Origin of the sequence: Arthrobacter sp. 147(2020), from assembly GCF_013116715.1 — a bacterium.
Classification (GTDB): domain Bacteria; phylum Actinomycetota; class Actinomycetes; order Actinomycetales; family Micrococcaceae; genus Arthrobacter_D.
Window position 1 is genome coordinate 170,696 of record NZ_JABFOM010000002.1, and the last position, 57,531, is coordinate 228,226.

At 65.5% G+C, this 57,531-nt stretch carries 50 protein-coding genes (2 of these 50 only partly in view); 19 read left to right on the forward strand and 31 right to left on the reverse strand.

The genetic code is table 11. The features are described from left to right. The 4 genes in view from HMI58_RS03050 to glf are tightly spaced (at most 6 nt apart) and all read right to left on the reverse strand, a layout consistent with a single transcriptional unit that may run on beyond the window. Window positions 1–448, reverse strand: partial view of an ABC transporter ATP-binding protein gene (locus tag HMI58_RS03050; protein ID WP_171584131.1) — the 5' portion only. Its footprint begins 278 nt before the window's first position; 448 of the gene's 726 nt are visible here — the first part of the coding sequence; it begins with the start codon at window positions 446–448; its stop codon lies off the left edge, out of view. Between the two features lie 4 nt (window positions 449–452). Continuing rightward, a complete protein-coding gene (locus HMI58_RS03055) occupies window positions 453–1,343 on the reverse strand; it encodes an ABC transporter permease (protein WP_171618104.1) in 891 nt (296 codons plus the stop codon). 6 nt (window positions 1,344–1,349) lie between these two features. Then, window positions 1,350–3,350, reverse strand: coding sequence for a glycosyltransferase (locus HMI58_RS03060; protein ID WP_171618105.1), 2,001 nt, complete (start codon window positions 3,348–3,350; stop codon window positions 1,350–1,352). Beyond that, on the reverse strand, window positions 3,347–4,534 hold the full coding sequence (gene glf / locus HMI58_RS03065; RefSeq protein WP_171584128.1) for a UDP-galactopyranose mutase: 1,188 nt from the start codon (window positions 4,532–4,534) through the stop codon (window positions 3,347–3,349). The genes HMI58_RS03060 and glf overlap by 4 nt, the downstream gene beginning before the upstream one ends. 144 nt (window positions 4,535–4,678) lie before the next feature. Here glf and wecB point away from each other — a divergent pair, with 144 nt between their 5' ends. Next, the gene (gene wecB / locus HMI58_RS03070; RefSeq protein ID WP_171618106.1) at window positions 4,679–5,761 is read left to right on the forward strand and encodes a UDP-N-acetylglucosamine 2-epimerase (non-hydrolyzing); all 1,083 of its coding nucleotides are present in this window, start codon (window positions 4,679–4,681) and stop codon (window positions 5,759–5,761) included. Here the strand turns inward: wecB and HMI58_RS03075 are convergent. The 5 genes from HMI58_RS03075 to HMI58_RS03095 are packed head-to-tail and all read right to left on the reverse strand — an operon-like array spanning window position 5,736 to window position 10,908. After that, window positions 5,736–6,881, reverse strand: a complete 1,146-nt coding sequence (locus HMI58_RS03075; RefSeq protein ID WP_171618107.1) for a glycosyltransferase family 4 protein — start codon at window positions 6,879–6,881, stop codon at window positions 5,736–5,738. The genes wecB and HMI58_RS03075 overlap by 26 nt on opposite strands. Window positions 6,882–6,883: 2 nt before the next feature. After that, window positions 6,884–7,885, reverse strand: coding sequence for a Gfo/Idh/MocA family oxidoreductase (locus HMI58_RS03080; protein ID WP_171618108.1), 1,002 nt, complete (start codon window positions 7,883–7,885; stop codon window positions 6,884–6,886). A 2-nt stretch (window positions 7,886–7,887) separates the two neighbouring features. Further along, complete coding sequence (locus HMI58_RS03085) at window positions 7,888–8,988, reverse strand: DegT/DnrJ/EryC1/StrS family aminotransferase (protein WP_171584124.1); 1,101 nt, start codon at window positions 8,986–8,988, stop codon at window positions 7,888–7,890. Beyond that, window positions 8,985–9,581 carry an acyltransferase gene (locus tag HMI58_RS03090; protein WP_171618109.1) on the reverse strand — a complete coding sequence of 199 codons (597 nt, stop codon included), beginning with the start codon at window positions 9,579–9,581 and terminating at the stop codon, window positions 8,985–8,987. The genes HMI58_RS03085 and HMI58_RS03090 overlap by 4 nt, the downstream gene beginning before the upstream one ends. Before the next feature lie 37 nt (window positions 9,582–9,618). Beyond that, complete coding sequence (locus HMI58_RS03095; RefSeq protein WP_171584122.1) at window positions 9,619–10,908, reverse strand: nucleotide sugar dehydrogenase; 1,290 nt, start codon at window positions 10,906–10,908, stop codon at window positions 9,619–9,621. Between the two features lie 188 nt (window positions 10,909–11,096). Between HMI58_RS03095 and HMI58_RS03100 the strand changes: the two genes are divergently transcribed. Further along, window positions 11,097–15,038 carry an FtsK/SpoIIIE domain-containing protein gene (locus HMI58_RS03100; protein ID WP_171618110.1) on the forward strand — a complete coding sequence of 1,314 codons (3,942 nt, stop codon included), beginning with the start codon at window positions 11,097–11,099 and terminating at the stop codon, window positions 15,036–15,038. A gap of 66 nt (window positions 15,039–15,104) precedes the next feature. Here the strand turns inward: HMI58_RS03100 and HMI58_RS03105 are convergent, their stop codons facing one another. Then, window positions 15,105–15,530, reverse strand: a complete 426-nt coding sequence (locus tag HMI58_RS03105; protein ID WP_171618111.1) for a hypothetical protein — start codon at window positions 15,528–15,530, stop codon at window positions 15,105–15,107. 343 nt (window positions 15,531–15,873) lie between these two features. Here HMI58_RS03105 and HMI58_RS03110 point away from each other — a divergent pair, with 343 nt between their 5' ends. After that, window positions 15,874–16,122 carry a WhiB family transcriptional regulator gene (locus HMI58_RS03110; RefSeq protein ID WP_019483052.1) on the forward strand — a complete coding sequence of 83 codons (249 nt, stop codon included), beginning with the start codon at window positions 15,874–15,876 and terminating at the stop codon, window positions 16,120–16,122. An 85-nt stretch (window positions 16,123–16,207) separates the two neighbouring features. Here HMI58_RS03110 and HMI58_RS03115 read toward each other — a convergent pair whose 3' ends face one another. Genes HMI58_RS03115 through HMI58_RS03130 form a run of 4 tightly spaced genes read right to left on the reverse strand, consistent with a single transcriptional unit; the run spans window position 16,208 to window position 24,571 of the window. After that, the gene (locus HMI58_RS03115; RefSeq protein WP_171584117.1) at window positions 16,208–17,683 is read right to left on the reverse strand and encodes a PAS domain-containing sensor histidine kinase; all 1,476 of its coding nucleotides are present in this window, start codon (window positions 17,681–17,683) and stop codon (window positions 16,208–16,210) included. Window positions 17,684–17,695: 12 nt separating this feature from the next. Further along, window positions 17,696–22,540 carry an NAD-glutamate dehydrogenase gene (locus tag HMI58_RS03120; RefSeq protein WP_171618112.1) on the reverse strand — a complete coding sequence of 1,615 codons (4,845 nt, stop codon included), beginning with the start codon at window positions 22,538–22,540 and terminating at the stop codon, window positions 17,696–17,698. A gap of 22 nt (window positions 22,541–22,562) precedes the next feature. After that, on the reverse strand, window positions 22,563–23,924 hold the full coding sequence (locus tag HMI58_RS03125) for a P-loop NTPase (protein ID WP_171618113.1): 1,362 nt from the start codon (window positions 23,922–23,924) through the stop codon (window positions 22,563–22,565). Then, complete coding sequence (locus HMI58_RS03130; protein ID WP_318779117.1) at window positions 23,921–24,571, reverse strand: hypothetical protein; 651 nt, start codon at window positions 24,569–24,571, stop codon at window positions 23,921–23,923. Before HMI58_RS03130 ends, HMI58_RS03125 begins: the two co-directional genes overlap by 4 nt. A 232-nt stretch (window positions 24,572–24,803) precedes the next feature. Between HMI58_RS03130 and HMI58_RS03135 the strand changes: the two genes are divergently transcribed. Next, complete coding sequence (locus HMI58_RS03135) at window positions 24,804–25,043, forward strand: helix-turn-helix domain-containing protein (RefSeq protein WP_171584113.1); 240 nt, start codon at window positions 24,804–24,806, stop codon at window positions 25,041–25,043. Window positions 25,044–25,067: 24 nt separating this feature from the next. Here the strand turns inward: HMI58_RS03135 and HMI58_RS03140 are convergent, their stop codons facing one another. Continuing rightward, window positions 25,068–25,619 carry a hypothetical protein gene (locus HMI58_RS03140; RefSeq protein ID WP_171618115.1) on the reverse strand — a complete coding sequence of 184 codons (552 nt, stop codon included), beginning with the start codon at window positions 25,617–25,619 and terminating at the stop codon, window positions 25,068–25,070. A gap of 212 nt (window positions 25,620–25,831) precedes the next feature. On the opposite strand from HMI58_RS03140, the gene HMI58_RS03145 reads away from it, so the two are divergent. Continuing rightward, a complete protein-coding gene (locus HMI58_RS03145; RefSeq protein ID WP_171618008.1) occupies window positions 25,832–26,557 on the forward strand; it encodes a LysM domain-containing protein in 726 nt (241 codons plus the stop codon). Window positions 26,558–26,582: 25 nt separating this feature from the next. Further along, window positions 26,583–27,059, forward strand: coding sequence for an Rv3235 family protein (locus tag HMI58_RS14600; RefSeq protein ID WP_225667858.1), 477 nt, complete (start codon window positions 26,583–26,585; stop codon window positions 27,057–27,059). Window position 27,060: 1 nt separating this feature from the next. Here HMI58_RS14600 and secA read toward each other — a convergent pair whose 3' ends face one another. The 7 genes from secA to mtrA form a co-directional block, all read right to left on the reverse strand. Next, on the reverse strand, window positions 27,061–29,796 hold the full coding sequence (gene secA / locus HMI58_RS03155) for a preprotein translocase subunit SecA (protein WP_171584111.1): 2,736 nt from the start codon (window positions 29,794–29,796) through the stop codon (window positions 27,061–27,063). A gap of 95 nt (window positions 29,797–29,891) precedes the next feature. Continuing rightward, window positions 29,892–31,103 (reverse strand): crosslink repair DNA glycosylase YcaQ family protein, encoded by a 1,212-nt coding sequence (locus tag HMI58_RS03160; protein ID WP_171618116.1) that lies wholly within the window; start codon window positions 31,101–31,103, stop codon window positions 29,892–29,894. 32 nt (window positions 31,104–31,135) lie between these two features. Further along, a complete protein-coding gene (gene raiA, locus HMI58_RS03165) occupies window positions 31,136–31,870 on the reverse strand; it encodes a ribosome-associated translation inhibitor RaiA (RefSeq protein ID WP_171618117.1) in 735 nt (244 codons plus the stop codon). 160 nt (window positions 31,871–32,030) lie between these two features. Beyond that, window positions 32,031–32,912 carry a phosphoribosyltransferase family protein gene (locus HMI58_RS03170; RefSeq protein ID WP_171618118.1) on the reverse strand — a complete coding sequence of 294 codons (882 nt, stop codon included), beginning with the start codon at window positions 32,910–32,912 and terminating at the stop codon, window positions 32,031–32,033. Between the two features lie 97 nt (window positions 32,913–33,009). Continuing rightward, a complete protein-coding gene (locus tag HMI58_RS03175) occupies window positions 33,010–34,743 on the reverse strand; it encodes an LpqB family beta-propeller domain-containing protein (RefSeq protein ID WP_171584107.1) in 1,734 nt (577 codons plus the stop codon). Beyond that, window positions 34,733–36,406, reverse strand: coding sequence for an MtrAB system histidine kinase MtrB (gene mtrB, locus HMI58_RS03180; RefSeq protein WP_171584319.1), 1,674 nt, complete (start codon window positions 36,404–36,406; stop codon window positions 34,733–34,735). Before mtrB ends, HMI58_RS03175 begins: the two co-directional genes overlap by 11 nt. Window positions 36,407–36,449: 43 nt before the next feature. Continuing rightward, the gene (gene mtrA / locus HMI58_RS03185; protein WP_171584106.1) at window positions 36,450–37,127 is read right to left on the reverse strand and encodes an MtrAB system response regulator MtrA; all 678 of its coding nucleotides are present in this window, start codon (window positions 37,125–37,127) and stop codon (window positions 36,450–36,452) included. Between the two features lie 153 nt (window positions 37,128–37,280). Between mtrA and HMI58_RS03190 the strand changes: the two genes are divergently transcribed. Genes HMI58_RS03190 through HMI58_RS03220 form a run of 7 tightly spaced genes read left to right on the forward strand, consistent with a single transcriptional unit; the run spans window position 37,281 to window position 44,492 of the window. After that, window positions 37,281–38,594, forward strand: coding sequence for a glycerophosphoryl diester phosphodiesterase membrane domain-containing protein (locus HMI58_RS03190; protein WP_171618119.1), 1,314 nt, complete (start codon window positions 37,281–37,283; stop codon window positions 38,592–38,594). A gap of 17 nt (window positions 38,595–38,611) precedes the next feature. Next, the gene (locus HMI58_RS03195) at window positions 38,612–39,298 is read left to right on the forward strand and encodes a DUF4129 domain-containing protein (protein ID WP_171618120.1); all 687 of its coding nucleotides are present in this window, start codon (window positions 38,612–38,614) and stop codon (window positions 39,296–39,298) included. Then, complete coding sequence (locus HMI58_RS03200; protein WP_171618121.1) at window positions 39,298–40,500, forward strand: DUF4350 domain-containing protein; 1,203 nt, start codon at window positions 39,298–39,300, stop codon at window positions 40,498–40,500. Before HMI58_RS03195 ends, HMI58_RS03200 begins: the two co-directional genes overlap by 1 nt. Beyond that, a complete protein-coding gene (locus tag HMI58_RS03205; protein WP_171584102.1) occupies window positions 40,497–41,498 on the forward strand; it encodes a MoxR family ATPase in 1,002 nt (333 codons plus the stop codon). The genes HMI58_RS03200 and HMI58_RS03205 overlap by 4 nt, the downstream gene beginning before the upstream one ends. A 15-nt stretch (window positions 41,499–41,513) precedes the next feature. Then, complete coding sequence (locus HMI58_RS03210; RefSeq protein WP_171618122.1) at window positions 41,514–42,806, forward strand: DUF58 domain-containing protein; 1,293 nt, start codon at window positions 41,514–41,516, stop codon at window positions 42,804–42,806. A 2-nt stretch (window positions 42,807–42,808) separates the two neighbouring features. Beyond that, complete coding sequence (locus HMI58_RS03215; protein WP_171618123.1) at window positions 42,809–43,819, forward strand: phosphotransferase; 1,011 nt, start codon at window positions 42,809–42,811, stop codon at window positions 43,817–43,819. Between the two features lies 1 nt (window position 43,820). Continuing rightward, on the forward strand, window positions 43,821–44,492 hold the full coding sequence (locus tag HMI58_RS03220) for a DUF4166 domain-containing protein (RefSeq protein ID WP_171618124.1): 672 nt from the start codon (window positions 43,821–43,823) through the stop codon (window positions 44,490–44,492). On the opposite strand, the gene HMI58_RS03225 is transcribed toward HMI58_RS03220, so the two are convergent. The 5 genes from HMI58_RS03225 to HMI58_RS03245 all read right to left on the reverse strand — a co-directional run bounded on the left by HMI58_RS03225 (window position 44,489) and on the right by HMI58_RS03245 (window position 48,932). Beyond that, window positions 44,489–45,514 (reverse strand): hypothetical protein, encoded by a 1,026-nt coding sequence (locus tag HMI58_RS03225; RefSeq protein WP_171618125.1) that lies wholly within the window; start codon window positions 45,512–45,514, stop codon window positions 44,489–44,491. The two genes, HMI58_RS03220 and HMI58_RS03225, sit on opposite strands and share 4 nt — an antisense overlap. Further along, entirely contained in the window at window positions 45,504–45,878 is a 375-nt protein-coding gene (locus HMI58_RS03230) for a chorismate mutase (RefSeq protein ID WP_171584097.1), read from the reverse strand. Before HMI58_RS03230 ends, HMI58_RS03225 begins: the two co-directional genes overlap by 11 nt. A 53-nt stretch (window positions 45,879–45,931) precedes the next feature. Continuing rightward, the gene (gene mnmA / locus HMI58_RS03235; RefSeq protein WP_171584096.1) at window positions 45,932–47,071 is read right to left on the reverse strand and encodes a tRNA 2-thiouridine(34) synthase MnmA; all 1,140 of its coding nucleotides are present in this window, start codon (window positions 47,069–47,071) and stop codon (window positions 45,932–45,934) included. A gap of 10 nt (window positions 47,072–47,081) precedes the next feature. After that, window positions 47,082–48,293: a cysteine desulfurase family protein gene (locus HMI58_RS03240; protein WP_171618126.1), complete on the reverse strand. Its 1,212-nt coding sequence runs from the start codon at window positions 48,291–48,293 to the stop codon at window positions 47,082–47,084. A 66-nt stretch (window positions 48,294–48,359) separates the two neighbouring features. Then, complete coding sequence (locus HMI58_RS03245; protein WP_171618127.1) at window positions 48,360–48,932, reverse strand: pentapeptide repeat-containing protein; 573 nt, start codon at window positions 48,930–48,932, stop codon at window positions 48,360–48,362. Window positions 48,933–49,060: 128 nt separating this feature from the next. Here HMI58_RS03245 and HMI58_RS03250 point away from each other — a divergent pair, with 128 nt between their 5' ends. From HMI58_RS03250 to HMI58_RS03270, 5 genes are all read left to right on the forward strand, one after another. After that, a complete protein-coding gene (locus HMI58_RS03250) occupies window positions 49,061–50,011 on the forward strand; it encodes a J domain-containing protein (protein WP_171618128.1) in 951 nt (316 codons plus the stop codon). A 9-nt stretch (window positions 50,012–50,020) separates the two neighbouring features. Then, on the forward strand, window positions 50,021–50,488 hold the full coding sequence (locus HMI58_RS03255; protein WP_171584092.1) for a tRNA (cytidine(34)-2'-O)-methyltransferase: 468 nt from the start codon (window positions 50,021–50,023) through the stop codon (window positions 50,486–50,488). 24 nt (window positions 50,489–50,512) lie between these two features. Beyond that, the gene (locus tag HMI58_RS03260; RefSeq protein WP_171618129.1) at window positions 50,513–51,319 is read left to right on the forward strand and encodes a class I SAM-dependent methyltransferase; all 807 of its coding nucleotides are present in this window, start codon (window positions 50,513–50,515) and stop codon (window positions 51,317–51,319) included. A gap of 249 nt (window positions 51,320–51,568) precedes the next feature. After that, complete coding sequence (gene sigK / locus HMI58_RS03265) at window positions 51,569–52,183, forward strand: ECF RNA polymerase sigma factor SigK (RefSeq protein WP_205207832.1); 615 nt, start codon at window positions 51,569–51,571, stop codon at window positions 52,181–52,183. A 16-nt stretch (window positions 52,184–52,199) separates the two neighbouring features. Continuing rightward, window positions 52,200–53,015 carry an anti-sigma factor gene (locus HMI58_RS03270; protein WP_225667859.1) on the forward strand — a complete coding sequence of 272 codons (816 nt, stop codon included), beginning with the start codon at window positions 52,200–52,202 and terminating at the stop codon, window positions 53,013–53,015. Between the two features lie 25 nt (window positions 53,016–53,040). Here the strand turns inward: HMI58_RS03270 and HMI58_RS03275 are convergent, their stop codons facing one another. From HMI58_RS03275 to HMI58_RS03290, 4 genes are all read right to left on the reverse strand, one after another. After that, on the reverse strand, window positions 53,041–53,799 hold the full coding sequence (locus HMI58_RS03275) for a PIG-L deacetylase family protein (protein WP_171618131.1): 759 nt from the start codon (window positions 53,797–53,799) through the stop codon (window positions 53,041–53,043). 5 nt (window positions 53,800–53,804) lie between these two features. Continuing rightward, window positions 53,805–54,752 (reverse strand): electron transfer flavoprotein subunit alpha/FixB family protein, encoded by a 948-nt coding sequence (locus tag HMI58_RS03280; protein WP_171618132.1) that lies wholly within the window; start codon window positions 54,750–54,752, stop codon window positions 53,805–53,807. A gap of 65 nt (window positions 54,753–54,817) precedes the next feature. Then, entirely contained in the window at window positions 54,818–55,645 is an 828-nt protein-coding gene (locus tag HMI58_RS03285; protein WP_171618133.1) for an electron transfer flavoprotein subunit beta/FixA family protein, read from the reverse strand. A 134-nt stretch (window positions 55,646–55,779) separates the two neighbouring features. Continuing rightward, a complete protein-coding gene (locus HMI58_RS03290) occupies window positions 55,780–57,198 on the reverse strand; it encodes a trypsin-like peptidase domain-containing protein (protein ID WP_171618134.1) in 1,419 nt (472 codons plus the stop codon). A gap of 317 nt (window positions 57,199–57,515) precedes the next feature. Between HMI58_RS03290 and HMI58_RS03295 the strand changes: the two genes are divergently transcribed. Next, window positions 57,516–57,531: the start of a TPM domain-containing protein gene (locus HMI58_RS03295; protein ID WP_171618135.1), read on the forward strand. The gene runs 2,132 nt beyond the window's last position; only the first 16 of its 2,148 coding nucleotides appear in the window; it begins with the start codon at window positions 57,516–57,518; its stop codon lies off the right edge, out of view.

Sequence of the window (57,531 nt, forward strand, 5' to 3'; positions counted from 1 at the left end):
AATAGAACTTCACCTCGGTGTCGATGAACTGTCCGATCTCCGAGAAGTCGACAATCGAGTCGAAGAGGTCATCGATCTGCTGTTCGGTCATGCCAAGAATGGCGCCGTTGAGGTAGACGTTGTCCCGGCCGCTGAGGTCCGGGTGGAATCCCGCCCCCACCTCGATCAGCCCGGCGACCCGGCCGCGGGTGCGCACGGTGCCGCTGTCCGGCAGCATGACACCGGAGATGTGCTTGAGCAGGGTCGACTTTCCGGAGCCGTTGAGCCCCAGCAGGGCAACTGACTCGCCCTGGCGGACGTCGAGCGAAACGTTGTCGAGGGCGTGGAATTTCTGCGACAGGTCACCCTTCCGGCCCTTGACCAGCCAGACGAACGCCTCCTTGATGGACCGGGTGTGGCGCAGCACAAACTGCTTGGAAATACCACGTACTTCAATGGCGGTGGTCACGGGGTCACAGCTCCTGGGCGAAGCGGCCCTCGAGCCGCCGGAAGGTCCACTGGCCCAGGATGGTCACCAGCAGTGCGGTTGCCAACCCAATCGGGAGCCACATGTCGAGCAGATTGGGCGGGGCGGCGATCATGGGATCGGTAATCTCGGAGGTGGTCGGGAGCCAGAAGGCGAAGTGGAACAGCTCCACCGCGATCGTGAGCGGGTTGGCCTGGTAGATCACGAGCAGCACCGAGGCAGTTCCGGCGGAGAACACCGTCGCCAGTCCGTCCCGCACCATGATCCAGGTGTAAAGCACCGGCGACGCCCAAGTGGCAATCATCAACAGCATGTCCACGAAGTTCTCGCTGTCCCTGAAATATACGTTCGCCGCGCCGAAGAACAGTCCCAGGCCGGTCGCGAGCAATGCCACGATCGTAAACCCGGCCACTGCGGCGAAGATCTGGAACACCCCAGGGGTCCAGCCGGCGAATAGACAGGCCACCAGCAGGACCAGCAGCTGCGGCAGGAAGTGCACCGCTGACACCCAGACGGACGCCACGGGGAACAGCTCCCGGGGAAGGTAGATCTTTTTGATCAGCCCCCCGTTGCCGACCACTGAACGGGACGCGTTGCCCAGAGCCTCGTTGAAGAAGTTGATCAGCACAATGCCCGAGAACAGATAGATGGCGTAGTTCTCGGTGTTCCGGTTCATCTGCAGGAAGACCCCGAGGGCAAACCAGAACACGAAGAACTGCACACCCGGCTTCACATAGGACCAGAGGATCCCCAGGACCGAGCCGCGATACCTGACCTTAAGTTCCTTGGCGACCAGCAGCTTCAGCAGGAAGCGGGAGCGCAGGACGTCGCGGAGACCGCCACCCAGACCGGGCGTGGTGAGTTCGCTGGTGCTCAACCGTTATCAGCTCTTCTCGGAGTGGGCCTCGAAGGTTTTCTTCCAGGCTTCGAAAGAACTGATCTCTGCGGCCGCGGCCTTGTACCGGGCGCTGAGCTGTGGCCAGTTCCGGAGGATCTCGGCGTTCAGTCGACCGGCCTCGGTGAGCATTGAGCGCAGCTTCCTGGGGTCGCGCTGGTACCACGACGCACCGCTGCCCTCGGCGTTGGAGACCACAGCGCTGTCGTACTGGGACATCCGCCACCACTTGTTGTCCTGGTGGGCGACGACGGCCTGGGGGCGTTCCCGGCTGGAATCCTGCACCGGTTTGCTCAGCTGCCGGACCAGGGTCTTGGCCGCCCACGGCACCAGGGTGGCGTAGGACGGCGCCCGGAATCCCTGCCCCTGGCGGGGTGGCTTGTCCATCCGCGCAGCGGGGAACGCGTCGGGGTCGGTCTTGAACTGGGAGTCGGGGAACTCCTTGACCATGGCCCGGATATCGGGCAGCTTCGTGGGCAGCACCTCGTGAAGTGACTCGGGGCCCTTCAGGATGTCCTGCAACGCCATGATCCGGCCGCGTGCAGTGAAGTACTGCATGGAGATCAGGTGCTTGATGTCCATGTAGCCGGACTCCCTGACCACTCGGCCGCCGTGCTCGTAGGGGCTGTGGATCAGCGCTGCGATCATCCGGTTCCGGGTGTGGAAGTACGCCTGCCAGCCCACCAGGTCATCCTTGTCGATCCAGGACACGTGCCAGACCGCCGATCCCGGCATGGAGACCGTCGGGTAGCCGGCGGCCTTCGCGCGCAGGCCGTATTCGGCGTCGTCCCACTTGATGAACACGGGCAGCGACAGACCGATGTCACGGATGACGGCGGTGGGGATCAGGCACATCCACCAACCGTTGTAATCGACATCCACCCGGCGGTGCAGCCAGGGGGTGTGGCGGAGGTTCGACCGGACGAAGTCGTGACCGAGGACCTGGCCCTCGACGGGCTGGTCGGGCTGGAAACGCCACGGGTTCACCGTCTCACCGAAGGTGTGCAGCACGGTCCGGTTGTAGAGGTCAAACATGTGGCCGCCGACGATCGTCGGGGTCTTGCAGTGATCGGCGAAGGTCAGCAGCCGGGCGATGCTCTCGGGTTCGATGACGACGTCGTCGTCCAGCAGCAACGCGTAGTCGCTCCCGTTCTCGACGGCCTCATACATGCCGCGGGCGAACCCGCCCGAGCCACCCAGGTTTGCCTGGTTGATGATCCGCAACTTGCCCTGCAGCGCGGCTTCCACCTCGGCGAAACCGGGCTGGTCCGCCACCTTCTGCGTTCCCTGGTCCACCACCAGAATTTCCTTGAGCGGGGCGAGAGATTCGGGGTGGTCCGCCAGGATGGAAAGGTTGTTCAGGCAAAAGTCGGGCTTGTTCAGGGTGGTGATCTCAAGCGTGATCGAGCCATGGGTGCCGCCAGCATGGGGTGCCTGCCACTCGGCCTCGTCCAGCACGAGGGACCCGGATCCGGCCACGAGATCGAACCAATACCAACCGCCGTCGCCAAACGGCGCCAGGGTCAGGTCAAAGGTGGTGACCGCGGTATCGGTGACCCGCTTCGTCTCCACATGCTGCAGGGAGCCGCGGGCGTTCGACTTGTAGACGCTGACCCCGCCGGTGCCACTGGTCTTCACGCTCAGCCGGACCGACTGGATGGTGGTCCACCGGCGCCAGTAGCTCGCTGGGAACGCGTTGAAGTAGGTGCCGAAGGAGACGCGCTCCCCCGCCCTGACCAACGTGGAGCGGCGGGACTTGAAGTCCTCGGCGTGGATTTCCTTGCCGTCGCTGCTGCGCGCCTGCCCACCACCCTGGGTGGACACGCTGCCGTCCATGGTGTTCAGCTGCACGCTCAGGGCGCTGCCGGTGTCCATGTAAAGCGGCGCCGTATCGAGGTCGCTCAGGTTGGGCAGGACAACCCGCTGGAGGGTCTGCCAGGGCGTGGCCTCCGCTGAGGTTTCGGGGGTAGTGGTGACGGTATCGCTCATGCGTCGACTCCTCCGCTTTCGAGCTTGGCGCCAGCAGTGAAGTGCGGCTTGAGTTTGTTGTCGTACATGGACAGCGCCGAGCCGATAGCCATGTGCATGTCGAGGTACTTGTACGTGCCGAGGCGGCCCCCGAAGAGCACCGACTTCTCGCCCTTGGCCAGGTCGCGGTAGGCGCTCAGCTTGGCGCGGTCTTCGCTGGTGTTGACCGGGTAGTAGGGCTCGTCTTCCTTCTGGGCGAACCGGGAGAACTCACGCATGATCACCGTGGCGTCCTTCGTGTAGTCCCGCTCGGGGTGGAAGTGGCGGAACTCGTGGATCCGGGTGTAGGCAACGTCCTCGTCGGGGTAGTTCATCACCGAACAGCCCTGGAAGTCCTCCACCGGGAGGACTTCCTCCTCCAGGTCGATGGTGCGCCAGGAGAGGTCCCCTTCGGCGTAGTCAAAGTACCGGTCAACGGGACCGGTGTAGACGACCGGCACCTGGCCCAGGGTCGCTGCGCGGGAGAATTCGTGGTTGTCGTCGAAGAAGTCGGTGTTCAACTGCACGGTAATGTTCGGGTGGTCGGCCATCCGCTCGATCCAGGCCGTGTAACCGTCCACCGGCAGGCCCTCGTACTTGTCGTTGAAGTACCGGTTGTCGTAGGTGTACCGGACGGGGAGCCGGGAAATGATCTCCGCGGGCAGGTCACGCGGATCGGTCTGCCACTGCTTCCCGGTGTAGTGCTTGATGAACGCCTCGTAGAGTGGCCGCCCAATGAGCTGGATGCCCTTGTCGTTGAGGTTCTGTGGATCCGTTCCGGCCAGCTCCCCCGCCTGCTCCTGGATCAGTGCACGGGCGTCGGCGGGACCGTAGGAGGACCTGAAGAACTGGTTGATGGTGCCCAGGTTGATGGGCATCGGGTAAACCTCGCCCTTGTGGCTGGAGTACACCTTGTGGACGTAGTTGGTGAACTCGGTGAACCGGCTCACGTAGTCCCAGACCCGCTCGTTGGAGGTGTGGAACAGGTGCGCTCCGTAACGGTGCACCTCGATCCCGGTTTGCGCTTCCTTCTCGCTGTAGGCATTACCGCCAATATGGTGCCGCCGGTCCAGCACAGCCACCTTCAGGCCGAGCTCGGTGGCCGCCCGTTCAGCGATGGTCAGGCCGAAAAAGCCCGACCCTACGACAACGAGGTCAACGTTCACAAACACTCCTGAATTGTTGGGGGCTGCGCCAGCTACATGGTGGGGACTGCGCTGGCTACTCAGCGCTCTGCCTGCACAAGATTACCGGAGAATCGGGGCGCGGCTTGTATTTGGGGGTCCGGGGCAACAGCTAAAGTGGAACGCATGCGAATCCTCAGCGTCGTTGGCGCACGCCCACAGTTTGTGAAGCTCGCGCCGATCGCGGCAGCCATGAAAGGCCGTGCCGAACACCTGATCGTCCACACCGGCCAGCATTACGACTCTCTGATGTCGGACGTGTTCTTCCAGGACCTTGCCATTCCGGCCCCCGACTACAACCTCGGCGTCGGCTCGGGCAAGCACGGCAAGCAGACCGGCGCGATGCTCGCCGGGCTGGAAGAGATCTTCGAGCAGGAGCGGCCCGACCTGGTGCTGGTCTACGGCGACACGAACTCCACCCTTGCCGCGGCGCTGGCCGCCGTGAAGCTGCACATCCCGGTGGCCCATCTGGAAGCCGGCCTGCGCTCCTTCAACCGCCGGATGCCCGAGGAACACAACCGGGTGCTTACCGACCACGCGTCGGACCTTCTGCTGGCACCCACCGATGTCGCGATGACCCATCTGGCCACCGAGGGGCTGGCGGACAAGAGTGTGCTCGTCGGCGACGTGATGACTGACGTCCTCTACAAAACCCGTGAGTCCCTCCAGGCGCGGGACGAGCCGCTGCCCGCAGGGCTGGTGTCCGGTGGCTACTACGTGAGCACCATCCACCGCCCGGACAACACCGATGATCTGTCACGGCTCCAGCAGATCGTCTCGTCCCTGTCCCAGCTGGACAGGCCGGTGCTCCTGCTCGCCCACCCCCGCCTGGTGGATCTGGCTGCCAGCCACGGCATCGAACTGGAGACCGGCGCCATCCGCGTGGGCCCGCCACTGGCCTACCCTGGGTTGATCAACGCCGTGATGAACAGTGCGGGCGTAATCACCGACTCGGGAGGCCTGCAGAAGGAAGCGTTCCTCCTGCGGGTGCCGTGCACCACGATCCGCCCGGAGACGGAGTGGGTGGAAACAGTTGAACTGGGGTGGAATGTCCTGGTGTCAGAGCACCTTGACACTCTCGCCGACGTCGTCCAGCGTCCCCAGCCCGAGGCGACATCGGCTGCGCCCTACGGTACCGGAGCTGCCGCAGCCGCAGTGGTCGATGCGATCACCGCTTTCGGGGCTACTCGCTCGCAGCAGCCTCGATAGCCTCAGCCGCCCTGGCCCCGACGCTCCTCAACGAGTAGTTCTGCTGGACCCAGCCGGAAATTCGCTGGCGTTCAGCGGCATCCTGGGGCCAGGCGAGGGCATCCCTCATCGCGGCTGCGACTGCTGCCGGCTCCCAATCGACACTGACGCCAAGGTTCTCGTCGGCAATAATGTTTTTCAACGGACCCACCCCCGCGTAGATCACCGGCGTGCCACAGCTGAGGCTGACCAGTGCCTTCGTGGCGAAGGCGAAGTCGTAGCCGCGGGATGGACGTACCGAGGCAAGGCCGGCGACGCTGCCGCGGAGCGCTGTGGAGATCTGGTCACCGTCCACGGTGCCCCGGAAATCGATCGGCGCGGACACCGCTTCGGCGCGGGCACGGAGCTCGTCGAGCTCCACCCCCTGGCCGTACATCACCAGGCGGACATCGGGGTACTCGGCAGCGATGCTGATGAACGCGTCAACAAACACGCCGGCGCCCTGAATCTCCGACATGGTTCCGGCATAGACAAAGTAGCGGCCGCCGTCGTCGGGACCTGCTGGCCCGTCATTGGTGAACTGGTCCGTATCGACACCTGTCCCCACGTTCACGATCCGGTCGGACTGACCCACCAGGGCCGCGACAGCCGTCGAAACGCCCTCGGACACGGTCAGGATTCTTCGCGCCCGGGAGAGCGTCCAGCGTTCGATCGCCCGGAGGACCCGCACCACTGCCGGGGACACGCCGATGCCCTCGGCAGCCACCGAGCTGACGTCGGCGGCAAAGTAGACAAACGGCCGACGGCGCAGCGCCGTAGCCACCCTGACCACCACGCCGGTAGTGGGTGGGGGTTCCACCACGACCAAGTCGAAGGCGGGTGCCGTGAGCAGCCTCAGGAACAGCGGAATGTCGAAACTGGCGTACTGCACATAGCCGCGGACGGCGCCTGATTTGTCCCGCAGCACCGGCCAGCGCCGGACCGATGGGGAAGACCGTTTCGCGCCGGGCGACGAGGTGGTCAGGACCGTAACGTGGTGACCCCGGCCCTGAAGCGCCTTGACCATGGCGGCCAGCCGGAAGGCCGCCGCCCCCGTCTCCGGGGCATAGATGCGCGTTGCAACAAGAATTCGAAGCGGCATACCTAGTGCTTTAACGCCGTGAGCTTCAGCGTGGAACCGGCGCGGGCCGACTCGATGATTGCCTCGGCGACCCTCAGGGTGTTCAATCCCTCACGCATGGTGACGATGTTGTTGGACAGTCCCAGCACGGCATCCCGGAACGCCTCGTGTTCGGAGCGCAGGGGTTCACGCTTGGTCAGGGCCAGGCGGGTGATGTTTCCCTCCGACACTCCACGGAAGTTGGAGACTGCCTCCCACTCGGTGTTGATGGTGCCGTTCTCGAAGAAGGTCAGGTCAGCCGTCAGCGTGTCAGCGACGAAGGCCCCCTTCTCACCGGTCACCACGGTGAGGCGTTCCTTCATGGGGGAAAGCCAGTTGACCAAATGGGAGGTGATGACCCCGTTCTCCAGCTGGCAGGAGGCGGTCACCATGTCCTCGTGGGGCCGGCCCGAGCGGGTGCTGGTGAGCGCGGACACCGAAGCGAAAGGCGACTGGGCCAGCCAGGCGGTGAGGTCGATGTCGTGGGTGCCGAGGTCCTTGACGACGCCGACGTCGGCGATCCTGGACGGGAACGGACCCTGGCGCCGGGTGGCAATCTGGAAGACCTCGCCGAGGTCCCCGTTCTCGATCCTCGCGCGCAGGGACTGCAGCGCAGGGTTGAACCGTTCGATATGTCCGACGGCACCGACCAGGTTCGCTGCCTCGAACGCGTCGACGAGTCGCTGGCCGCCGTCGATGGTCGAGGCGATGGGCTTCTCGACCATCGTGTGGATGCCGGCTGCTGCCAGCGCCAGTCCAACCTCTTCGTGCAGGCCGGTGGGAACGGCACAGACCGCCATGTCGATGCCCTGGGCGATGAGTTCGTCAACCGAACCGCAGACCGGGAGCGTACCGGCGACCCCGTGGGGGTCGCCGAAGGCGTCGGCTACCGCGACCAGTTCCAGGCCATCGAGTTCCCGGATGACCCGGGCGTGGTGGCGCCCCATCATGCCGAGGCCGATCAGGCCGACCCTCAGATCCGCCATGTTCAGGCTCCTGCCGTCGTGAGTGCGTTGACCGCAGCGACGATACGCTCGAGATCTTCCTGGTCCAGGGAAGGATGCACTGGAAGGGACAGCACTTCCTGGGCCGCAATTTCGGTGTTGGGGAGGTCTTCCTCCCTTTTGAAGGACGGCAGGCGGTGGTTCGGGATCGGGTAGTACACGCCCGATCCAATCTGGTAGTCCTCCTTGAGGGAAGCCGCGAGACGGTCACGTTCAGCGGCGCCGCCGTCAACCCGCACGGTGTACTGGTGGTAGACGTGCTCGGCACCGGAAGCGACCACGGGGGTGCGAACGCCGGTGAGGTTGGCGTCGAGGAAGGCAGCGTTGGCCTGCCGCTGGGCGGTCCAACCCATCACCTTGGTCAGCTGGACACGCCCGATCGCTGCGTGAAGGTTTGTCATCCGGGCGTTGAACCCGACCAGCTCGTTCTCGTACTGCTTCTCCATCCCCTGGTTGCGCAGCAGACGAAGGTTCCGTTCGATGGTCGCGTCGCCGGTGGACACCATTCCGCCCTCACCCGAGGTCATGTTCTTGGTGGGGTACAGGGAGAACATTGCGAAGTCACCGAAGGTACCCACCTTGCGGCCATCCAGCCCCGCACCGTGGGCCTGGGCAGCATCCTCGAAGAGACCGATGGAGTGCTTGTCGGCAAGGGTACGGAACGCAGCGATGTTCGCCGGGTGTCCATACAAGTGCACGGGCATGATGCCCTTGGTGCGCTCGGTGATCAGGGACTCGACGTGGGCAATGTCGAGGCAGTAGTGGTCCAGTTCGATGTCGGCGAAGACCGGTGTCGCGCCAGTCAGCGCGACAGAGTTCGCTGTCGCGGCGAAGGTGAAGGACGGCACGATGACCTCGTCCCCGGGCCCGACGCCAGCGGCCAGCAGACCGAGGTGCAGGCCGGAGGTGCCGGAGTTCACGGCTACCGCGGCGCGCCCGTCCAGCAGCACCTGCGAGAACTCGTTTTCAAAGGACGCCACCTCGGCGCCCTGGGCGAGCATCCCCGAGAGGAGGACGGCATCAACCGCTGCCCGCTCGTCGTCTCCAACAATCGGCTTCGCTGCCGGAATAAAGCCTTTACTCATGCCTCTACCTCTACTGGTCTCAGTGTTGAATTCGATTCCACATATCGCTCCCCGGTGGCGGGGCAAACCCATTCGCCGGCCTCCTCGCGGAGGGGGTGGCCGGCCTTGCCGACCCAGCCGATCCTCTTCGCCGGCACCCCGACCATCAGTGAGTAGGCGGGGACATCCTTGGTCACCACGGCGCCAGCGGCGACGGTTGCCCACTCACCGATGCTGACGGGTGCCACGCAGACCGCACGGGCGCCGATGGAGGCGCCGTCGCCGATGGTGACCCCCACCGGCGTCCAGTCGTGGGCGCTCTTGAGTTCGCCGTCGGGCGACACCGACCGGGGGTAGGTGTCATTGGTGAGCACCACGGCGGGACCGATGAAGACCCCGCGCCCCAGCATCGCCGGCTCGTAGACCAGCGCGTAGTTCTGGATCTTGGAATTCGCACCGATCTTCACACCCGTGCCGATGTAGGCTCCCCTGCCGACGATGCAGTTGGCGCCGAGGACCGCTTGCTCCCGTACCTGCGCCAGGTGCCAGACCTTGGTCCCCTCCCCCAGGGTGGCCTGTTCGGACACGTCTGCGCCGTCCGCGATGAAGCTCATCGAGTCCCTCTTCCGTAGTGAATTGGCATCCGTAATGTCAGGCCTTGCCGATGACCCGGTAAAGAACACCTTCCCAGTGTTCAGCCGAGCTCACCCGGCGCCCGTCGATGAACGCCTTGACTCCCGGCAGGTCCGCCGGGCTCAGTGAGGCATAGGATGCGTGGTTTGCCTGCACCACAGCGGCGTCAACCGGCTCGCCGAGGTGGTAGGGATCGAACCCGAGCCGCTGCAGTTCCTCGTCGGTGTACATGGGATCGTGGACCAGCGCGGTCGCCCCGCGCGACTTCAAGGCGTCCACCGCTGCGAAGACTCCCGAGAACGCTGTCTCCTTGACCTCGCCCCGGTAGGCAGCGCCGAGCACCACTACCCTCGCTCCGGTGAGGTCGCCGTACGCGCCCTCAAGCAGGCCGATGGTGTAATCGGGCATCCCGGCGTTGGCTTCCCGGGCAGCCCGGACCACCGTGGCGTCCGGGTCGTTCCACAGGTACAGCCGTGGGTACACGGGAATGCAGTGACCGCCGACGGCGATGCCGGGCTGGTGAATGTGGCTGTACGGCTGCGAGTTGGATGCGTCAATGACCTGGTAGATGTCGATTCCGGCCGTCGCGGCGAAGCGGGCGAACTGGTTGGCCAGGCCGATGTTGACGTCCCGGTAGGTCGTCTCGGCCAGTTTGGCCAGTTCCGATGCCTCGGCGGAGCCGAGGTCCCAAACGCCGTTGCCGCGATCCAGGTCGGGACGGTCATCGAAGTCGAGCACCGCTTCGTAGAACTCAATGGCGGCGGCCGCTCCGGCGTCGGACAAGCCGCCGACGAGTTTGGGATACTTTTTGAGGTCCTCGAAGACGCGCCCGGTCAGGACCCGTTCCGGCGAGAACACAAGGTGGAAGTCCTTGCCTTCGACCAGGCCCGAGCCTTCCTCGAGCATGGGCTTCCACCGGGTCCGGGTGGTGCCCACGGGGAGGGTGGTCTCGAAGGACACCAGGGTGCCGGGAGTCAGGTGCCGGGCCAGTTCGGTTGTTGCGGCGTCCATCCAGCCGAAGTCTGGTTTCGCGTCGTTGTCAACGAACAGGGGAACCACAAGCACGACGGCGTCTGCCCCGGGGACGGCGTCAGCGTAGTCGGTGGTGGCACGCAGCCGGCCAGCGGGAACCAGCTCAGAAAGCATCTCCTGCAGATGTGCTTCGCCGGGAAATGGCTCAGTGGCCTGGTTCACCAGCTCGACGACCTGTGCGTTCACGTCCACGCCCACCACCTCGTGGCCTTTGGACGCAAACTGCACGGCGAGCGGGAGCCCGATTTTTCCTAGCGCAATAACAGCAATCTTCACGAATCAATGACCTTCTCTAGAGGCGGGTAGTGAACATGTCCGACCGGACCCAGTAGTCAAGCCTATAGGCACTCAGGGAAAAACACCTGATCTGGGGTTGTCCACATTGCCGGTGGCGCCCACGATCGTCTGCCCTGAGGACCGATAGCGTCATTCGCACCAACCCGTCCCCGTCCCAAGGCGGCCCGATGCTGCTGCACCTCTCGCTCGTCGGCGCCCCGGGCGTGGCTCGGCCGGCTCCGGGCACGGTCGTGGAGCTGGTGGTTGATACGTCGATTGTCGACTCTGCCCTTGCCCTGCGGGCGCTGCTGCTTGAGCAGCACACTGGCGCCGCCTGCGCTGTTGCTGGCCGGCCGCTGGAGTCGCTGACCCTCGGCGTCGCCCCTCTGGTGAACGGCGCGGTGATTGTGGCAGGCGGTGGGCAGCCGTCGCGAACCCGGCGCGGGCTGCTGCCAAACCTGGTGCTGGTGACCAGCACCGGGCCGGACGCCGGCCAGCTGATCGGGCTGCGCCGCGGCAGCTACACGATTGGCCGCGACAACTGCGACATGGTGCTGGCAGATCCTGCGGTATCGCGGCACCACGCCCGCCTCACCGTCGAGAAGAACCAGGTCACCCTTTACGATGTTGCCTCTGCCAACGGCACCTGGGTTGACGGTGTACGGGTCGAGGAAGCCGCAATCTCGGTCGACTCGGATCTTCGGTTCGGTAACAGCTGTTGCCGTCTGGTGCTGCTCGACCAGGTGGCACCCACCCCTCGGATACCCAGCCTCGCGGATCCGCTGGAGGTGCAGGCGGTGGCGCCCCGCCCCGCCAGTGTGCTGCTGCTCGGTTCGGCCCTGCTGCCCCTCGTGCTCGGCGTCGTGCTCGCCCTGGCCACCGGAATGTGGATCTTCCTCGGATTCAGCGTGCTCTCCGCCACCGCCGCGCTGATACCGCTGGTGACCGGTCGGCGAGCGCGCAGGGCGTTCCTGGCCGCCCTGGCCAATGCTGCTCGGGAGGACCGCCGACGACGGCTGGCCGCCTCTGACGAGATCGGAAGGCTGGCAGCGGCAGCGTACTCACCTGCAACCGGCGACCCACCGGCCCCGGGCGAACCATCATCGGCTCCCGTCTATGTGCGTCTTGGGTTGGCAACCCAGGGGGCCCATCTCGTGGTGAAACCTGCCGACGCGGTCTGGACCTGCCCGCTCCTGAACGATGTTCCGGTACTGATCGAGCTCACGATCGGCACCCGGGCGATCGGGCCTCCGGAGGTCTGCTTCGCCGGCTCGGGGCGGGACCTACTGGGAATGGCTCGATCGTTGCTCCTGCAGCTCTGCAACCGGCCGGGCACTGCGGTCTGTGTGGGAACACCCGCCGATCTGCCCGGAGATGCCCGGTTCCTGCCCGGTGTGATCCTCGCCTGCCCAGCCGACATTGCGGCACTCCCGGAGACCATGGAGCAGGTGCCCGTTCTGCTGTTCGGTTCAGCGGCGGCCGATCCTGTGCCGCGCGCGGCCGCGATCTTCCGCTTCGGGTGCACCCCGGGAGAGCTGTCCCCCGGGGCCGGAACGGTGCGCGAAGCGGTCACTTTGGGCCGTGGAGGGGCGGAGCTGAGGGGTATCCGGACCATCAACTTCCAGCCGGATCTGGTGAGTGGCCAATCATTTGGACGGCTGGCCCGCGCTCTCGGCGGCCGGAGGTCGCCCGTCTGCGGGGAGCGGGAACAGCCGTCGCGTAGTGACCCACCCGTCCTGCCACCCAGGATCAGCCTTGACCGGATCGCACCTTCCACCCCCGACCAGCTGCTCCAGGCCTGGGCGGGACCGCTTCCAGGACTGACCGCGGCAATCGGCAGCAACGCCGAGGGCGTCCAGTTGTTTGACCTGGTTTCCGATGGGCCTCATCTGGTGATCGCCGGCACCACCGGTTCCGGGAAATCCGAGTTGCTCCGGACCCTGATTCTGTCCGTGGCCCTGAACCACAGCCCGTCAGAGGTCAACTTTCTCCTGATCGACTTCAAGGGTGGTGCCGGGCTGAGGCCCCTGTCCGCCCTGCCCCACGCGGTCGGCCTGCTGACCGATCTCTCGGCCGCGTCGGTGGCCCGCGCCCTGGTGTCATTGCTGGCGGAGCTTCGCCGACGCGAACAGCTCTTTGCCACCCATCTGGTCACCGACATCGCCGACTGGCCGGCTCACCGACCGCCGCTACCCCGGCTCGTGGTGGTGATCGATGAGTTTAGGATGCTGCTGGAGGATGTACCGGGCGCAGCCGGCGAGCTGGTGCGCCTTGCCACTGTCGGCAGGTCACTCGGGGTGCACCTGGTGATGTCCACGCAGCGGCCCCAGGGTGCCCTCGGCCCGGACATCCGTGCCAATGTGAGTGCCAGCATCGCCCTCCGGGTCAGCTCACCCCTCGAATCACACGACATCGTCGGGTCAGCGGCAGCGGCGGCCATCCCCGTCAACATCCCCGGTCGCGCCCTGCTGCGGCTCGGGACGGGCCCGGCCAGGCTGTTCCAGGCCGCGTCAACAGGCCCCGACAGCGAAGGATCGGTGCCGGGGGTCATCGAGTGGACCACGTCCCTCCTGCGCCCAACGTCACCGGTGGCAGGGATGCGGTCAAGGGAAACTCGGGGACCGGCGGGACTGATCGCCGCAGTAGCCACTGCCGCCGGGGGTTTCCGGTATGGCCCCCTGCACTCTCCGGTCCTGCCAGGGCTTCCCCCGGTCCTGACCGCGTTGACGATGCCACCGGCTCCCGAAGGTGCGGTGGTGTTGGGCCTTCTTGACCTCCCCGAAGCGCAAACCCAGCGGCCCCTGCTGTGGTTCCCGGGCAATGATTCGCACCTCGCCCTGATTGGCCAGTCCGTTGCGGGCACCGCCGGCGCTCTCGTCCAGGTCGTGTCGGGCCTGGTGGAGACCCTCCCCGACCGTCACCTGTACATCCTGGATGGCGACGGAACTCTTCGATGGGTGGCCTCCGCCCCGCAGGTAGGCGCCTATGTGGGCGCCCAGGAACCACGCCGGGCTGCCCGCGTTATCCGGAGGCTCGCCGACGAGGTCACTGAGCGACTGTCGCGGGACACCGCACCGGCATCGGGCCGGGGACAGGACCAGCGCCTGGACCCCGCACTGACAGTGGTCGTGTCGGGGTGGGGCCGCTGGATGGGAGAGCTGAGAGCCAGTCGCTGGCCATGGGCGGAGGAACTGCTGCAGGACCTCGCGCGGGACGGTCAGCTGGCCGGTACCACCCTGGTGATCTCCGGTGACCGCGACGTTGTCACGGGGCGTTTCTTTCCCCTCCTGCCCAATCGGCTGTACTTTCCGCTGGGCGCAACCCGGGAGTCCACCTTTTCGTGGCCGAAGCTGCCACCGACCGAGCCGGTCCCGGGTCGCTGCCTGGCCCAGGGACCCATCGCCACCCCCGAGGGAGCCGTGGCACAGGTGATCCTCGGTCGGCGCGAGGCCTCACGCGCCCAAGGCGCTGCCGCGGTGGCACCGGTCAGGGCACCGTTCCGGGTGGCACCGCTGCCAACCTTTATCCAGGGGAGCAATCCACTGTTCAACGCGGCACCGGGCGACAGTCACCGGATACCGATCGGCGTGGGCGGTGACGAGGCCGACGTCGTCTTCCTCACGCTGACGAGGCGCCTGGTCTTCCTGATCGTTGGACCGCCAGGTTCAGGGCGTTCGACCCTGATCGAGCAGCTCGCCGCTGCATCGTCGACCAGCTGTGTACGCCCCGCACCCGGGTCGGACCCGGTGGATTTCTGGGCAGGACAGGCACGGCTCCTGGCTGGCACAGGCGGTCCACCGGCGGAATCGCTGCTCCTCGTCGATGATGCAGATCACCTGCCGCAGGACACCCAACGTCACCTCGGTCAGCTGTTCGCGCAGGGGTACCGCCTGATCCTGGCGGTGACTGACGGTGCATCGATTCTCATGAAGGTCCCGCTCGCCGCCGAGGCCCGGTCGAGCCGGACCGGCATGATCCTTGGGCCCCGGCAGGCGTCCGACGGCGATTTCTTTGGTGTGCGCCTGGATTGCGACGCCAGGCCGCGGCCCGGCCGCGGGTTCCTGTTCGACGCCGGTGAGGTCCGGGAGGTCCAGGTCGCCGTCCCGGGCCAGGCCGGGCGAGTAGGCTGACCGGGCCGGCTCGGATGAGCCCATGCGACCCCTGCGTCCCGGGGAAAACGGTGAGGGATTCGGGCCCTAGAGGACCTTTGCGTTGTCGCCGGTCCTCGAGATGTAGGCAAGTACCGGCTTGGTGAACAACAGGAGCAGCACTGCCGCTGCCGGAACCAGCAGGGCCAGACCCACCGGGATGATTCCGGCGGAGAGGGTCGGGACGGCGATGACAATCACGAACAGCTGGAAGACCAGAGCGGCAGACCGGGTCCACCGGTATCCCCGGGCCAGGTGATAGCTCACCACCAGGAGCCAGAGTGCCATCACCACCAGGAAGACCATGGTGAAGATGGCCCCGCCGAGCGAGGTGGGAGTACTGGTGAGGAGACCATAGAGGTACCACCCCGCGGCAGCGAGCAAGCCCAGCGCCTCCAGCACGAGGAATACCGCAATAATGGTGACCCCGCCGGGACGGGCCGCCGGAGCCTGCTGGCTTGCCGTCTCACTCATCGGTGCAATCCTGCGGCATATACGTCATCCATATTGCTCAGCTTACTCAGCTTGCTCAGCCGCCCCACGCGTCGCCCGTCAGGTGGCGGCTCTTGACAGAAAACTCATCAGCCGACATAGTCGATTAGTAGTCACGTGGCACCAATCGTGCCCTCTCTGACAATTCCTGTGATGTATAACTCACCACATTGCACAATTAAGCGCTTGCTACCTCTTGTTTGGGCGAATTTAACGTGACAGCCTTGAGGAAGAAGAAATCGGGGGCCGTACGGGCCCCTTTACTATGTGGCCGTTCGTGAATGTTTTCACAATCTCGAACAGCCGAAGGAGAAAGTGATCATACATGGATTGGCGTAGTCGCGCTGCATGCCTGGACAAGGACCCGGAGCTGTTTTTCCCGGTCGGAAATACCGGGCCTGCCCTTCTTCAAATTGAGGAAGCCAAGAGCGTCTGTCGCCGCTGCCAGGTAGTTGACACCTGCCTTCAGTGGGCAATCGAATCGGGCCAGGATGCAGGGGTCTGGGGTGGATTGAGCGAGGACGAGCGTCGTGCGCTCAAGCGCCGCGCAGCACGCGCACGTCGTGCCTCCTAGCAGAGGTAAGTGACGCCTGGTCCCTGGCGGACCAAAAGTCTTGCAGGAAACAACGGACCGCTACCCGAGGGGTAGCGGTCCGTTGTCATGAGCGGTTGTCGTGCAGTCCCAGTTCAATGGTCACGGCGGTGCCGCCGCCCTCCCGGGGCGACCATTCGATGGTGCCGTCCAGCTCGCTCGTCACCAGTGTCCTGACGATCTGCAGACCCAGACCCTCTTTGTGGGCTCCGTTCGGCAGCCCGATGCCGTCGTCCGCGACCGTCACGTTCAGGATCTCGTCACCGTCGGCGCCCTTCCGCCGGTTGGCGAGCAACCACACGGTGCCGGTGCGCTCCGACAGTCCATGCTCCACCGCGTTGGTCACCAGTTCGTTGATTACCAGCGCCAACGGTGTGGCGAAGTCACTGGGCAGCTCACCAAAGGAGCCGGCACGCTCGGTGCGCACCACGTGGGCAGGAGACGCAACCTCGGCGGATAGACGGAACTGGCGGGCGATGAGCTCGTCGAAGTCGACACTTTGCGAAAGCCCCTGGGACAGCGTCTCGTGCACCAACGCAATCGTGCCCACCCGCCGCATGGCCTGTTCAAGACCCTGCTTACCCTCATCACTCACCATCCGGCGCGACTGCATCCGCAACAGCGCCGCGACGGTCTGGAGGTTGTTTTTCACCCGGTGGTGGATTTCGCGGATGGTGGCGTCCTTGGATACCAGCTCCATTTCCCTGCGGCGCAACTCGGAAACATCCCGGCAGAGCACCAGCGCTCCGAACCGGTCCTTCTCGTCCCGGAGCGGGATGGCACGCAGCGACAGGCTGACCCCACGGGATTCAATTTCTGTCCGCCACGGCATCCTGCCAGTCACCACCAGAGGGAGCGTCTCATCAACCATCCGACGGTCGGTGAGCAGGGACGTGGCAACCTCCGCCAGGGACCGTCCTTCAAGCGTCTCGACATCGCCGAGCCTCCTGAACGCCGAAACTCCGTTGGGGCTCGCATACTGGATGACACCCTCAACATCGAGCCGGATCAAACCGTCACCGACACGGGGCGCGCCCCGCCGCGAACCGGTCGGAGTAGCGAAATCGGGCCACAGCCCGAGCGTTCCCATCCGCAGCAGATCGTGCGCGCACTGCCGGTAGGTCAACTCCAGCCGGGAGGGCATCCGGGAGCTGGACAGGTCCATATGCGAGGTGACGACGGCGAGGGTCCGCCCGTTCCGCACCATTGGCACGGCCTCGACCCGCATGGCCATCTCAGTGGTCCAATTGGTGTCCCCCGAACGCTCCATCTGCTGGCTCTGCCATGCCTTGTCGACAAGCGGCAGAAGGTCAGCCCTGATGCGCTCACCGACAAAATCGGTGTGGAACACGGTGTGGGAGGTGGACGGCCGCACGTGGGCAAGGGCTACGTACCCACCGTCTTCCAGGGGAAACCAGAGGGCAAGGTCAGCGAACGCAAGGTCCGCAACCATCTGCCAGTCCCCCACCAGCAGATGCAGCCATTCCGCATCACCCGGTCCAAAATGGGCGTACTCGCGGATCGGATCGGTGAAGATTGCCACTTTGGCTCCCGCCTACCGTCGCACGATCGACCGGAGCAACCGCAGCGCCACCGACAGCGAAGCCATGTCGTCACGCTCCAGCCGGTTGACCTCGACGAACATGTGCCGCGCACGCTCCAGCATTTCAGCGTTCTGCTGCTCCCAGGCATCGAGACGCTCCGCTGCCTCGGCGAGCTCCAGCGACGAGGAGGCCTTCATGACCGAGACAGTCATATCGGCAATGGTGGAGTACAGGTCGTCCCGCAGGGCGGCCCTGGCGAGCGCCTGCCACCGGTCCATCCGTGGGAGGGTAGTAATCCGCTCCAGCAGATTGTCGACGGCAAACCTGTCATAGACGGCGTAGTAGACCTGCGCGATTCGGTCCACCGGTTCGTCAATCTGCCGGGCGATCAGTGCGATGTCCAGCAGACCGAAGGATTCAAACTGCTCGGCCCAGTGGCGGGCGATGTCGTCGGGCAGGCCCCACTCCTCGGCCCGGGCAAACCACTCTTCGACCCGTTGCTTGTCCCTGCCCCGGACGTAATCCACCAGATGGGTCCGCAGCGGATCCATCAGAGGCTTGAACAGCTCGATGTCCTCGGCCACAGTGGTTCCCTGGCCCACATTGTTCACGAACCAGCGAACAGCCCGGTCCAGCAGGCGACGCATGTCGAGGTGGACCGCTGACCACCTGTCGGTGGGGAAACTCGGGGGAAGCTCTCCGAGCGCGTTCACCAGCGCGTCAAGATCGTAAATCTCCCGAAGTGCGACAAAAGCCCGCGCTATTACCGGGCCGGACACCGAGGTTTCCTCCATGACCCGGAAGGCGAAGGTGATCCCGCCCATGTTGATCATGTCGTTCGCGATCACCGTCGAGATGATCTCCCGACGCAGCGGATGGGTATCCAGCTGGCTACCGAAACGCTCCGCCAGCTGCTTCGGGAAGTACTCGCGAAGGGTTCTGCCGAACCAGGGATCGTCTGTCAGATCGCTGTTCGTCAGCGCCTTGGTCAACTCGATCTTGACGTAGGCCGCAAGGACCGACAGCTCCGGCGAGGTGAGTCCCTGACCCGATTCCACCCGTGCCCTGAGCTCCTCGGTGGTGGGCAACGCCTCCAGCTCGCGGTTCAGGTCGGCGTTCGACTCGAGCCAGTCCATCAACCGTTCGAAGCTCGGGCTCCATTCCACTACCCGCTGCCGGTCGTTGAGGAGCAGAACGTTCTGGTCGACGTTGTCCTTCAGGACGAGCCGTCCCACCTCATCGGTCATCGAGTGCAGGAACTCGGCGCGTTCCTCCGCTGGAAGGGCCCCGGTTCTGACCAACCGGTCCACGAAGATCTTGATATTGACCTCATGGTCCGAGCAGTCGACACCTGCCGAATTGTCGATCGCGTCAGTGTTCAGGATGACTCCGTGCAGCGCCGCCTCGATCCGGCCCCGTTGAGTCATCCCGAGATTTCCACCCTCGCCCACCACACGGGCACGCAGCTGGTTGCCGTTCACGCGGATGGCGTCGTTAGCCTTGTCTCCCACCGCGGCGTGCGTTTCGCTCGATGCCTTCACATAGGTACCGATGCCGCCGTTGTAGAGCAGGTCCACCGGAGCGGAGAGGATGGCACGCAGCAGCTCGGGCGGACTCAGGGTGGTGACTCCCTCGTCCAGCCCCAGGACCGACCGCACCTGATCCGAGATGGGCACGGTCTTCGACTGCCGCGGGTAGATCCCGCCACCGGCACTGATCAATGATTCGTCGTAGTCCTCCCAGCTGGAGCGCGGCAGGTCGAACAGCCTCGACCGCTCGGCGAAGGAAACCGCAGCGTCAGGGGCCGGATCGAGGAAGATGTGCCGGTGATCGAATGCGGCAACAAGTTTGATGTGCTCGGAGAGCAGCATGCCGTTGCCGAACACGTCGCCGCTCATGTCGCCTACGCCGACCACCGTGAACTCCTCGGACTGGGTGTCGATACCGAACTCGCTGAAGTGGCGTTTCACCGATTCCCAAGCGCCGCGGGCGGTGATCCCCATCGCCTTGTGGTCGTATCCCACCGAACCGCCGGAGGCGAACGCGTCGCCGAGCCAGAATCCGTATTCAGCCGACAGCTCGTTGGCGATGTCGGAGAACGCGGCAGTGCCCTTGTCGGCCGCGACGACCAGGTAGCTGTCGTCGCTGTCGTGCCGGACCACGCGGGGCGGCGGAACCACCGTCTCGCCGTCGTCGCCAGTCACCAGATTGTCGGTAATATCCAGCAGCGCCCTGATAAAGGTGCGGTAGCTGGACTTGCCTTCCTCCATCCACGCCGCGCGGTCGACCGCTGGGTTGGGGAGTTGCTTCGCGAAGAAACCGCCCTTCGCACCGGTCGGAACGATCACAGCATTTTTCACGGTCTGGGCTTTGACGAGTCCGAGTACCTCGGTCCGGAAGTCTTCCCGGCGGTCCGACCAGCGCAGCCCTCCGCGGGCAACCTTGCCGAAGCGCAGGTGGACGCCTTCCACCTGCGGCGAGTAGACCCAGATCTCAAACTTGGGACGCGGGTAAGGCGCGCCATCGATGGCGGAGGTGTCGAATTTGAAGCTCACATGGCGTTTGTCCTGGAAATAGTTCGTCCGCAGGGTGGCGTCGATCAGGTTGCCGAAGGTGCGCAGCACCTTGTCGGCGTCGAGAGTGGGCACCTGCTCAAGTCCCGACTCGACGGCTTCGCGGGCGCTCTCAGTGGTAACGGTCCGGTCTTCGTCGCTGAGGTCGGGATCGAACCTCGCCTCGAAGAGTGTCACCAGGGCGCGCGCCACTGCCGCGTTGGCGAGCAGCGTGTCGGCGACGAAACCGTACGAATTGGTGTTGCCCATCTGCCGCATATATTTCGCATAGCTGCGCAGGATGACTACCTGACGCCAGCGCAGGTTCTCTTTCAACACCAACCGGTCGAAGGGATCGGATTCCGAGGACCCGGCCACAGCCGCGGCGAAGGACTGCTCGAGCAGACGCCCGGTGCTCATCGGATCGATGCCGGCCGGGTACTTCAGGCCGAGGTCGTAGAGGAAGAATTCCCGGCCGTCGGAGCGCTCGATCTCGAATGGCCGTTCGTCAAGTACTTCCAACCCGAGGTTGTGCAGGAACGGGAGGATCTGGCTCAGGCTCTTCGGCTCGGTGAGGTAAAGCTTCAGTCGGGCGTCCTCCTCCAGGTTCTCTCCGGCGCCCTCGGGGACGTAGACGTGCATGACCGGTGCGGCGGGCGAGTTCGCGTCGCAGCGTTCGAACCGTTCGATGTCCTTGAGTGCGTCTTCGACCTCATAGTCCACGCGGTAGCTCGCGGGAAAGGCTTCGGCCCACAGCCCCGAGACTTCTTCCGCGGTCCGGCGGTCAAACCGGCCGCGCACCACTTCGTCGATCCCCTCGGACCACGATCGGGCCGCTCCGACCAGGCGTTGTTCCAGCTCGGCTGGTTCGACCTGGGCCACTTCCACACCGCGGGGGAGCCTGATCCTGAAGAACAGGCGCGCCAGGGCGGACTCGCTGATCCTCGCCTCGTAGTCGATGGACTCAGCCTTGAACGTCTGGCGCAGCTCCTGTTCTATTCTCAGCCGCACTCCGGTGGTGTAGCGGTCGCGGGGCAGGAACACGAGCGCGGACATGAAACGCCCATAGATGTCGGGGCGCAGGAACAGACGCGTCCGGCGTCGTTCCTGCAGTCGCAGGATCCCCATCGCCGTGTTGATGAGGTCCTGCACCTCGATCTGGAACAGCTCATCGCGTGGGTAAGTTTCCAGAATGGAGAGCAGGTCCTTGCCGGAGTGCGAATCCCGCGGGAATCCGCACTGCAGGAGGACTGCGTTCACCTTGTCGCGCACGATGGGCACCCCGCGCACCGAACCGGTGTAGGCGCTGGTGGCGAACAGGCCGATGAAGCGGCGTTCGCCGTTCACATTGCCCTGCGCATCGAAGCGTTTCACGCCGATGTAGTCCAGGTAGGCAGCGCGGTGCACAGTGGACCGCGAGTTCGCCTTGGTGATCACCAGGGCCCGCTTCTCGCGTGCCTTGGCCTTGCCTGCGCTGGTCAATTGCTGGACCCTGCGCCCGCCCACTGGGTGCCGCAACAGCCCCAGCCCGTCTCCCTCGGCGATCCGGAGCACGTCCTGGCCATCGTCGTCGGTGACCAGATCGTATTCCTTGAAACCCAGGAAGGTGAAGTTCCCACCATCAAGCCAGGTGAGCAACTCCTTCGCCTGATCGAGGTCCGGGATGTCCTCCCCGCCCGGCACTGTGTCAAGGGAAGCGGCGATCTCGCGGACCTTGCTCCGCATGGCTGGCCAGTCCTCGACGGCGGCACGCACATCGCCAAGGACGCTCAACAGGCCCGCGATGATTTTTTGGCGTCGTTCGTCGTCGAGGATGCGCCCTACTTCGATAGCGATCCACGACTCGATGTGCGCCGCGACGTCCCCATCGGCGATCAGGTGGGACACATTTGGCAGGGCGGCAGTGTCGCCGCTCGAGACGCCGGCCGTGGATGGCACCCGCTGCAGCCGGTGCAGGCTAGCGTCCTGGCGGTCGCGGGTGGCGATGAATGTGGGGTGCATGACGAGCCGGATCGCCACCTGATGGCGGACCAGTTCAGCGGTGACCGAGTCGACCAGGAAGGGCATGTCGTCAGTGACGATCATGACGATGCTGGCGTCCGACTGGTCGAAAATGTCTACAGCAGCTTCACCCGACTTGCGGTTCTCGGCCAGTGCCCGGTGCCGAAGGGCACGCTCCTTGAGCGCTTCAGCTGTGTGTGCCTTGGCGTCCTCCTCGGCGAGATGTTCATAGTAGTGATCAATGAACTCTCCGGTAGAAGTGTCAGAACTTGACTGGTCCGTGATGCTGGATCCAGACGACATGAAAACGCCTCCATAAACGAAATTAAAGGCCGCTCCTTTGCGGCCCCTTACCCAAGAGCCTAACGCCGTTGCGGGAAAACTTCACTTCGTTGTGGCCTGCTCCAACGCGGCTGCGCCGCAGTTGTTCAATCGGTACACCGGCCAGTTCGGCGATCGCGGTTCGGAGGGGTGAACGGGGCGCTGATTCGAGCAGTACCGACCCTCCCAGCAGCGCGGAATCGACTGCGGAGAAGTCCGCCGGCAGGAACGCGTCCACGGGGCGCGAGGGACCGAACCGGTCCCAGGCCTCACGGAGTTGCCGTTCAGGACCACGACCGACCGCCGCAGCACGCACCTTGTTCAGTACCACCCGCGGTGTCGCGGTAGGCACCATTGCTTCGAGGTCGGCCAGCGCACGAATCAACCTCGGCAGGCCGACGGCGTCCGCCGCTCCCACTGCGATAACGGTGTCCGCTGCCCCGAGGCAGCACAGCGTGGCAGCATTCCGGCGCGGCGCGACCGTGTCGAAGCTCAGTTCCTCATCGGTTTCCAGACAGAATCCGCAGTCGACTATTGTCACATCGGCGATCAACCGTGACAGTTCGAGCACTTTCGTCAAGGCCGCCGGCCGCAACTCAGTCCAGCGGTCAGCGCGGGTGATCCCGGTCAGAACGCCAAGGTGGGACCCCCTCACTGCCAGGCGGGTGATGGCCCGGTTGAGTCCCATCAGGTCCAACGATCCCTGATCGGCGAGGCGGCAGGCCTGGGCGAGACCCGCCGATTCGTCCAGCAACCCCAGGGACGCCGCGACGGAAGCCCCGTAGGTATCCGCATCGATGAGCAGTACCGCCCGCCCACCTGCAGCGAGCTCGGCGGCGAGGTTCACCGCAACCGTAGTGCGCCCCGGGGATCCTGCGGGTCCCCAGACCGCCATCACCTCCCCCACCTCGGTCTGCGCCGACTCGCTGCCACTCAGGGGCGGCCCGGTCGCTGGCCGGCCCAGGGCGGCGGCGGGGTCGGCATAGGAGACGCTATCGATCCCGGGACTCGGCGCCTCGGCTGCCAGCTTGACTGCGGCTTCCACTATCGCGGCGAGGGCGGCTGCGCCCACGTCGGCTTCCGTGTGGGCGACCCCGAGCGAGTCGAGACGGTGCTGGTCGCTCTCGGTAGTGGCCAGGGCCACCACCGCCACCTCGGCGTTCCGGAACCGTTCGATCAATGATGCAGTCAGCTCTCCGGCGTCGGTGGACAGGATCACGGCGCGCGCCAGGCCCGTCTGGCAGACCGCGATCACCTCGGCAAGATCAGCGCACCAGCGCACCACTGTGACAGGGCCTCGAAGCTTCTCCAACCCGGTGACACACTCGCGGGCGGTAAGCCCGCAGGTCACCACCGGGATGCTCATGGAGCGCCGGCCGGGTTGAGGACCAGCGCGATCCGCGCCTCATTGAGGAGGGCATCCAGCAGCTCCGGGAGTGCATCATCGGCGACCAGGACATGGACCAGGGTTGAACCGCCGCCCCCGCCGAGCGCCGACTCGGACACCGTGAGCTCGGATATCTCGGCTGCCTCAAGCAGTTGGGTTGGTGGTTCTAAAGTCCCACCTTCGCCCTCGAAAGCAACCCAGACGTCAACCCGGGACCCGGTGACTGTGCCGGCAGGCAGCGGGTCGTCGACGGTAAGACCGATCGGTTTGCGGTCCAGCGCATCGGCCCGACCCAGGGCTGCACGGGGCACCAACTCCCCTTCCCGCAACACGCTCATCGCGACCGCTGTCTCCGGGATCCCCTCATCCACTCGCAGGTAGGCGGGTTCGAGGTCGCCTAGCCGGACGGCGACAACCGACAGATCCTCGCCGGTGACTGCCCCACCAACGGGTATCTCAGTTCGGAGAACATAGACATCGGTGGTGCGGTCAGCGTTTCCGACCAATGCCGTTACCGCCGCAACCGAGGCGAGGACCAGAAGCAATCCGACCAGGAGGCGCGGGTCCCGCCACGACGGTTTCCTGAGCCGGACCGGGGATTCATCACGATCCGGGATAGCTGTCACCAGGCTCAACACGGCCTCCTACAGTCTCCGGCCGCCCGATCCTCCAGCCGCGGCTAGTTTGACGTTGCCCTGCAATTCTCGTTCACTGCTGCGTCAAAATAAATCCTCCCGGGCCAACTGATTCCAAACTGTGGATAATCCCCGTAAACACTCGCCCAGGATGGCAAGATTGGACTTGAACGGTTCATGGGTGTGACGGTTCCGTGACAGACGGAACGAAAGGCGGACAATCGTGGCTGAGAAGCGGTTCCTGACGCTCGCCGATGTGGGTGAGGTGCTGAACATCTCGTCGTCGCAAACCTATGCTCTGGTCCGCTCCGGCGAGCTGCCAGCCATCCAAATCGGCGGCAGAGGCCAATGGCGGGTCGAATCCCAGGTCCTGGAAGAGTTCATTGCCCGGGCGTACGAAAGGTCGGCGGCCGCGGTCAGGGACGGCTCTGCGGGACCTGCGCGCGACGGCAGTCAGCGGTAGCGTACCCACGGCCGCAGAGGCCGGTCACGCGGGCGTTAGCACCGCGTCGACACTACTGAAGGGGATCAGCAGCACTGCTGCAACGCTGTCGGTACGCCGCAGCTCACCCGACGGGACCGACGCGAGTTCAAGGAAATCCCGTCCCACCCGGTCAATGGTCCCATTGATGCGAGCACCGTCCGCAGCCAGTTGAATGGTCAGCGGGGTCCGGTCCCTCGCAAAAGCCCTGAAAACTGACCCCAATCCCAGACGAGCCGTTACGGCGGAGCGCGCGGGTGCTGTGTGCCGTCCCAGCCCTTCCACCGATCCAATGGCTGTGGCGGGGATCATTGCTGGACCTGACCCGGTATCAAGGACCAGCCACTGAGCTCCGACGTGATGCACCGCGCCACTGAAGACGGTGCCACACCGGGTGCGTATCCGCACCACTGATCCTGTCTGTCCGCGAAGGCGGTCCATCAGGGGGACTGACGCCTGCTCCAGACGCGTGCGCTCGGCGATCTCATTTTCGACGGCGATCAGGTCGGCCGCGGCGAACTGCGATTCCAGGTCCAGAAACAGGGCATCCCACCGCACCGGGTCAGCCTAGGGGACCCTAAAAGCCCGGTCAAGGATAGACAGCTGAACGTTCAGGGTGTACAAAATACATATATCTCGTCAAGCTAGTTTAAATTAGGTCAAACTGCATCAAAAATGCATATATACCCTCAAACAACGCCTGAAGGGTTGGTTCACTCGAAGACTCGAGCTGCCAAGCTTTCCTGACCGGACACCATTGAGGTATCGAGATGAATGAATCGTTGAAATACCGGCGGGATCACGTCCCGGTGATCATGATTGCCCTCCTCGCCGTGGGGCTCTATTTCTCGGGTGAGGCTATCCGCAGCTATGCCGGACCGTTCACCGGCCACCATCGGCTGGACGTGGTGCTGGGAATGGCCGCGTCGGCGGTCGGGATGATCCTGGTCGGGTGGTGGGCGGCAGCCCTTGCGCTTGCCCTGCTCAGCGAAGGCCTCCGGCGTGGCGGGCACGAGCGGGCGGCTCTCGTCGCTGGGGCGCTTTCCCCGCAGTTCATGAAGCGGCTCGCAGCGGCCGCGCTGGGGTTGCAGCTCGTGGCGGGCGGTTCCGCACCTGCATCAGCCCTTTCCATTGCCGACGGTCCTGGAGCCCCCGGCCCGGTGGTGCTGGCCGGAAATCAGGTGGCCACCCCCGGGGCTGACGTCCCGGCAATCGAACCTCAGTGGAAACCACTTCCCGGACCAATGGAGAGCGGGCCATTGCTGCGTGGCGAGCTGCGCCAGTCCCCGGCCGCACCAAACCGTCCGGTGCCAGCAGTCATTGAGGTGGGCCCCGGAGACTCCCTCTGGACGATCGTGGCCCGTCACCTCGGACCCTTCGCCACTGACGTCGAGATAGCACAGGCGTGGCCACGCTGGCATCACGAGAACCGTCAGGTAATCGGCGACAACCCCGATCTGCTGCTGCCCGGGCAGCTTCTGCGGGCGCCGCGCTAGCCCCGTTAGCAACCGAAGGATCATCATGACCGTACAGGCCCAACTCTCCCGCCCCCACAGCGCCAAATCCACTGCGACCACCGCTGGTCAGGGCAGCACGCTACCCTCGGATCCGGCACCCCAGGCAGCGCCCGAAGAGGTTGCTGCAGCGGCCCAGGTGCAGCGGATCGTCCGCTCGGTGGTGCAGGCAGCACTGGAGGTCCTGGGTGGATCCCGACCCCTGCAGCAGCTTGCCGACTGGCTGGATCCGCCGAGCTACGAGCGCCTTCAGCTCCGCGCCAACCTGGTGCGGACCCTAAACCGGGCCGCAGGTGCCAGCGGTCGCCCCGACCAGCTCCTGCACCGCAACGTATCGGTACGAACGGTGCGGACCTGCCGGATCAACGCCCACGTCTATGAAGCGTCCGCCGTGACCTGCGAGAACCACAGAGCCCGCGCCGTCGCCCTTCGTCTGGAGCGTCGGCGCGGGCACTGGAAGGTGACTGCGCTGGAGATTGGGTGAGCTACTTCTTCTTGCGCCTGGCCGCAGCCCTGATTTCGGCACGCGTCGTTCCGTTGGACTCGGCCTTGGCTGAAGCGTTCCGCTCCACGCGGGTCTCCACCTCACCCTGCGCATTCGGGGCGGAGAAGTTCAGGGTTGCCGGCTTCTCGGGAGCATCGAGGCCGGCTGCCTTGATGGTCGGAGTCTGGACGAGGCCGCGCCCATCAGTGACCCCGGGGAGGCCGGTGGGCGCTGGAGCGCCCACTTCGACCTCAAGGTTGAACAGGAAACCGATGCTCTCCTCGCGAATGGCTTCCATCATCGCCTGGAAGAGGATGAACCCTTCACGCTGGTACTCGACCAATGGGTCGCGCTGCGCCATGGCGCGCAGCCCGATCCCTTCCTTGAGGTAGTCCATCTCGTAGAGGTGTTCCTGCCACTTGCGGCCGATCACCGAGAGCACCACCCGGCGCTCAAGCTCGCGCATGGTCTGCTCGCCGAGCGTTTCCTCGCGGGTCTGGTAGGCAAGTTTGGCATCCGAGAGAATCTCGGCGTGCAGGAAGTCGCGGGTCACCTTCGACGGGCCGCCGGCCTCGTCAAGGACTTCATCGATCGTGAGGCTGATCGGGTACAGCGTCCGCAAGTTGGTCCAGAGCTGGTCGTAGTCCCAGTCATCGCCGTGGCCCTGGGCAGTGGCCTCATCAACCATTGCCGTCACCACGTCCTCAAGGAAGAACGCAACCTTCTCGTGCAGGTCCCCGCCCTCGAGAATACGACGCCGGTCGCCGTAGATCGCCTCGCGCTGACGGTTCAGCACGTCGTCGTACTTCAGGACGTTCTTGCGCTGCTCGGCGTTGCGGCCCTCCACCTGACCCTGGGCGCTCTCAATGGCCTTGGATACCAGTTTCGATTCCAGCGCCACGTCGTCGGGCATCGTGGAGCTGTTCATGATGCGTTCAGCTGCGCCGGAGTTGAACAGGCGCATCAGGTCATCCGTCAGGGAAAGGTAAAAGCGCGACCGTCCCGGATCACCCTGGCGCCCGGACCGCCCGCGAAGCTGGTTATCGATGCGTCGTGACTCGTGCCGCTCGGTGCCCAGCACATAGAGGCCGCCAAGTTCGCGGACCTCGTTGTGTTCGGACTCCACCGCGTTCCGCGCGGCGTCCAGCGCTGCTGGCCACTGGTCCTCGTAGTCTTCCGGGCTGTCGACAGGGCTGAGGCCGCGCTTCTCCAGTTCGGCGATCGCGTTGAACTCGGCGTTGCCGCCGAGCATGATGTCAGTGCCGCGACCGGCCATGTTGGTGGCGACGGTGACCGCGCCCTTCCGACCCGCCTGGGCGACGATCGCTGCCTCACGGGAGTGGTTCTTGGCGTTGAGCACCTCGTGGCGGATGCCGGCCTTCGCCAACTGCTTCGAGAGGTACTCACTCTTCTCCACGCTGGTAGTGCCCACCAGAACCGGCTGGCCGCTTTCGTGCCGCTCAACAATGTCCTTGACGACGGCGTCGAACTTGGCGATCTCGTTCTTGTAGATGAGGTCGGACAGGTCCGCGCGCACCATGGGGCGGTTGGTGGGGATGGGGACCACACCGAGCTTGTAGGTGGCCATGAACTCGGCAGCTTCGGTTTCGGCGGTGCCGGTCATGCCCGAGAGCTTTTCGTAGAGACGGAAATAGTTCTGCAGGGTGACGGTCGCGAGGGTCTGGTTCTCGGCCTTGATCTCCACCCCCTCCTTGGCTTCGATGGCCTGGTGCATGCCCTCGTTGTAGCGGCGACCGGCCAGAATACGGCCCGTGTGCTCGTCGACAATCATGACCTCACCATTGAGGACCACGTAATCCTTGTCCTTCTTGAAGAGCTCTTTGGCCTTGATCGCGTTGTTCAGGAAACCGATCAGCGGGGTGTTGGCAGATTCGTAGAGGTTCTGGATCCCGAGGTAATCCTCAACCTTCTCGATGCCGTCCTCCAGGACGCCGACCGTGCGCTTCTTCTCGTCGACCTCGTAATCGGTGTCCTTCTCGAGCTTTTTGACTACCTTGGAAAACTCGGTGTACCACCGGTTGACGTCGCCGGAGGCCTGACCGGAGATGATCAGCGGGGTGCGCGCCTCGTCGATCAGGATGGAGTCGACCTCATCAACGATGGCGAAGTTGTGGCCGCGCTGCACCAGCTCGGAAGCACTCCATGCCATGTTGTCGCGCAGATAATCGAACCCGAACTCGTTGTTCGTGCCGTAGGTGACGTCGGCGTTGTACTGTTCGCGGCGGGTCGCGGGATCCTGCTTGGACAGAATGCAGCCGCACGTCATGCCCAGGAACCGGAACACCCGTCCCATCAGCTCCGACTGGTACTCCGCAAGGTAGTCGTTTGTGGTGACAATGTGGACACCCTTCCCCGACAGCGCGTTGAGGAACGCGGGGGCTACCGCCACCAGGGTCTTGCCCTCACCGGTCTTCATCTCGGCGATGTTCCCCAGATGCAGGGCGGCGCCGCCCATCAGCTGGACGTCGAACTGCCGCAGCTTCAGGGTGCGGCTGGATGCCTCACGGACGGCTGCGAAAGCCTCGGGCAGCAGATCGTCGAGGGTCTCGCCATCGGCAAAACGCTGCTTCAGCTTGTCGGCCTCACCCCTGAGGTCGTCGTCGCTCATCTCACGGAACTCGTCCTCGAGGACGTTGATGGCGTCAGCGTAGTTCCGGAGTTTCTTCAGTGTCTTCTTATCGCCGGTGCGGAGGACTCGTTCAAGAAGTGATGGCACTGGTATTTGCTCCCAATCTAGGTGCGCCGAAATCTGGCGTGTTCAGTCTACGGGAGAGACGACTTGTCCTGTCGAGTCGGTGCCCGCCCGGCCTGCTATTCGTGGGAAACTGCCAGCTTCAGGGCTGCTGCGAGGTTCCCGTTCTGATCGACAACCACCTCCTGCAACCCCAGCCATGCCGCCATCAGCCGCAGCTCGGCGGCGAGTTCGGCAGCGGTGTCCGAGGGTGCATCGGGCTCGGCATGGCTCCCACGCACCAGCAGCCGCCCGGTCGCCCGGTCGGCCTTCAGGTCGATCCGCGCGGCCATCGTCTCCCGCAGCAGGAACGGCAGCACGTAATAGCCATACCGCCGCTTGGCTGCGGGGGTGTAGATCTCCAGCCGGTAGTCGAACCCGAACAGTGCCGATAAGCGGCGTCGCTCGAAGACCATCGAATCAAACGGGCTCAGCAGGGCCCTTCCCTCGGCCCTCCGTGGGAGCACCGATCCGACGTGGCGGAAGGCTGGTTTGTCCCACCCGGCAATTGTGACCGGGCGGAGCGTTCCGCGGTCAACCAGCGTCTGGATCGCCGTCTGGCTCGCCGCCAGCGGCAGACGGAAGTAGTCTGCGAAACACCTCAGCGTCCCAACCCCCTGCGCCCGGGCCGCAAGCTCGATCAGCACCAGGTGAGCCTCGAGAGGATCCACCTCCATCGCCACCGCCTGCAGGTCGGGCAGTACGCGCGACGACAGCGCGTAGCGGCGTTCAAAGGACGGGGTGCGCCCGGCCGAGGATACCTGCCCCCGCTCGAACATGTCCTCCAGCACTCGCTTCACCGAATTCCAGTTCCACCCCCACTGGTCGGAACTACGGATCTCCTCGTGGCCGAGCCGCAGCTGCAGCTGCCCAGCGGTGAGGGGGCGACTGACCGACAGCACCTCAAGGATCCGCTCCCGCAGGGATTCCCTCAGCCCCTCGGGCACCGAGCTCGCCCTCACCCACCGCCGTTCCTGGAGCGGCCGCAGGTAGGGGAACAGTGCCGGGCGGATGAAACTGGCTTCGTGTGCCCAGTACTCGACCATCCGACGGGGAGCTTTGCCCGCCAGTCGATCCAGCTGGTCGCGGTCATAGTCACCCAGCCGGGAGAAATGCGGAAGATAGTGGCTGCGCGCCAGCACATTGACCGAGTCGATCTGGAGCAGCTGCAGGCGGTCAAAGGTAAGGCCCACCTGCCGCGCCGTAGCGGGGCCGGTGGGCCTTACGTAAGCCAGTCCCTGGGCGCCAAGTGCTATGCGCCGGGCCTGGGATTGGGAGAGGACACTGGTCATACCCTGACCCTAACCGTGTCTTCCCCCGGGAGCTAAGCGGAGGCGGCTGCTTCCCGGGCCCGGTAGGCGAGCAGCTCCTCGCGCGGGTCCTCGGTCCCTTCCGCGCACCTGGCGTCCAGAGTGATGACTCCGTAGGTCCAACCCTGCCTGCGGTAGGCCACCGACGGCGCGCCCGTTGCCGAATCGACGAAAAGGTAGAAGTCGTGTCCCACCAGCTCCATGTTGTCGACGGCGTCCTCGAGCGTCATGGGGGTGCCCGAGAAGACCTTCCGGCGAATCAGTACCGGCGAATCGCCAGCCGGAATGTCATTTTCAATTTCGTAGCCATCGACGGCGGTGCTCCCGGTGTCGGGCTCGGCCTCGGCCTCGGTGGACTGCACCGCAAGGTACAGCGGAGCGGTGGTGCTGGCGGGTTCGAGATCAGCAGTGGCCTCCCGGACCGCCACGGGGGTGTGGCGTCCATGGTGCACTTTCCGCCGGTCTCTGGCCCGGCGGAGTCGCTCCAGCAATTTGCTGTACGCGAGGTCGAAGGCTGCAAACTTGTCAGCCGCTGATGCTTCAGCTCGGATCACCGGACCCTTACACAGGACGGTGAGTTCGACGGTGAGTGCGCTATCCGCGTTTCGGGCGCTGGGCTCCTTGGTGACTTTCGCCTCAAGCCGCTGCACCTTATCGCCGAGCTGCTCGATCTTGTCGATCTTTTCCTCGGCGTACTCACGAAAACGGTCCGAAACTGCCAGATTTCGACCACTGATCAAAAACTCCATGGTGCCCTCCAAAATCGCTTAGGTGACACAACAGCGGCCGGGGAGTCGTGCTTCCAGCCGCTGTCGACGGGTACCTGTCTTCGTCAAGATACCCATACCTCACGTTAGTTCACGGAGCCCTGATATTCCTACCTTGAGGGGGGTTTATTTCGGGCAGATTTCACCGGGCATGGGATGGTGCCGGTGTGGCAGCGACAACGACCGCCCCGGCCACAGCGGCTCCGGCGTGTCGCAGGACCCGGGTTACCTCGGCAATCGTCGCTCCCGTGGTCAGGACGTCGTCGACCACCAGACATAGGGTGCCGGGTGGCAGCTGGCGGCCGGTCGCCAATGCCATCGAGGCGTGGACGTTGATCCGTCGCTGGGAGCGACCGAGACCCTTCTGGCTCACCGGCCCGGTGCCGCCGGGTAGGGCCGAAGGCCTCCCCTCCAGGGGGCCGTGGTAGACCACCAAGGCGTCAACGCGGCACCCCGCCGGAAGCTCGCCCCTCCGACCCAGGCCGGCGAGCAGCAGGTCGAGCGGATCGTAGCCGCGGCGCCGCACCGAGGCACCCCTCGTTGGCACGGGTACCAACAACAGCTCCCCCGGGTCACCGCCCTCCCGGACCTCGTGGACAGCTGTTTGCAGGGCACCCGCCAGTGCCGCCTGGAGGGGCCGCCCGACGTCGGTGCGCCGGTGATTCTTGTAGGACAGGAGCACCCGGGCCACGGTGCCCCGGTAGTGGCCCGCGGCGGTCACCGGCAGCGCACCGATGACGGTGGGATCGCCCGATCCGCCATCGCAGCCCTCAGCCGCGGGCAGGGCTTGCGCTCCCCCGTCCGCACGGAAGGGACGGACCGTCGCCTTCCGGACCTGAGCACGACACTCGGGGCACAGCGAGACTGTGGGCAAGGTGCAGGCAGCACATTCTGTGGGAAATACCAGCGACCAGAAGTCCCTGCCAGCACTGAGCAACCGGACCGCCCAGGTACACTGCAGGACACCATCGAGCCGACCAGTGACGCTGGAAAGCCGGGTGCCGCCCTGCCTGTCCCGCCGCATGACCTCCACCCTGCCGATGTTTGATCGACGGTGGCAGGACCGGGTGGTGGATGTGCATAACTCCAGCGCGAGCAGCGGATGCCTCTGCGACGGAGGGCTAGCCGGGGAACGCCGGGTCGCTGACACCTTCCACCGGCTGGTCGGACCAGGTGTCACCCACCCGGTTCCGGACGCCCTCGGGGGTGCCGGCAAAAATGGCGGTCGGGCCGGTGCCGGCGCTGAGGTGGATAATTCCGTCCAGGGGCGCCAGGGCTTCGGTGCTCCCATCCAGACCGAGGAACTCCGGGACTACCTGAGCCTCAGCCGACGTTTCCGCGACGATCACTGTGTCCTCGTTGACCCACTTGGCGGTATTGACCGGCCCACTGGCGAAAAGTTCGCGGGGGGTGGTCAGGGACTGCGGGGTGCGGTCGTTATTCCGGATGATCCCAGCAAGCTGGACCCGGCTGATCCCATCCTGCTCGGTCACGACCAGGGCTCGCGACCCGTCACGGGACACCCGGAGTTCGAGGACGGCGACGTCGGCGAGCCACGGCGCCGCCACCGTGACCGCACTGTCCTGGGTGCCACCGGGGGGAACCGCGGTGACTGTTCCGCCCTGTCCCTCGGCGCCCGTGCTCGCCGTCCAGACCCAGTTGCTGGGGTCGAAACTCGGCGCGGTCAGCGACCGGCCGGTGACAGCGATGGTGACTTCCCGGTCAGGCCCTGTGGTGTAGAGGCGGGTACGGTCCCCGTTGAGGAACGCAAAGTCCGACCCGTTCAGCGACATCCCGGGGTCCTGCGGGTCCAGGGCGGCAACTGTCGGTACGGCACCGATCGGGACCGTCTGGTCGGTCTGGTAGAGGAACAGCTCATTGCCGGACACGACGATCTGCTCATTGCCGACGGGCGGGTCACCCGCGGGAACAATGAGATCGGGGTGCGGAATGTTCTCATCGTCGCCCAGGTCCACCGGCTGGCCGACGGTCATCTGCACGGAGTTGACGGTGTTCAGGCCAGCGAGATTCGCCCGGAGCTGCTGCTGCATCTGCTGGCGGACCAGATCGCTGGTGTCCTGCAGGATGTCTGCCGAGAGGTCCACCGTGGCAGTGCCCGAGACGATCGGGACCGATTCGACCCCGAGCGTGGTGCTCTCGGGGAACGCGCTGGTCACCGACCCCTGCAGATAGGGCGCCGGCCCCTCCAGCATCGCTTCAACAATGTTGGCGGCGATGGCGGTGCGGTTCACGAACCATCTGACGTCGGGTACCCAGTGCTCGAAGGAGCTGCTGTAGAAGTACAGGCTGTAGGTCTTGAGCAACAGGTCGGCCTCGTCCGAGGCGATCATGATGCCGTTGGGGATGGAGGTGATGCGCCACTGTCCGTCGGCGTCCTGCACCATTTCAGCTGTCACCGACTCGGTGGTGGTGGCCGCCGCGCTGCTCCGGATACCCTCGGCGTCGATCGTGGCCTCCACCTCAAGCTGGATCTGGAACACCCCCTCCACAGGGGTTGCCGAAATCTGCGGGTTCGCGTTGTAGATGATGATGCGTTCCTCGGGCTGCCACTGTGCGGCAAACTCCTCGGTGAGGTAATCCCTCGCAATCTCGTAGTCTCCCGCCGCGCCCCGGCCAGCAGTAATGAACGATTCGAGCAGAGACTCCGGATCGGCGTCCTCGGTGGGACCGAGCGGGTTGAAAATGATTGGCTCGGTGGCCTCGGACCCGTCGTCGGCGGTGATGACCCCCACCGGACCGGAAGTGGGGATCGACGAGCAGCCCGTGATCACCAGCAGGACGGGGAGCAGAACCAGCATCAGGGACCGGGTCAGGGGTCGTCTCTCAGCGGGCATCGAAGGATTCCTTCACCATCGTTTGCAGTTGGGGCAGCGACTCCGGGGTGGTTCCGACCGGCGGCCGTTCCGGCACCCCGCCCTTGCGTGGCGGAAGCGGGAGGGGCGAGACCTTGAGCACCGAATCGCGCAGCTTGGGCAAGGTCAGACGGAAACAGGCGCCCTTGCCCGGTGAGCCCCACGCCTGCAGCCAGGCGCCGTGCAGGTGGGCGTCCTCGGTGGCAATGGACAGGCCCAGTCCGCTGCCCCCGGTGGTCCGGGCACGCGCCGGGTCAGCCCGCCAGAACCTGTCGAAGACCCGGGAGGCCTCCAGCGGGGTCATGCCGATGCCGTAGTCCCGAACCGCGACGGCGACGGCGTCAGGGTTGGAAGCGATGTAGATGACGACCGGCTTCCCGTCGCCGTGCTCCAGAGCGTTGACCACCAGGTTCCGCAGGATCCGGTCGATCCGACGCGGATCCGCCTCGACGATGCACTCGGTTTCGCGCGAAATGATGGTCAGCTCGGAGCCACAGGCATCGGCGAGCGGCTGCGCTCCGTCAATGACGTGCCGGACCACCTGGAAGATGTCGATCGACTCCGGCTCAAGCACCGCGGCGCCGGCGTCGAACCTCGAGATTTCCAGCAGATCGGCGAGCAGGGCCTGGAACCGCTCCACCTGGTTGTACAGGATCTCCGCCGACCGCCGGTTGATGGGGTCGAAATTGGCACGGGCATCGTGCAGCACCTCAGCGGCCATGCGGACAGTGGTGAGCGGGGTGCGCAGCTCGTGCGATACATCCGAGACGAAGCGCTGCTGCATCTGGGACAGCTGGGCGAGCTGGGTGATCTGGTCCTGCAGACTCTCAGCCATGTGGTTGAACGAAGCTCCCAGGCGGGCCACCTCGTCCTCGCCCTTGACGTCCATCCGTTCCTGCAGGTGTCCGGACGCCAGCTTCTCGGACACCACAGCCGCGTGGCTGACCGGCCCCACCACACTCCGGGTCACAAACCAGGCGATAGCCCCAATGGTCACCAGCAGCAGGGTGCCGGCAATCCAGATCACCCCGTGAATGTAGTCGAGGGTCGCCTGCATCGACGACAGATCGTAGATCAGGTACAGGGCGTACTCGGTTTGCGCGGGTGGCAGCGTCACCTTGGTACCGAAGGCCAGCCCCGGTACGCGCTCCCCCGTATCGGACTTGATGGAAGTGGCGGACCAGTACTGGTCGTCACCGTTCCTGACGGCGTCGACCATCGTCTGCGGGATGGCACTGGACTCCAGCAGGCCGTCGCTGCCGAATGGCGCCATGTAGACGTCAGTGGTCTGGCCGGGCACGATCGCGAGGACGTAGCGGCGGGGAGCGTCCGCACCGCCACCCTCAAGACTGGGGAGGGTATCCCGCACCAGTTGACTGGTGGATTCCCGGTCAGTGGTCGAGGCACTGCTGAAGATCGCTTCCACCTCGGTCAACCCGTTGCTGGACTCAGCACGGAACTGCTCGAACCGTTCCTCGTACAACCCTGTGGCGATCTGGTTGGAAAGGAAAGCGCCGACGGCGGCGAAGGCCAGCGCGGTGAGCAACAGGGTGGAAACCACCGTGCGGAACTGCAGCGAGCGGCGCCACTGCAGCGCTGTCCGTGACAGCCCCCGACGGATCAGGGCCCACACCTGGGTGGCCAGCTCCGACAGCCGGTCCCGCACCGTGGCTGAAGCGCGCTCCAACTTACCCCTGTCCTGCCTTGTATCCGACGCCGCGGACCGTCAGCACAATCTCAGGTGCCTCGGGGTCGCGCTCGATCTTCGACCTCAGCCGCTGCACATGAACGTTAACGAGCCGCGTGTCAGCGGCGTGCCGGTAACCCCAGACCTGCTCCAGCAACAGTTCACGGGTGAAGACCTGCCACGGTTTGCGCGCCAGCGCCACGAGCAGGTCGAACTCCAGCGGTGTCAGTGAAATACGGTCCCCTGCACGGACCACCGAATGGCCCGCGACGTCAATGGTGACCTCGCCGATCCGCAGCGTTTCCGGGGCCTTCTGATCCCCTGGCCGGAGCCGGGCCCGGACACGGGCCACCAGTTCGGCCGGTTTGAAAGGCTTGGGAACGTAGTCGTCAGCTCCGGATTCGAGGCCCCGCACAATGTCGGAGGTGTCGGATTTAGCCGTCAGCATGACTATGGGCAGGTCAGACTCATTGCGGATCTGCCGGCACACCTCAATCCCGTCGATCCCGGGCAGCATCAGATCGAGCAGCACCAGGTCGGGCTTGGAACTCCTGAAGATTTCCAGCGCCTGGGAGCCGTCGGCGCAGAACACCGGGTCGAACCCGTCGTTGCGCAGTACGATGCCGATCATCTCGGCCAGAGCTTCGTCGTCGTCGACGACCAGAATGCGTGCCTTCATATCTCCATAGTCCCCCATTGTGACGGCAATGTTGAACTGCCGGGGACTGTCCGCGCGCCCCACCGGGAGGACAGTTCCCTCAACACCCCTCCTTTGTAACTATAGTTTTAGTAAACGGGTTCACAAGTGGAACGATCGTTCCGGGGGGACAGGATGAGCAACAATCCGCACGATAGTGAACCAGGCGACCAGGCGCGGGACAACGCGCCCGACGGTCAGCTGCCGCCGCCCCCTGGTCCACAGCCCCAGTGGGGCCAGAACGCTCAGTGGGGCGGAGAATCCCAGTGGGGCCAGCAGTCCGGTGCCGCGCAGGGCGGAGAACCCCAGTGGGGCCAACAGTCCGGTCCCGCGCAGGGCGGACAGCCCCAGTGGGGAGCACCAGCACCCTGGCAGGGCATCCCGCATGGCCAGTTCCGCGGCTACCAGGCTCCCCCCAAGCCGGGGATCATTCCGCTCCGGCCCCTAGGCCTGGGGGAAATCCTCGATGGCGCATTCCAGGCCTGCCGCAAGAACCCTCTCGCGACCTTTGGCACAGCGATCCTTTTTCAGGTGGTTATTTCAGTCCTGACCCTGCTACTCACCGTCGGGCTGGTCGGCTCGGTCGCCCAGCTGGATCCCAACAACCCCTCGATGGATCAGGTGACCGGGCTTGCGGCATCCGCAATTTCGGTGGGCACCGCGCTCGTGGTCCTGAGCAGCGTGGGTGTGCTCATCCTCCAGGGGGTACTGGTCATCCCGATCGCGCGGGCGGTGTTGAACGAGCGGACCAGCTTCATACAGCTGTGGAAGCTGGCTGCCCGGCGCATCCTCCCGCTGCTTGGACTTGGGTTCCTGCTGCTGCTGATCATTGTCGTCGGCCTGGGTCTGCTGGTGGCGGTCGCCGTCCTCCTGGCCGCAACACTCGGCCAGGATTCCATCTGGCTCATCGTGCTCGGGTTCCTGGCCTCACTGGCCGCAATCGTCTGGCTCAGCATCAAGTTTGTGCTCGCACCCGCCGTGCTGATGCTGGAAGGCGCCGGGCCGATCACCTCCCTGCGCCGGTCCTGGACCCTGACCGGCCGGAACTGGTGGCGCACGTTCGGGATCCTGATCCTCACCAGCATCATCGTCTCAATCATCACCTCGGTGATTTCCACCCCACTGAGCCTGCTCGCAACCCAGTTCGTGTCCTTCAGCGACTCCCCCACGGAATTGGGCGAGGACCTGATGAATTCGCTGCCCGTCCTGATTCTGGCCCAGCTGATCACCGCGGTGTTCGGCGCCATCGGCTACGCCTTCCAGGCAGGCGTGACCGCCCTGCTCTACGTGGACCTGCGCATCAGGCGTGAGGGATTCGATGTCGTGCTGCTGCGCGAGCACGAGGAAGCCACCGCTGGCAGGTTCACCCCGATTCCGGGCCAGTCCGCCAACCCTGGCGGCCAGCAGTTCGGCCACCAGCCCGGCAATCCACCCAGCAACGGCGTCTAGGCCAGGCCGCCGCAACCATGCCCACCCCACCCGTGCCCACCGTCATGCCCCTGTCTGGTCACAGCCCAGTGGTGCCCGACGACGACGAGGCGCGCCGGTGGCTGGTCGACGAACTGGCCAGAGGCCCCTACCAGGAGGCCGAGCCGAACATCGTTGAGCGGATCATCGCCGCCATTCTCGAGTGGCTGGGCTCGCTCCTCGCGGGACTCCGGCCGCTGGAGGCGGGTCCCGGCACGCTGCTGCTCGCCCTGGGCGCGGCGGTAGTCATTGCCGCAGCCGTCTGGCTGGTCCGTCCGCGCCTGAACGCGCGGCGCAACGTCGACAGCGGTGGAGTGTTCGCCGGTGACACAGTGCGCACTGCGCTCGAACACCGGGAGCTAGCAGACAGCGCTGCAGCGTCGAAGGATTGGGACACGGCGCTGACCGAGCGGCTCCGCGCCGTGATCCGATCGGCTGAGGAGCGGGGGATCATCGACAGCCAGCCCGGTCGTACTGCTGGCGAGACCGCTGTGCAGCTCCGGACGGCCTTCGGGCCTCCTGCCGAGGAAACCAGCTGGCTGGCCGACCGGTTCGACGAGGTCCACTACGGCAGCCAAGCCGCTGATGCCCCGGACTACCAGCGCGCCACCGCCATCGATGACTTGCTCACGACCACCTCACCCGCCGCGCAACGGCACACACCCGAGCTGATGGCACCCCGCTGATGGCCGAGCAGCTAACCCATGACCCAGCGACCGAGGTAGTAGGCGACGGCGGCAGCGCCTCCGGGACCGCGCGCACCCGGTTCCGCCGATTCGCCCCCTGGCTGGCCCTCGGGCTCCTCCTGGTTCTGGTCGTCGTGCTCGGATTCTTCGGCCGGTCAGGGCAGGACGGAACCGCCCTCTCGCCGGTGAACCCGGCGCCAGCTGGTGCCATGGCACTCGCTGAGGTGCTCTCGGACCGCGGCGTCGACGTAGTTCAGGCCGAATCGCTGGAAGCCGCCGAGGCCTCAGTCACCGAAGGGGCCACCCTGCTGCTCCACGACCCCGACTCCTGGTTGAGCGCCGACCAGCTGAGCCAGCTGAGCGGGATCGCCGACCGGCTGGTCCTTGTCGAACCCACCACAATCATGCTGTCCGAACTCGCGCCCACCATCCGTCAGGCGGGCCTGATCCCCGCTGCCGAGGCGGACGTAGCGCTTCCCGCGGCCTGCCAGGTCACGGATGCCACCGCCGCCGGTGCCATCACTGCCGGTGGCTTCGCCTACCGGGGGGACCTGATCTGTTTCCCGCCGACCTCTGCCCAGGGGGGTCCGCCATCGGGATCCTACGCCGCGACGGCAGCGCAGGATGTCGTGGCGCTCGGCAATGGAGCTATTCTCAGCAACGAGTCCATCGACCGGGAGGGCAATGCGGCGCTCGCGCTCCGCACCCTGGGCGCTACCCCGGTCTTGGTCTGGTACCAGCCGACCCCCGCGGACCTGGCCCCCACCGACGCGCTGGTCGACCCCCTGAACCTGCTGCCCGGGTGGGTGAATCCGGTGATGCTCTGGCTCCTTGCCACGGCGCTGCTGGCAGTGCTGTGGCGTGGGCGTCGGCTCGGTCCGCTGGTGGCCGAGCCACTGCCTGTGGTGGTTCGTGCCGCCGAGACCGCTGAGGGACGGGCACGCCTCTACCAGGACTCATCCTCCCTGGACCGCGCTGCCGCAAACCTGCGCGCCGCCACCCTCCTCCGTCTGGCCTTACGGCTACGCCTGCCAGCGACCAGCTCGGTGACCGAGGTGGTGGACGCGGCCGCGCGGCATTCGGACCGAAGTCCTGCTGACCTCGACAAACTTCTCCGCACCGATGCACCAGCCTCCGACGCGCACCTGGTGCGTTGGAGCCAAGACCTTGACTCCCTAGAGAAAGAGATTGACGCGAGATGAGCCAGCAGTTCCCAGACCATCAGGACTCTCCGGTTGCTACCGACGTTGCCGGTTCGGAGCGTCAGGCCCTGCTGAATGTGCGTGCCGAAGTGGCCAAGGTGATTGTTGGCCAGGACGCCGCAGTGACCGGGATGTTGATTGCCCTCCTTGCCAACGGGCACGTCCTGCTCGAAGGGGTGCCCGGTGTCGCAAAAACCCTGCTGGTCAGGACCCTGTCGGCGGCTCTCAGCCTGGACACGAAGCGCGTCCAGTTCACCCCCGACCTCATGCCCGGCGATGTCACTGGCTCCCTCATCTATGAGGCCCAGAACTCGAAGTTCACCTTCCGGGAGGGCCCGGTGTTCACGAATATCCTGCTGGCCGACGAAATCAACCGGACCCCACCCAAAACCCAGGCGTCGCTGCTCGAAGCCATGGAGGAACGCCAGGTGTCGGTCGACGGAGTGTCGCGTTCCCTGCCCGATCCGTTCATCGTCGCTGCCACCCAGAACCCGGTGGAGTACGAGGGGACCTATCCGCTGCCGGAGGCCCAGCTCGACCGATTCCTGTTGAAGCTCACCCTGTCGGTGCCGGACCGGGACGACGAGATCGAGGTGATCCGCCGTCACAGCATCGGGTTTGACCCCCGGCAGCTCGGCGCCGCAGGGGTCAGCGCCGTCGCCTCCGCAACTGACCTGGCAAGTGCCCGCCGGTCGGTGGCAGCGGTCGCGATCGCCCCCGAAGTGATCGCCTACATCGTCGACGTGGTGCGGGCCACCCGCACCGCCCCGTCGTTCCAGCTGGGTGTATCCCCGCGGGGTGCCACCGCCCTGCTGAACACTGCACGGGCGTGGGCCTGGCTTTCGGGGCGGACCTTCGTCACCCCCGACGACGTCAAAGCGCTCACCCTCCCCGCGCTGCGGCACCGCGTGTCGATGCGCCCCGAAGCACAGATGGACGGCGTCGAGGTGGACGACGTTCTGCTGAGCATCCTCGCGACCGTTCCCGTCCCCCGCTAAGGTTCCGGCCCCAGCATGAGCATCACCGGACGTTTCGTCCTCGTTGCGTTCCTCGGAACGCTTCCCGTCGCGCTGTATCCCGGCGCGACTTCCATCCTGCTCTGGGCGGCCTGCCTCCTGGGCGCCGCTACCCTTGATCTGGCACTCGCTGCATCGCCCCGACGGCAGGGGCTCAGCCGGTCGGTGCCGGACACGGTGCGCCTCACCGAGGCCTGCGCCAGCACTCTCACAATCCGCAACTACTCGCGGAGACCGCTGCATGCGCAGGTCCGCGAGGGGTGGCAGCCGTCGGCGGGTGCTACCGACCCTGTCCAGCGGGTATCAGTCCCCGGGGGAGAGTCACGGCAGGTCCGGGTCCGGATGGTCCCGGAACGCCGGGGCCACCTGCGGGTAGAGCATGTGACAATCCGCAGTTTCGGCCCGCTGGGCCTCGCGGCCAGGCAGCTCAGCATTCCTGCCCCGGGCCTGCTCCGCGTCCTTCCTCCGTTCCACTCCAAACGCCATCTGCCCTCCAAACTGCGCCGGCTTCGAGAACTCGACGGCCGCGCCGCGGTCCAGATCCGCGGCGCCGGAACCGAATTCGATTCCCTGCGGGACTATGTGAGGGGCGACGACGTCCGCTCCATCGACTGGCGTGCCACCGCCCGCCGCCGTGACACGGTGGTGCGTACCTGGCGCCCTGAACGTGACCGCCGGGTGGTGATCGTTCTGGACACGTCCCGCACCTCGGCGGCCCGGATCAACGACGAGCCCCGGTTGGATACGTCGATGGAGGCTGCGCTGCTGTTGGCCGTACTGGCCCAGCGCGGTGGCGACCGAGTGGATTTCCTTGCGTTTGACCGCCGTCCCCGCGCCCGGGTGGCTTCGGCGGCAAAGGGAAACCTGCTGAACTCCCTGGTCAAGGCCATGGCTCCGCTGGAAGCCGAACTGATCGAAGCGGACTGGTCACGGATACCTTCCCAGGTGCGCGCCATCTCGTCGCACCGATCCCTGGTGGTGCTGCTGACCTCCCTCGATTCGGGGTCGGTGGAGGAGGGCCTCCTCCCCGTCCTGGCGGAGCTTACGTCCCAGCACGTGGTGGTGGTTGCCTCGGTCCGCGACCCGCGGCTGGACGAAATGCGGTCAGAACGCCAGTCAGCCTCCGACGTGTACCGGGCGGCAGCCGCCGAGCGCGCCCTGCTCGACCGGGCAGCCGTGAAATCACAGTTCCGCCAACTCGGGACCGAGGTGGTCGACGCACCCCCACACGAGCTGCCTCCCCAGCTGGCCGACATGTACATCCGGCTCAAAGCGGCGGGTCGGCTGTGACCGTGCCCCGCGACACGATGGCGGGTATCGACTACACGCAAACCTCACGTCGCCCCGCGTGGGCTGCCCTACCCGCGCCAGTCCGTGACCGGATCTCCAGTGAGCTGCGGGCTCATGTGGACCTCGTGGAACCGGCCGGTGGCGGCTTCACCAACGGTTTCGCAGCGGTGGTGTCCGGCGGGACGCAGCGTCTGTTCGTCAAGGCGGCGCCCGCGACCGACGCCTCCATCTTTGCTGCCTACGTGCGCGAAGCCGAGGTCCTCAGGGCGCTTCCGACCGGACTGCCTGTGCCGCTGCTGCATTCCGCCGATCTGGTCCAGGCTGGAGGGATCCAATGGCAGCTGCTCTGCTTTGAGGCGGTGGATGGCCGTATGCCGGGGCAGCCATGGACCGTCACCGATCTCAGCGCCGTCCACCAGTCCCTGCTGACGGTTCAATCCGGTCTGCGGCGGCTGCCACCCGGACTCTCCGGTAGCTCAATGGTCGATGAATTCTTCGGCGCTGGGTCCCCGGCCGACGTCATCGATTGCTGGGGGCGCGACGGTGGACTCCCCTCTTATCTCCCCCCGCTGACCGGACAGCGGATGTCGGAACTGAAGGCGCTGACCCTGCTGGGTCGCGAGGCCCTCGCCGGGGATTCGGTACTGCACAATGACCTTCGGGCGGACAACATCATCATCCGCCACCCGAGAGGGCACCCGGGTGAGCCTGCCGCAGTGTTCTGTGACTGGAACTTCCTGTCTACCGGTCCTGCCTGGGCCGACTGGGTGGCACTGTTGGTGTATCCGCGCCATGCCGGGGTCGACGTCGACCCCTGGCTCACTGAATCGCCACTCAGTGCCGACGCCCACCCTGACCATATTGATTCCTGGCTGGCGGTTCTTGCCGCCCTGATGGTGACCAGTGGGGCGCAACCGGAGCTGCCGACCAGTCCCCTGTTGCGGGCCCACCAACGATTTACCGCACGGATCCTGATCGAGTGGATCAGCGAACGACGACTCTGGGAGCCCTAACATGCAATCCATCTATCAGCGTGCCCTTGGCACCGACTTTGACCGTCTTCAACCTGAACTCCAGGCGTATTTCAGCCTTCACTCAGGCGCCGGGAAGGCCGGCCTCGGCACCGGCACCTTTGATGTGGCGGGCTGTCCTGCCTGGTTCGCCCGGCCCGCATTCAGGCTGGCGGCGGCGGAGAACTCGTTCTTCCCCGAATACGGAACCAATGTCCCCTTCACCATCACCAACTACCCGCACACGGATCCCTTCGGCCGCGAATCCTTGACCGCCCGGCGGACCATCCAGTTCGAGGACACCGCAAGAATTTTCGAGGACACCTCCTCCGAGGAGAACGGCCAGTTGCTTGACTACGTGGGGGCGCACCGGCTGACGCTCACCGACCTCACCTGCTCCGTCACTGCTGAAGGCCGGATGCGGATGGTTTCCAACCGGACCCGCGTGTTCGCTGGCCCGGTGCGGCTGGCGGTGCCCGACGTCGTCGGCGCAACCGCCTACATGGAGCAGTGGTGGGATGAGGCGTCCGCCAGGTTCAGGATCCAGACCCGGGTGGTTCAGCGCCAACTCGGCACCCTCCTGGTGTATGCGGGGGCCTTCGACTACCAGCTGGTCGATTTTGACGGCGTACTGCCAGCCGAGGCTGAACCGCGGCGCTGGGAGCGGCGCAGCTAGTTTCCTGCCATCTCCTGGTTCAGGGCGTCGGCGGTCTGGGTCAGCCTGCTCAGGATGGTCCCGGCCGCGGACGGGGACACGCTCTCGAGTCCTGAATCAGGGGTGAGCCGCACCTGCGCCAGCCGGCTGAGGGGCAGGCCGAGTTGACGCCACGGGGTCAGGACGGTGGCGGCGAGGGTGGAGACTGTCCGCAGCCGGCGGGGCTCCGGAACAATGCCCGCCCACAGTTCGCCACCGGCTTCGAGATGTCCCGCGAGTTGCTCCCACTGCGCCATCTTCAGCCCCGTCAGTGGAACCGCCACCGCGCTAAGGGTGCTCATACCAAGGACGTCAAGTGGTGCACGGTCCGCCGGGAAGGTCACTGCCACGGTGCCCACGCCGACGGCACGCACCGCCTCCGCCACCGCGTCCCAGGCATCCGACACCTCCTGATCCGGTACCGCGCGCAGGGTTCGGTAGCCACTCGCCGTCGGGATGCCGCCCACGAGGATGTCGGCGATCTCCGGTTCGTCAAGTTGCAGGTGGATCCTTGTTCCGGGAGCCAGCGCCTGAACCCGGCTGACCGTCTCCGCTGCCCCGACGGCCAGGGAGTCCCTGATCTCCCGGCGGGCACCATGGTCGAGCAGCGCGCGTTCGCCGCCGTGCAGGTGAAGGTTGGCGGCCAGGGACAGCGGCCCCCGAAGATGGATCTTCAGCGCCGGTGCCGGGTCGGACTCGGCACCGATCACATCACCGAGTACGTTCAGATCGGTCGAGAGTGCTGACACCGCCCGCCGGTGATCCTTCCCGGGACGGTCCACGAGCCGCCACCCATGGGGCTGCAGATCAACCGGCAGCTCCACCAGGATGGCGGCGGTCCGCCCGACGGGGTCGCTGCCTACTCCGCGGTGGGGCAGCGATACCAGGTGAGGTAGATGCGGTCCGCCGAGTTCGCCCCGGACCACGCGGGTCGCCTCCAGCGGGTCGGTGCCCGGCCAGTCGCCGAGCGCCGTCGCCGTGACCTGTGGGGCGTCAGGCGCCACCGGTGCCCTCCGACGGGCGGCGGTTCTCGGACAGCGCCTGATGGTGCCGGATCACCTCGGAAATGATGAAGTTGAGGAACTTCTCGGCGAAGGCCGGGTCGAGGTTGGCCTCCTCGGCGAGCGCACGGAGCCGGGTGATCTGAGCCGCTTCCCGATCCGGATCACCGGCAGGCAGCTGGTGCTCGGCTTTGAGGACCCCCACCCGCTGGGTGGCCTTGAACCGTTCGGCCAGGAGGTAGACGAGTGTCGCATCAATGTTGTCGATGCTGCTCCGCACCGACAACAGTTCCGCCATTACCTCGGGTTGTACCTGCCCGGCCAGTGAGCTTGCCGCCGGGTCGTAGCTGCTGGTCGATTCAGTCATAACCCAAGTCAAGCACCCGGTGCGGACCGCCGACTAATCCGGCGACGACACAATCAATGAGCGGGTTGCAGCTCCGGGCGTTCCAGGGACCGGGCGGAGTCGAGCGTCGCCTGCCCCAGGACCCGGGTGCCCTGGTACAGCACCACCGTCTGGCCGGGCGCCACGCCGCGCATCGGTTCGTTCAGCCGGACCACGAGTTCGGCCTGCCCGTCGGCGTCGTCCTCCATCCAGGCCACAGCATCCACGGGGTCGCCGTGGGCGCGGACCTGAGCCATGCAGTCAAACTCGCCGCCGTTCACGACGGCGTCAATCGGCAGCCCTGCCCAGGAGACCTTGATTCCCCGGAGCTGATCGACGGCCAGCATCCGTTCAGGGCCGACCACCACCTTGTTCTCCTTGGGCCGGATTTCCAGCACGAAGCGCGGCTTGCCGTCGTCAGCAGGGGTTCCGAGCTTCAGGCCTCGGCGCTGTCCCACGGTGAAGGCGTTGGCTCCCGGATGGGTTCCCACCTGTTCACCGTCGGTGTCCACGATGGCGCCCTCGGTCATCTCGATCCGCTCGGCGAGCCAGCCCCGGGTATCGCCGTCCGGGATGAAACAGATGTCGTGGCTGTCCGGCTTGTTCGCCACCGACAGCCCGCGGCGTTCCGCCTCGGCCCTTACCTCGGCCTTCGACGGGGTCTCGGCGAGCGGAAACATCGAATGCTTCAGCTGCTCATGTGTCAGGACACCCAGCACGTAGGACTGGTCCTTGGCCCAGTCAGCTGCCCGGTGCAGCTCACGGTTGCCGTCGCTGTCCTCGATCACCTTCGCGTAGTGGCCGGTGCAGACAGCGTCGAAGCCCAGGGCCAGCGCCTTTTCCAGCAGCGCAGCGAACTTGATCCGTTCGTTGCAGCGCATGCACGGGTTGGGGGTGCGGCCCGCCGCGTATTCGGCAATGAAGTCGTCGACGACGTCTTCCTTGAACCGTTCGGAGAAGTCCCATACGTAGTAGGGGATCCCGAGGATGTCACAGGCGCGCCAGGCGTCCCGGGAGTCCTCGATCGTGCAGCATCCCCGGCTACCGGTGCGGAGGGTTCCGGGCATGCGGGACAGGGCCAGGTGGACCCCGACGACGTCGTGCCCCGCCTCAACGGCGCGTGCTGCGGCAACGGCGGAGTCGACTCCGCCGCTCATTGCTGCGAGTACCTTCATGAGTATTCCTTCACAATCGAAATCCTGTGCCAGCTGTCTGGATGCTTGATGCGTGGGAGGCCATCCCGGCCTGACGTGCCCGTTGGTAGGCCTCGGGCAGGGCCGCTCCAAGAGCATCAACGTCCGCGGCGCTCGAGGTATGCCCCAGGGAGAAGCGTTGGGCGCCCCTGGCCTCCGCTTCGGAGAGCCCCATCGCCAGCAGGACGTGCGACGGTCGGGGAACCCCTGCGGTGCAGGCCGACCCGGTGGAGCTCTCCACCCCTGCCAGATCAAGCAGGAACAATAGCGAGTCACCCTCACAGCCAGGGAAGGTGAAGTGGGCGTTGCCGGGGAGCCGCTGGGTGCGATGCCCCCGCAGCACGGCGTCAGGCACTGCTGCCTCGACCACGCTGATCAGCCGATCCCGCAGGGTGGCGATGCGGTCGGACTCTTCGGGGAGGTTGCCAGTAACGTCTGAGGCTGCGGCGGCAAACGCTGAAATACCGGCGGCGTCGAGGGTCCCCGACCGGATGTCCCGCTCCTGCCCGCCGCCGTGCTGGACCGGGGTGAGCTTCACTGCCCGTCCGACGCACAGGGCGCCAACGCCGACCGGGCCGCCAATCTTGTGGGCGCTGACGGCCATCGTGGCCAGACCCGATTCGGCGAACGACACGGGAAGGGAGCCGAAGGCCTGGACAGCGTCCGAGTGGACGGGGATGCCGTGCGCTGCCGCGGCGGCGGTGATGAGCCGGATCGGCTGGACCGTTCCCACCTCATTGTTGGCCCACATGACGGTGATCAGGGCAATCGACGAGGGGTCGTCGTCGAGCTCGGACTGGAGTGCGTTCAGGGACACGATTCCGTCGGCGTCCACGGGCAGCCAGGTGACGACGGCGTCCTCGTGTCGGGCCAGCCACTCGACAGTGTCCTGGACGGCTGGGTGTTCGATCGTTGAGCACAGGATCCTGCGCCGGCGTGGGTCAGCTGCCCGTCGGGCCCAGTAAAGGCCTTTGACCGCGAGATTGTCCGCCTCGGTGCCGCCCGAGGTGAAGATGATCTCCGACGGGTGCGCTCCGGCAGCGGTCGCGAGGGTTTCGCGGGAGTCCTCCACGACCCTGCGGGCACGACGGCCTGAGCCGTGCAGCGACGATGGGTTGCCGCTACGGCTGAGTTCAGTGGTGAGTGCGGCGAGCGCGGGCGCCGACAGGGGCGTGGTCGCCGCGTGGTCTAGATACACGGGCATCGGTCAATTCTAGCTGCTTCGGCCCGACACTTCACTTTGGCGTCGGGGGACGAGGGAACGCCTGTGCTACCGGATGACCGCGCCGAGCGCCTCGGCGATCGTCATGGCCTGCGCAACGTCGATCACCGCGCCCCTGAATTGCACATTCTCCATCGACAGCTCACCGAGCTCGCTTCCCCGCAGGTCCGTGTCCCGGAGGCGGGCGCCAGCCCAGTCAACGTTTGAGAGTCGACAGTTCCGCAGTGCTGCCTTGGTGAGGTTGGCTCCGGTGAAATCCGCCTCGGTCAGTGTCACCTCAGTGAACTCGGCCGAGGACAGGTCGGCCCGTACCAGCGATACATAGGACCAGTTGCCGCCCGTGACCTTCAGCGGTACCAGTGAGGAGTTGGTGAAGGTGCTGCCGGTGAGCCGGCAGCCGTCAAACGTGGAATCAAAGAAGCTGCACGATTCGAAGCGGCACCCATCGAACGCTCCCTCCGCGTGGGTAGAGACGTTGAACTTGATATTGCGAAAAACACAGTTGCTGAACGTTGACCCTGTGCTGCGCATTTCGGTGAAGTCGCAGTCCATGAAGGTCGTCCCCGCGTAGTCTTCACGGTCGAGTACTTTCCCGTACCAATCCTCGCCACTGATCACCATCCCCCGATGCTACCGAACCCATTGGCCTCCTCCGCCGTTGAAGGAGGAGCAGGCATTTGGTTGGGAGCTACGGATACGTCTACAGTCTTGCCCTGATGCGCAAGCCCCACCGAAGATGAAAGGCACCCATGGCGACCCCGTCCGACCGGACCTACTACGCCGTTCTCGGGCTGTCACGGGATGCCACCGCCAAACAGGTGAAGGACGCCTACCGCCGGGCTGCCCGGTCGACACACCCGGACGCTGGAGGCAGCGCCGAACAGTTCCACGACGTGGCTGTCGCGTACGAGACCCTCGCGGATCCCGAACGACGCCGCCGCTACGACCAGGGGCTGGGCGGCAGCGCCACGGGCCGCGACAAGCCTGCTCCGCGCCCACCGTCCCGCACCTCTGCCACGGCACCCGGCGCTCCGGCGGGCGACGACGAGGCCTTCCAGCGGCCGGCGGTCTACGAGCCGCCCTTCTCTCCCCAACAGCCACCGGTAATCCCCCTGACGCTTGCGGGCAGCCAGGTGCATGGCACCGCCCGGCAGCCCGGATTCCTCGCGCGCCTCGGATCCAACGGCGGTTCACGGTACGACGGCGAACGCCGCACCTCCGCGCTCCTGGAGCACCATTTCCTTCAGGGCTTTCCCGCGGCGCGTCTGGTTAATGGGCTACGTTTCGGGGACGACGCCGGCACCGAAGCCGGGCACGCGGTCCTGGCCGGCTACCGGTTGGCCGTCATCGACTCGCTGCTCGCCCCTCCGGGCAACTACCGGTGGGACGGTGCTGCGCTGCGCCGCAACGGCAAGATCGCCGGAGAGGTGCGCATCATCGAATCCGTGCGGCGCGTGCAGGACCTCTTCCCCGAGTGCAACGTCCAGGCGTGGCTCGTGCTGCACGGCGCGGAGGGCAACCCGTTCGAGCCCATCGTTGACTACCCACCGTCCCTGGACAAGTCAGCAGTGACGGCAGTCCATGTCGCCAACCCTGGAACCCTCCTGCGGGAGCTCCGGAAGTTCCTGGGTGGCGGACCCCAGCCGTATGTGGTGCAGCTCCCGGTGCTGGGCCGACTGTTGAAGTACGCCGAGCGCTAGGATTGAAAAGTGTTCCGCATCCTTTTTTATACTCCCGAGATCCCGGGCAATACCGGCAACGCCATCCGTCTTGCGGCGGTGACGGGTGCCGAGTTGCACCTGGTGGAACCCCTCGGCTTCAACTTTGATGATGCGAAGCTCCGCCGCGCGGGGCTCGACTACCACGATCTAGCGGTGCTCCGGGTGCATCAGGACCTTGAGAGCGCCTGGGAGGCGCTCTCCCCCGACCGGGTGTTCGCTTTCACCGCGGACGGTGAGACCTCCTACGCCGACATTTCGTATCAGGCTTCCGACGTGCTGTTGTTCGGGCCCGAGTCCGTGGGACTCCCGACGGACGTGAAACACGACCCGCGGGTTACGGCCCGGGTCAGGTTGCCCATGCTCCCCACCCGGCGGTCGCTCAACCTCGCCAATTCGGCGTCAATCGTTCTCTATGAGGCCTGGCGGCAGCACAGCTTTAGCGGCGCCGGCAGCTGATCCGCACCCCCACAAGGAGCCACCATGCCACCACGCCATGCCGAAGATGTGTCTGAGACCGGCGCCGAGGACTTTGAACGTCTTGCCCCAGCCCTGTGGAACCCGATGGGGAACGCTGTCGCGGCCGCGGCCGACATCGTCCTGGGTGACCGGGTGCTTGACGTCTACTGCGGCAGCGGGGCGAGCACCATCCCTGCCGCACAGTTCGCGGGTCCGGATTCAGAGGTGGACGCCCTTGACCCGTCGTCGTCCCTGCTGGACCTGGCGCGGGCGAAAGCCGAGGCGATGAGCCTGACACAAATCCGGTTCCACGCCGCCGAACTGGCTGAGTGGACCACTGCAGCTCCCTACGATGTGGTGCTTTGCTGCTACGGGCTGCCCCGCTTTCCGGACATGGCGGTCGCCACCACCGAGCTGGCCGGGCTGCTGCGGCCCGGCGGGCGGATCGCTTTGAGCACCTGGGACACGGGCGCGCACTCCGAGTTCCGGCAGATCCTGCAGGAAGCCTGCTCGGCGGAGGTACCGCCCGAGGGTGAGGCCCTGCTGGAGCGGGAGCTGGCCAACATGGAACAGTTGGCCTCCGCCGAGCGGCTGGGCGAGTGGTTACTGGCCAACGGTTTCAGCACGGCAGGCGTGGACTCTGTACCCCTTGAGGTACCCCTCGATGAGGAATCGGCCTGGTCGCTCGTGCATGGTTCGCTCTTCCGCCACCTCCTCCCCCAGGATCCCGCAGCGATCCAACGGATCCGGAGCGGATTTCTTGACCGGCTGGGAACGGGTTACGTTCTCGATGCCCGTTCCCTCGTCGCCGTTGCCGAGACCGCCGAATAGGGCTGGCGGAAGATCTCCCGCTGGCCTCTCCCATCCCCCGTGGCGTCAGCTCCGAATTATTCATGACAGCAAATGCTGATCCGCCTGGGCTGGGCAGTCAACGTCCCGGATGGTGAGGTGACTGTCCTCGGACACAGGATCAGGACGGTGGGACGGATGAGCGGGTACACGGGGGGCACTACCGATTTGCTCCGTACCAGGCGGTCGCCTGTTCGGAATCGTGGACGGGGCGCTTTATGCTTGGAGTATATGGAAACGCCACGAGCCAGCAGGATTACCTCAGCAGGTTCATCAGCGAGTGGATTCGCCGTTGAACCCACCGCAGCCACCCTCACCGATCTTCTGCTGCGGGTGGCTGCCAAAGATCAGGAAGCGTTCGCCGCGTTCTACGCGCAGACTTCGCGCCGCGTGTATGGTCTGGCCCGCAGGGTCCTGATCGACCCGGAGCTGAGTGAGGACACCACCCAGGAGGTCTACCTTCAGGTCTGGAATATTGCGGACCGGTTCCGGCCGGAGATGGGCACCCCCATGGCGTGGCTGATGACCCTGACCCACCGGCGGGCCGTCGACAAGGTCCGGTCGGAGCAGAGTTCCACCGACCGGGAAGCCCGCTACGGGGCGGCGATGCAGGAGATCGATCACGACAACGTCGTGGACACGGTCACGCAGCGTCTCGAAGCGGAGACCGTGGTGAAATGCCTTGACACGCTCACCGACACCCAGCAGGAGTCAGTGAAACTCGCCTACTACGGGGGCCTGACCTACCGTGAGGTCGCTGAGAAGCTCGGCGTGGCAGTACCAACCATCAAATCGAGGATCCGTGACGGATTACTCCGACTCAAAACCTGTTTGGGGGTGAACTGAGATGCAGGACAACTCAATGTTTGACGAATCGACAGCGGACCTTCGGCAGGATCTGGAGGGTGGCCGCGCACTTGAGTGGGCTGAAATGTACGCCCTGGACGCGCTCAGCGATCCCGAGCGGACGGTCCTTGAGGCGCATCTGGCCGCCGCTGACGCCCCGGAGCGCGAAGCCTTCGACGATCGCGTCCGCTCGGCCAGGGAAACCCTGGCGCGGGCCTACGCCGTCGACGACGTCGAGCCACCCGCCGCTCTGCTCGACCGTATCCTTTCCCAGCTGCCCGCCAGCCTGGCTGCTCCCCGAGTGCAGGGGGCCCCACCGCATACAGCCGAGACTCCAGGCACGACTGACGATCTGGCCGCCCGCAGGGAGTCCAGGCAGCGCAAATCCCGTCCCGTGGGACGCTGGCTGGTTGCCGCCGCCGCAGCCGTGGTGATCGCGGTCGGCGGAGTCAGTGTTGTACAAAACCTTCAACAGACCTCCGTCGAGCAGGAAGTGCTGCAGGCACAGGACCTCCAGTCGGAGACGTTTACCATCCCCGCCGGCGGCACGGCCGAGCTCAAATTCTCCCGAGCCGAGGACGCAGCAGTGATTACGCTCAGAGAGGTGCCCGCTCCCCCTGCCGGGAAGGTGTACCAGATGTGGCGCGTACCCACCGATGGCTCTGCCCCGGTATCAATCAGCACCATGACCGGTGAGGACGTCGAAGATTCGCTGGTAACCACAGTCGAAGGGGTCGGCTCGTCGATGGGCTTCGCGATTACCGTCGAACCCGATGGCGGGTCTGAACAGCCCACTCTTCCGCTGGTCGCTGAGATTCCCCTCGAAGCCTAAGCTTCCGGCCTGCTGGGATGGGTGGCTAGAATCCGGCGATGGTCTGCTCGGAGTTGACCGGGACCACTTGAAAGACCTCGGCGCTGCGTCCAGGGGCCAGCCCCCCGCGCGCAGCGTTGGCCTGGAGCATCTGACGGACCACTTCATCCATCCGGCTGGCGTCGGGGTGCTGGCTGCCATGAAAATGCAGGGCGCGCAGTTTGTCCTCCACCTTGTCGGTGATGTCCACGAAGTGGTTTTCCAGCTGTGTCGGGCCCGCGTAGAACCACAACCAGGACACCCGATGGCTTGCCAGACCGGCGGCTTCCAGTTCGGGGAAGGCATAGGGGTTCTCCGCGGCGGGGTATACCGCCCGGGTGACGGCTTCGCCGCAGGCGAGGTGGTCCGGGTGGCTCTTCTGGATCCGGTCCCAGTTTCGTTCGGGGTGCATCGACATCACGACGTCGGGACGCACCCTGCGGATGACCTCGACCACCCGTTTGATGACGTCGGTTGATGGTTCGAGGTAGCCGTCCAGCTCCCCCAGGTAATGGATATCCTGGACGCCAACCTGCCGGGCCGCAGCTATCTGCTCGCTCCGGCGAAGCTCGACCATGGTGTCCCGTTGCGCCGCGTCAAAACCACCGGCGTCGCCGTCGGTCATGATGCAGTACTGTACCTGCACGCCCGCGGCCGTCCACTGCGCCACCGTTCCAGCGGCACCGAAGTCGATGTCGTCGGGGTGGGCCGCGAAACACAGGACGCTGGTGATCCGGTGGCGGTCCGGGTCAAAGATCGCTGACACGTTGATCAGGACCTGCGCTTGATGATCTCGGCGGTGGCCTGGGGAAGCACCTTGAAGAGGTCGCCGACGACCCCGAAGTCAGCAATTTCGAACACTGGGGAGTCTGCGTCCTTATTGACGGCAATGATGACCTTAGCGGTCTGCATGCCGGCCTTCTGCTGGATGGCACCCGAGATACCCGCCGAAATGTAGAGCTGCGGCGACACGGTCTTCCCTGTCTGCCCGACCTGCGCGGAATGTTCGATCCAGCCGGCGTCGGTGGCCGCACGGGACGCCCCGACGGCACCGCCGAGAGCGTCCGCAAGCTCCTCCACCGGAGTGAAGTCACCGTCCACTCCCCGTCCACCGGCCACGATCACCCGGGCCTCGGTCAGCTCGGGCCGCCCGCTGGCGGCCTTCGCGGTGCGTCCTGTAATCCGGGCCGCTCGTGCCGGCATCGCCGAGTCGACGGTCACAACCTCGGGGGCCCCGCCGTCGCCCGCAGGTGCAACGTCGACAGTGTTTGCCTTGACCGTGATCAAGGGCGTTCCGGTGATGACTTTCGCCTCGACCGCGTACGAACCGGCCAGCACTGACTTGGTGACAGAAAAGTCCTCGCCGATCGCGACGGCGTCGGTGATCACCCCAGAGGTCAGCTGGACACCTGCTCGCGCCGCGATCTCCTTGGCCTCAAAGCTGTTCCCCAGGAGGACTGCCGATGGTGAACTCGCCCGGACGGTGGCCGCGAGGAACGCGGCCTTGCCTGCGACAAGGAACTCCCCGACATCGGCCGAGGAAGGCCGATAGATGGTTCGCACCCCCCGCGCGCCCAGTTCCTGCGCGACCGCTTCATTGAGGTCACCGAGGAAGGCGACGGCTGCGCCGCCGAGACCGGAGGCAATGGTGAGCAGCTCGCGATGGCTTTTGTGCAGGGCTTCGCCGGGCTGATCAATCAGTACAAGAACGGTGGCCATTACGCTGGCTCCTTTGCGCTATTCGGGCACGGAATTCGGTGGATTGCCACGGCAGCTGTGGCTTGCTACAGCAGTTTCTGCGCCGCAAGGAAATCCACGATCCGGATTCCGGCGTCACCCTCGTCGCTGATGATGGTTCCCTGGCTCCGGGGCGGCCTGGGATCGGCGGTCAGGACTCTCGTCCAGGCACCCGCCAGCCCCACTTCACTGGCGTCGACGCCGACGTCCTCGAGTGAGAGGGTCGTCAGAGGTTTCTTCTTCGCGGCCATGATGCCCTTGAAGTTCGGGTACCGTGGCTCGTTGATCTGATCGGTCACCGAGACCACGGCCGGCAGGGTGGCCTCAACCGTTTCCGAGTAGACGTCACCGTCCCGGCGTGCCGTCAGCGACCAGGAACCGTCCTGCTGCTGCACCTCCAGCGATGAGGCGAAAGTGACCTGCGGCAGGTCCAGGCGTTCGGCCAGCTGCGCGGGCACCAGCGAGGTTTCGCCATCGGTCGATGCCATCCCGGTGAGCACCAGGTCCACGGCGCCGAGGTGGCGGACGACGGCGGCGAGCGCCCGGGAGGTGCCGGCCGCATCCGAGCCTGCGAGGGCCTCGTCGCTCAGGTGGACCCCCGCGTGGGCCCCGATCTGGAGCGCCTTCTTGACGGCGCTGGCGGCGGCGGGCGGGCCCATGGTAACGGCAGTGACCCGGTGTCCGGAGGCCTCCCCGCCATGCGCCTCGACAATCTGCAGCGCTGCTTCCAGCGCATACTCGTCGAGCTCCGAGAGGATGCTCTCCTCACGGACGGTGGTCCGGTCTTCGCCGCTGATATGCCGGTCGAACTGCGCGTCTGGCACATGCTTTACCAGGACCACGATGTCCAGGCCTGCCTGCGATGCGTCTTCCATTGCTGCCTTTCCTCTGACGGGGATCTCCCCTGACCTAGCTAACCATATCGGGGTCCCCCGATGGCGGGGCCAGTCATCGAAGCAGGGCGGTCTCCCAAGGAGAGCCGCCCTGCGCTACAACCGGTGGTCGGCAGTTACCCTTCTGCCTGCCCCACGGTGACATCAACGGTCTGGGTTTCACCGTTGCGCAGGAACTCGACGCTTACGGTGTCCCCCGCTGCCTGCATCCTGACTGCCGCAGTGAGGTCGCGTGGATCGGTGATCTGCCGTCCTGCCACGTTGGTGATGACATCACCCTCCTGGAACCCGGCGCTGGCTGCCGGAGATCCTGGTTCAACCCCAGCAACCTCAGCGCCGACGGAGAAAGAGGTATCCCCGCTGGAATTCTCTGATGCTGATGGCGAGACCGACACCCCCAGGAATCCGTGGGAGGCGCTTCCTTCCTCGATGATTTCCCGGGCCACCCGCTCCGCATAGTTGATCGGGATCGAGAAGCCGACACCGATGTTTCCGGTGCTTTCCGCCGATCCTGCCGAAGCAATGGCAACGTTGACACCGATCACATTGCCCTGACCATCCACCAGTGCTCCACCGGAGTTCCCCTGGTTGATGGCTGCGTCAGTCTGGATGACGTTCAGGTAGATGGATCCCTGTGCCTGGTTCTGGGGTACCTCTGTCCCTTCGGGCGGAAGGAAGTTGAAACCGTCGCCTTCCTGCTCGGGGGCAGCATCAGCCGATTCCTCGGGCACCGCCGAGGAGGCCACGCTGATGGTCCGGTTGAGGGTCGAGATGATGCCGTCAGTCACCGTTCCGCTCAGGCCCAACGGAGCACCGATCGCGATGGCGGTGTCGCCGACATTCAGCGCATCCGAGTCCGCGAGGGTGGCCGGCTGCAGATCCGGAGCATCAACCTTGATCACCGCGAGGTCGGACAGCGGGTCGGTTCCGACGATTTCCGCGGGGAATACCCTCCCGTCACTGGTTCGGACCTCCACCGCAGCATCGCTGACCTGCCCGCCCAGGGTGACCACGTGTGTATTGGTGAGGATATGCCCCTCGTCGTCAAGCACGATGCCCGAACCGGAGCCGCCGGAGCCGGCGCCGCTCACGGCAATCGTGACCACACTGGGGGAAGCCTTGACGGCGGCCCCGGTGACCTCATTGACGCTTTCGGTGTCGTTGACGACGACCGACTGTGACTGGCCGGTCGTGGCGGCCGGCGTGACTGTCTCTCCGCCGAGCAGCTGGTCCGCGCCTGCGACAACGCCGCCGCCAATCAGCCCGGCAATCAGGACCCCGCTGACGAAGGTAGCGGTACCGAAGCGCTTCTTGTCCCGCTGTTGCGGAAGAGCTGCGGGGGGCAGGGCCGATCCGTAAAAGCCACCACTGGAGTGGGAGCCGTCGTCGTAGGCGGCGGTATGGGACTGCTCGGCGGTCGGAGGACCACCGTTTCCCTCATCTGGACGAGAGGAATCCGCCCACACGTGGGATGGGGGTGTCTGCGGGCGCGGTGGGATGTTCCGTTCGAACCCGTGCAAGTTGTCGTCAGTCATCGGAATGCCTTTCGTCTCGATGCATCGAACTATGCCAAAGCATTCTGGACCTTTGACTGATGTTCGCTGGGTGAATACTGTGAGCCAACCGGACGTCATGGCGCTCCTGCCAGCTATTCTCCTCGGGTCCGCCGCCCACCGCAAAGATCGGGGCGGCGGCGGCCCCTGTTTCGCTAGGGGCAGATGGGGTTAGGTGGACTGCCCCACTGGTGCACCCTAGAATTCAAAAAGGGCGTGTGACAGCGTGGGGGCATCTGCCACCGACCGCTGGCCCGCCGTTCACTGGGATTCCGGGGACACTCATCGAAGGGTATTGAATGCGATCGAGCACCA

Excerpts from the sequence above, each read along its gene's own strand:
- HMI58_RS03060 (WP_171618105.1), bottom strand. The coding sequence starts at position 3,350 with ATGAGCGATACCGTCACCACTACCCCCGAAACCTCAGCGGAGGCCACG.
- wecB (WP_171618106.1), top strand. The coding sequence starts at position 4,679 with ATGCGAATCCTCAGCGTCGTTGGCGCACGCCCACAGTTTGTGAAGCTC.
- HMI58_RS03075 (WP_171618107.1), bottom strand. The coding sequence starts at position 6,881 with ATGCCGCTTCGAATTCTTGTTGCAACGCGCATCTATGCCCCGGAGACG.
- HMI58_RS03080 (WP_171618108.1), bottom strand. The coding sequence starts at position 7,885 with ATGGCGGATCTGAGGGTCGGCCTGATCGGCCTCGGCATGATGGGGCGC.
- HMI58_RS03085 (WP_171584124.1), bottom strand. The coding sequence starts at position 8,988 with ATGAGTAAAGGCTTTATTCCGGCAGCGAAGCCGATTGTTGGAGACGAC.
- HMI58_RS03090 (WP_171618109.1), bottom strand. The coding sequence starts at position 9,581 with ATGAGCTTCATCGCGGACGGCGCAGACGTGTCCGAACAGGCCACCCTG.
- HMI58_RS03100 (WP_171618110.1), top strand. The coding sequence starts at position 11,097 with ATGCTGCTGCACCTCTCGCTCGTCGGCGCCCCGGGCGTGGCTCGGCCG.
- HMI58_RS03105 (WP_171618111.1), bottom strand. The coding sequence starts at position 15,530 with ATGAGTGAGACGGCAAGCCAGCAGGCTCCGGCGGCCCGTCCCGGCGGG.
- HMI58_RS03110 (WP_019483052.1), top strand. The coding sequence starts at position 15,874 with ATGGATTGGCGTAGTCGCGCTGCATGCCTGGACAAGGACCCGGAGCTG.
- HMI58_RS03120 (WP_171618112.1), bottom strand. The coding sequence starts at position 22,540 with ATGTCGTCTGGATCCAGCATCACGGACCAGTCAAGTTCTGACACTTCT.
- HMI58_RS03125 (WP_171618113.1), bottom strand. The coding sequence starts at position 23,924 with ATGAGCATCCCGGTGGTGACCTGCGGGCTTACCGCCCGCGAGTGTGTC.
- HMI58_RS03145 (WP_171618008.1), top strand. The coding sequence starts at position 25,832 with ATGAATGAATCGTTGAAATACCGGCGGGATCACGTCCCGGTGATCATG.
- HMI58_RS14600 (WP_225667858.1), top strand. The coding sequence starts at position 26,583 with ATGACCGTACAGGCCCAACTCTCCCGCCCCCACAGCGCCAAATCCACT.
- HMI58_RS03160 (WP_171618116.1), bottom strand. The coding sequence starts at position 31,103 with ATGACCAGTGTCCTCTCCCAATCCCAGGCCCGGCGCATAGCACTTGGC.
- raiA (WP_171618117.1), bottom strand. The coding sequence starts at position 31,870 with ATGGAGTTTTTGATCAGTGGTCGAAATCTGGCAGTTTCGGACCGTTTT.
- HMI58_RS03170 (WP_171618118.1), bottom strand. The coding sequence starts at position 32,912 with ATGCGGCGGGACAGGCAGGGCGGCACCCGGCTTTCCAGCGTCACTGGT.
- HMI58_RS03175 (WP_171584107.1), bottom strand. The coding sequence starts at position 34,743 with ATGCCCGCTGAGAGACGACCCCTGACCCGGTCCCTGATGCTGGTTCTG.
- mtrA (WP_171584106.1), bottom strand. The coding sequence starts at position 37,127 with ATGAAGGCACGCATTCTGGTCGTCGACGACGACGAAGCTCTGGCCGAG.
- HMI58_RS03190 (WP_171618119.1), top strand. The coding sequence starts at position 37,281 with ATGAGCAACAATCCGCACGATAGTGAACCAGGCGACCAGGCGCGGGAC.
- HMI58_RS03195 (WP_171618120.1), top strand. The coding sequence starts at position 38,612 with ATGCCCACCCCACCCGTGCCCACCGTCATGCCCCTGTCTGGTCACAGC.
- HMI58_RS03200 (WP_171618121.1), top strand. The coding sequence starts at position 39,298 with ATGGCCGAGCAGCTAACCCATGACCCAGCGACCGAGGTAGTAGGCGAC.
- HMI58_RS03205 (WP_171584102.1), top strand. The coding sequence starts at position 40,497 with ATGAGCCAGCAGTTCCCAGACCATCAGGACTCTCCGGTTGCTACCGAC.
- HMI58_RS03210 (WP_171618122.1), top strand. The coding sequence starts at position 41,514 with ATGAGCATCACCGGACGTTTCGTCCTCGTTGCGTTCCTCGGAACGCTT.
- HMI58_RS03220 (WP_171618124.1), top strand. The coding sequence starts at position 43,821 with ATGCAATCCATCTATCAGCGTGCCCTTGGCACCGACTTTGACCGTCTT.
- HMI58_RS03230 (WP_171584097.1), bottom strand. The coding sequence starts at position 45,878 with ATGACTGAATCGACCAGCAGCTACGACCCGGCGGCAAGCTCACTGGCC.
- mnmA (WP_171584096.1), bottom strand. The coding sequence starts at position 47,071 with ATGAAGGTACTCGCAGCAATGAGCGGCGGAGTCGACTCCGCCGTTGCC.
- HMI58_RS03240 (WP_171618126.1), bottom strand. The coding sequence starts at position 48,293 with ATGCCCGTGTATCTAGACCACGCGGCGACCACGCCCCTGTCGGCGCCC.
- HMI58_RS03245 (WP_171618127.1), bottom strand. The coding sequence starts at position 48,932 with ATGGTGATCAGTGGCGAGGATTGGTACGGGAAAGTACTCGACCGTGAA.
- HMI58_RS03250 (WP_171618128.1), top strand. The coding sequence starts at position 49,061 with ATGGCGACCCCGTCCGACCGGACCTACTACGCCGTTCTCGGGCTGTCA.
- HMI58_RS03260 (WP_171618129.1), top strand. The coding sequence starts at position 50,513 with ATGCCACCACGCCATGCCGAAGATGTGTCTGAGACCGGCGCCGAGGAC.
- sigK (WP_205207832.1), top strand. The coding sequence starts at position 51,569 with ATGGAAACGCCACGAGCCAGCAGGATTACCTCAGCAGGTTCATCAGCG.
- HMI58_RS03270 (WP_225667859.1), top strand. The coding sequence starts at position 52,200 with ATGTTTGACGAATCGACAGCGGACCTTCGGCAGGATCTGGAGGGTGGC.
- HMI58_RS03280 (WP_171618132.1), bottom strand. The coding sequence starts at position 54,752 with ATGGCCACCGTTCTTGTACTGATTGATCAGCCCGGCGAAGCCCTGCAC.
- HMI58_RS03285 (WP_171618133.1), bottom strand. The coding sequence starts at position 55,645 with ATGGAAGACGCATCGCAGGCAGGCCTGGACATCGTGGTCCTGGTAAAG.
- HMI58_RS03290 (WP_171618134.1), bottom strand. The coding sequence starts at position 57,198 with ATGACTGACGACAACTTGCACGGGTTCGAACGGAACATCCCACCGCGC.